The sequence below is a fragment of the Cellulomonas sp. Leaf395 genome, from assembly GCF_001424125.1.
Taxonomy (GTDB): Bacteria; Actinomycetota; Actinomycetes; order Actinomycetales; family Cellulomonadaceae; genus Cellulomonas.
This window is the reverse complement of the sequence record NZ_LMQI01000002.1, coordinates 1-57,478: the sequence shown is the minus strand read 5'-3', so window position 1 is coordinate 57,478 and position 57,478 is coordinate 1. Positions and strand designations below refer to the sequence as shown.

The 57,478-nt window shown below is 72.6% G+C and carries 54 protein-coding genes (1 of these 54 cut by a window edge); 45 read left to right on the top strand and 9 right to left on the bottom strand.

Features of this window, described 5'->3' with window-relative positions:
* From murG to dnaE, 13 genes are all read left to right on the top strand, one after another.
* On the top strand, window positions 1–790 hold the 3' portion of the coding sequence (murG, locus tag ASG23_RS04560) for an undecaprenyldiphospho-muramoylpentapeptide beta-N-acetylglucosaminyltransferase (RefSeq protein WP_056022557.1). It extends 317 nt beyond the left edge of the window; the window shows 790 of its 1,107 coding nt (coding positions 318–1,107); the start codon falls outside the window, past its left edge; it ends in the stop codon at window positions 788–790.
* Window positions 787–2,205 (top strand): UDP-N-acetylmuramate--L-alanine ligase, encoded by a 1,419-nt coding sequence (gene murC / locus ASG23_RS04555; RefSeq protein ID WP_056020941.1) that lies wholly within the window; start codon window positions 787–789, stop codon window positions 2,203–2,205. Before murG ends, murC begins: the two co-directional genes overlap by 4 nt.
* A complete protein-coding gene (locus ASG23_RS04550; protein ID WP_082515825.1) occupies window positions 2,202–3,200 on the top strand; it encodes a cell division protein FtsQ/DivIB in 999 nt (332 codons plus the stop codon). Before murC ends, ASG23_RS04550 begins: the two co-directional genes overlap by 4 nt.
* A 235-nt stretch (window positions 3,201–3,435) precedes the next feature.
* Complete coding sequence (gene ftsZ, locus ASG23_RS04545; RefSeq protein WP_056020938.1) at window positions 3,436–4,698, top strand: cell division protein FtsZ; 1,263 nt, start codon at window positions 3,436–3,438, stop codon at window positions 4,696–4,698.
* Window positions 4,699–4,704: 6 nt separating this feature from the next.
* A complete protein-coding gene (gene pgeF, locus ASG23_RS04540) occupies window positions 4,705–5,481 on the top strand; it encodes a peptidoglycan editing factor PgeF (protein ID WP_056020935.1) in 777 nt (258 codons plus the stop codon).
* Window positions 5,482–5,632: 151 nt separating this feature from the next.
* Entirely contained in the window at window positions 5,633–6,127 is a 495-nt protein-coding gene (locus tag ASG23_RS04535; protein ID WP_056020932.1) for a cell division protein SepF, read from the top strand.
* A 3-nt stretch (window positions 6,128–6,130) separates the two neighbouring features.
* Window positions 6,131–6,415, top strand: a complete 285-nt coding sequence (locus ASG23_RS04530; RefSeq protein ID WP_056020929.1) for a YggT family protein — start codon at window positions 6,131–6,133, stop codon at window positions 6,413–6,415.
* 129 nt (window positions 6,416–6,544) lie between these two features.
* Window positions 6,545–7,228 (top strand): DivIVA domain-containing protein, encoded by a 684-nt coding sequence (locus tag ASG23_RS04525; RefSeq protein ID WP_056022553.1) that lies wholly within the window; start codon window positions 6,545–6,547, stop codon window positions 7,226–7,228.
* 163 nt (window positions 7,229–7,391) lie between these two features.
* The gene (locus ASG23_RS04520) at window positions 7,392–7,853 is read left to right on the top strand and encodes a TraR/DksA family transcriptional regulator (RefSeq protein ID WP_056020926.1); all 462 of its coding nucleotides are present in this window, start codon (window positions 7,392–7,394) and stop codon (window positions 7,851–7,853) included.
* A gap of 20 nt (window positions 7,854–7,873) precedes the next feature.
* A complete protein-coding gene (locus ASG23_RS04515; RefSeq protein WP_082515823.1) occupies window positions 7,874–8,509 on the top strand; it encodes a signal peptidase II in 636 nt (211 codons plus the stop codon).
* Window positions 8,502–9,440: an RluA family pseudouridine synthase gene (locus tag ASG23_RS04510; protein ID WP_056020923.1), complete on the top strand. Its 939-nt coding sequence runs from the start codon at window positions 8,502–8,504 to the stop codon at window positions 9,438–9,440. Before ASG23_RS04515 ends, ASG23_RS04510 begins: the two co-directional genes overlap by 8 nt.
* Entirely contained in the window at window positions 9,437–9,916 is a 480-nt protein-coding gene (locus tag ASG23_RS04505; RefSeq protein ID WP_056020920.1) for a GNAT family N-acetyltransferase, read from the top strand. Before ASG23_RS04510 ends, ASG23_RS04505 begins: the two co-directional genes overlap by 4 nt.
* Before the next feature lie 94 nt (window positions 9,917–10,010).
* Window positions 10,011–13,550, top strand: a complete 3,540-nt coding sequence (gene dnaE, locus ASG23_RS04500; RefSeq protein WP_056020916.1) for a DNA polymerase III subunit alpha — start codon at window positions 10,011–10,013, stop codon at window positions 13,548–13,550.
* Here dnaE and ASG23_RS04495 read toward each other — a convergent pair.
* Window positions 13,531–14,097 (bottom strand): peroxiredoxin, encoded by a 567-nt coding sequence (locus tag ASG23_RS04495; RefSeq protein WP_056020913.1) that lies wholly within the window; start codon window positions 14,095–14,097, stop codon window positions 13,531–13,533. The genes dnaE and ASG23_RS04495 overlap by 20 nt on opposite strands.
* Before the next feature lie 68 nt (window positions 14,098–14,165).
* Between ASG23_RS04495 and ASG23_RS04490 the strand changes: the two genes are divergently transcribed.
* Entirely contained in the window at window positions 14,166–14,507 is a 342-nt protein-coding gene (locus ASG23_RS04490) for an ArsR/SmtB family transcription factor (RefSeq protein WP_056020910.1), read from the top strand.
* Entirely contained in the window at window positions 14,497–14,994 is a 498-nt protein-coding gene (locus ASG23_RS04485; RefSeq protein ID WP_056020907.1) for an SRPBCC family protein, read from the top strand. Before ASG23_RS04490 ends, ASG23_RS04485 begins: the two co-directional genes overlap by 11 nt.
* Before the next feature lie 6 nt (window positions 14,995–15,000).
* Here ASG23_RS04485 and ASG23_RS04480 read toward each other — a convergent pair whose 3' ends face one another.
* On the bottom strand, window positions 15,001–15,231 hold the full coding sequence (locus ASG23_RS04480; protein WP_056020904.1) for an RNA-binding S4 domain-containing protein: 231 nt from the start codon (window positions 15,229–15,231) through the stop codon (window positions 15,001–15,003).
* A 99-nt stretch (window positions 15,232–15,330) separates the two neighbouring features.
* On the opposite strand from ASG23_RS04480, the gene hisD reads away from it, so the two are divergent.
* The 10 genes from hisD to ASG23_RS04430 all read left to right on the top strand — a co-directional run bounded on the left by hisD (window position 15,331) and on the right by ASG23_RS04430 (window position 25,793).
* Window positions 15,331–16,653: a histidinol dehydrogenase gene (gene hisD / locus ASG23_RS04475; RefSeq protein ID WP_056022550.1), complete on the top strand. Its 1,323-nt coding sequence runs from the start codon at window positions 15,331–15,333 to the stop codon at window positions 16,651–16,653.
* Window positions 16,654–16,725: 72 nt separating this feature from the next.
* Window positions 16,726–17,748, top strand: coding sequence for a 3-oxoacyl-ACP synthase III (locus ASG23_RS04470; RefSeq protein WP_056020901.1), 1,023 nt, complete (start codon window positions 16,726–16,728; stop codon window positions 17,746–17,748).
* Window positions 17,749–17,750: 2 nt separating this feature from the next.
* A complete protein-coding gene (locus ASG23_RS04465) occupies window positions 17,751–20,297 on the top strand; it encodes an alpha/beta fold hydrolase (protein ID WP_056020898.1) in 2,547 nt (848 codons plus the stop codon).
* Window positions 20,294–21,289: an NAD-dependent epimerase/dehydratase family protein gene (locus tag ASG23_RS04460; protein ID WP_268760881.1), complete on the top strand. Its 996-nt coding sequence runs from the start codon at window positions 20,294–20,296 to the stop codon at window positions 21,287–21,289. The genes ASG23_RS04465 and ASG23_RS04460 overlap by 4 nt, the downstream gene beginning before the upstream one ends.
* 9 nt (window positions 21,290–21,298) lie before the next feature.
* On the top strand, window positions 21,299–22,426 hold the full coding sequence (locus ASG23_RS04455) for a histidinol-phosphate transaminase (RefSeq protein WP_056020895.1): 1,128 nt from the start codon (window positions 21,299–21,301) through the stop codon (window positions 22,424–22,426).
* Window positions 22,423–23,037, top strand: coding sequence for an imidazoleglycerol-phosphate dehydratase HisB (gene hisB / locus ASG23_RS04450; protein ID WP_056020892.1), 615 nt, complete (start codon window positions 22,423–22,425; stop codon window positions 23,035–23,037). Before ASG23_RS04455 ends, hisB begins: the two co-directional genes overlap by 4 nt.
* Window positions 23,037–23,528 (top strand): hypothetical protein, encoded by a 492-nt coding sequence (locus ASG23_RS04445; RefSeq protein WP_056020888.1) that lies wholly within the window; start codon window positions 23,037–23,039, stop codon window positions 23,526–23,528. The genes hisB and ASG23_RS04445 overlap by 1 nt, the downstream gene beginning before the upstream one ends.
* Window positions 23,529–23,629: 101 nt before the next feature.
* On the top strand, window positions 23,630–24,319 hold the full coding sequence (locus ASG23_RS04440; protein ID WP_056020886.1) for a hypothetical protein: 690 nt from the start codon (window positions 23,630–23,632) through the stop codon (window positions 24,317–24,319).
* Window positions 24,316–25,056 (top strand): bifunctional 1-(5-phosphoribosyl)-5-((5-phosphoribosylamino)methylideneamino)imidazole-4-carboxamide isomerase/phosphoribosylanthranilate isomerase PriA, encoded by a 741-nt coding sequence (gene priA, locus ASG23_RS04435; protein WP_056020883.1) that lies wholly within the window; start codon window positions 24,316–24,318, stop codon window positions 25,054–25,056. The genes ASG23_RS04440 and priA overlap by 4 nt, the downstream gene beginning before the upstream one ends.
* A complete protein-coding gene (locus ASG23_RS04430) occupies window positions 25,053–25,793 on the top strand; it encodes an SseB family protein (protein WP_056020880.1) in 741 nt (246 codons plus the stop codon). Before priA ends, ASG23_RS04430 begins: the two co-directional genes overlap by 4 nt.
* Here ASG23_RS04430 and ASG23_RS19435 read toward each other — a convergent pair.
* The 3 genes from ASG23_RS19435 to ASG23_RS04415 are packed head-to-tail and all read right to left on the bottom strand — an operon-like array spanning window position 25,768 to window position 27,677.
* On the bottom strand, window positions 25,768–26,208 hold the full coding sequence (locus tag ASG23_RS19435) for a spore germination protein GerW family protein (protein WP_082515822.1): 441 nt from the start codon (window positions 26,206–26,208) through the stop codon (window positions 25,768–25,770). The genes ASG23_RS04430 and ASG23_RS19435 overlap by 26 nt on opposite strands.
* A 21-nt stretch (window positions 26,209–26,229) precedes the next feature.
* Window positions 26,230–26,961 (bottom strand): S1C family serine protease, encoded by a 732-nt coding sequence (locus tag ASG23_RS04420; protein WP_056020877.1) that lies wholly within the window; start codon window positions 26,959–26,961, stop codon window positions 26,230–26,232.
* A complete protein-coding gene (locus ASG23_RS04415; protein ID WP_235520880.1) occupies window positions 26,958–27,677 on the bottom strand; it encodes a hypothetical protein in 720 nt (239 codons plus the stop codon). The genes ASG23_RS04420 and ASG23_RS04415 overlap by 4 nt, the downstream gene beginning before the upstream one ends.
* A 116-nt stretch (window positions 27,678–27,793) precedes the next feature.
* On the opposite strand from ASG23_RS04415, the gene ASG23_RS04410 reads away from it, so the two are divergent.
* Window positions 27,794–29,077 (top strand): MFS transporter, encoded by a 1,284-nt coding sequence (locus ASG23_RS04410; RefSeq protein ID WP_082515820.1) that lies wholly within the window; start codon window positions 27,794–27,796, stop codon window positions 29,075–29,077.
* Here ASG23_RS04410 and ASG23_RS04405 read toward each other — a convergent pair.
* A complete protein-coding gene (locus ASG23_RS04405) occupies window positions 29,058–29,426 on the bottom strand; it encodes a DUF1844 domain-containing protein (protein ID WP_056020874.1) in 369 nt (122 codons plus the stop codon). The genes ASG23_RS04410 and ASG23_RS04405 overlap by 20 nt on opposite strands.
* A 282-nt stretch (window positions 29,427–29,708) precedes the next feature.
* Here ASG23_RS04405 and infC point away from each other — a divergent pair, with 282 nt between their 5' ends.
* From infC to ASG23_RS04365, 8 genes are all read left to right on the top strand, one after another.
* A complete protein-coding gene (gene infC, locus ASG23_RS04400; RefSeq protein WP_082515819.1) occupies window positions 29,709–30,935 on the top strand; it encodes a translation initiation factor IF-3 in 1,227 nt (408 codons plus the stop codon).
* Window positions 30,936–31,028: 93 nt separating this feature from the next.
* Window positions 31,029–31,223 carry a 50S ribosomal protein L35 gene (gene rpmI / locus ASG23_RS04395; protein ID WP_028046910.1) on the top strand — a complete coding sequence of 65 codons (195 nt, stop codon included), beginning with the start codon at window positions 31,029–31,031 and terminating at the stop codon, window positions 31,221–31,223.
* 63 nt (window positions 31,224–31,286) lie between these two features.
* The gene (gene rplT, locus ASG23_RS04390; RefSeq protein ID WP_055921876.1) at window positions 31,287–31,670 is read left to right on the top strand and encodes a 50S ribosomal protein L20; all 384 of its coding nucleotides are present in this window, start codon (window positions 31,287–31,289) and stop codon (window positions 31,668–31,670) included.
* Between the two features lie 140 nt (window positions 31,671–31,810).
* Window positions 31,811–32,635, top strand: coding sequence for a TrmH family RNA methyltransferase (locus tag ASG23_RS04385; RefSeq protein WP_235520878.1), 825 nt, complete (start codon window positions 31,811–31,813; stop codon window positions 32,633–32,635).
* The gene (thpR, locus tag ASG23_RS04380; RefSeq protein WP_056020871.1) at window positions 32,632–33,273 is read left to right on the top strand and encodes an RNA 2',3'-cyclic phosphodiesterase; all 642 of its coding nucleotides are present in this window, start codon (window positions 32,632–32,634) and stop codon (window positions 33,271–33,273) included. The genes ASG23_RS04385 and thpR overlap by 4 nt, the downstream gene beginning before the upstream one ends.
* Before the next feature lie 258 nt (window positions 33,274–33,531).
* Complete coding sequence (gene pheS, locus ASG23_RS04375) at window positions 33,532–34,575, top strand: phenylalanine--tRNA ligase subunit alpha (protein ID WP_056020868.1); 1,044 nt, start codon at window positions 33,532–33,534, stop codon at window positions 34,573–34,575.
* Window positions 34,575–37,133, top strand: a complete 2,559-nt coding sequence (gene pheT, locus ASG23_RS04370) for a phenylalanine--tRNA ligase subunit beta (protein ID WP_056020865.1) — start codon at window positions 34,575–34,577, stop codon at window positions 37,131–37,133. Before pheS ends, pheT begins: the two co-directional genes overlap by 1 nt.
* Window positions 37,134–37,330: 197 nt before the next feature.
* Window positions 37,331–42,301, top strand: coding sequence for an ExeM/NucH family extracellular endonuclease (locus ASG23_RS04365; protein ID WP_056020862.1), 4,971 nt, complete (start codon window positions 37,331–37,333; stop codon window positions 42,299–42,301).
* 63 nt (window positions 42,302–42,364) lie between these two features.
* Here the strand turns inward: ASG23_RS04365 and ASG23_RS04360 are convergent, their stop codons facing one another.
* From ASG23_RS04360 to ASG23_RS04350, 3 genes are all read right to left on the bottom strand, one after another.
* Window positions 42,365–43,651 (bottom strand): TrpB-like pyridoxal phosphate-dependent enzyme, encoded by a 1,287-nt coding sequence (locus ASG23_RS04360; RefSeq protein WP_056022535.1) that lies wholly within the window; start codon window positions 43,649–43,651, stop codon window positions 42,365–42,367.
* 72 nt (window positions 43,652–43,723) lie between these two features.
* A complete protein-coding gene (locus tag ASG23_RS04355; RefSeq protein WP_235520876.1) occupies window positions 43,724–44,464 on the bottom strand; it encodes a DsbA family oxidoreductase in 741 nt (246 codons plus the stop codon).
* A complete protein-coding gene (locus ASG23_RS04350) occupies window positions 44,461–45,444 on the bottom strand; it encodes a quinone oxidoreductase family protein (RefSeq protein ID WP_056020859.1) in 984 nt (327 codons plus the stop codon). The genes ASG23_RS04355 and ASG23_RS04350 overlap by 4 nt, the downstream gene beginning before the upstream one ends.
* 84 nt (window positions 45,445–45,528) lie before the next feature.
* Between ASG23_RS04350 and argC the strand changes: the two genes are divergently transcribed.
* From argC to tyrS, 11 genes are all read left to right on the top strand, one after another.
* A complete protein-coding gene (argC, locus tag ASG23_RS04345) occupies window positions 45,529–46,593 on the top strand; it encodes an N-acetyl-gamma-glutamyl-phosphate reductase (RefSeq protein ID WP_200941517.1) in 1,065 nt (354 codons plus the stop codon).
* 11 nt (window positions 46,594–46,604) lie between these two features.
* Entirely contained in the window at window positions 46,605–47,795 is a 1,191-nt protein-coding gene (gene argJ / locus ASG23_RS04340) for a bifunctional glutamate N-acetyltransferase/amino-acid acetyltransferase ArgJ (protein WP_056022530.1), read from the top strand.
* Window positions 47,792–48,769, top strand: a complete 978-nt coding sequence (gene argB / locus ASG23_RS04335) for an acetylglutamate kinase (RefSeq protein ID WP_056020853.1) — start codon at window positions 47,792–47,794, stop codon at window positions 48,767–48,769. The genes argJ and argB overlap by 4 nt, the downstream gene beginning before the upstream one ends.
* A complete protein-coding gene (locus ASG23_RS04330; RefSeq protein ID WP_056020850.1) occupies window positions 48,766–50,061 on the top strand; it encodes an acetylornithine transaminase in 1,296 nt (431 codons plus the stop codon). The genes argB and ASG23_RS04330 overlap by 4 nt, the downstream gene beginning before the upstream one ends.
* A 58-nt stretch (window positions 50,062–50,119) precedes the next feature.
* Window positions 50,120–51,049 (top strand): ornithine carbamoyltransferase, encoded by a 930-nt coding sequence (gene argF / locus ASG23_RS04325; RefSeq protein ID WP_056020848.1) that lies wholly within the window; start codon window positions 50,120–50,122, stop codon window positions 51,047–51,049.
* Complete coding sequence (locus ASG23_RS04320; protein ID WP_056020845.1) at window positions 51,049–51,579, top strand: arginine repressor; 531 nt, start codon at window positions 51,049–51,051, stop codon at window positions 51,577–51,579. Before argF ends, ASG23_RS04320 begins: the two co-directional genes overlap by 1 nt.
* A 42-nt stretch (window positions 51,580–51,621) precedes the next feature.
* Complete coding sequence (locus tag ASG23_RS04315; RefSeq protein WP_056020840.1) at window positions 51,622–52,863, top strand: argininosuccinate synthase; 1,242 nt, start codon at window positions 51,622–51,624, stop codon at window positions 52,861–52,863.
* The gene (gene argH, locus ASG23_RS04310; protein ID WP_056020837.1) at window positions 52,856–54,310 is read left to right on the top strand and encodes an argininosuccinate lyase; all 1,455 of its coding nucleotides are present in this window, start codon (window positions 52,856–52,858) and stop codon (window positions 54,308–54,310) included. Before ASG23_RS04315 ends, argH begins: the two co-directional genes overlap by 8 nt.
* Complete coding sequence (locus ASG23_RS04305) at window positions 54,307–54,873, top strand: AAA family ATPase (protein ID WP_157465527.1); 567 nt, start codon at window positions 54,307–54,309, stop codon at window positions 54,871–54,873. Before argH ends, ASG23_RS04305 begins: the two co-directional genes overlap by 4 nt.
* A 120-nt stretch (window positions 54,874–54,993) precedes the next feature.
* Entirely contained in the window at window positions 54,994–55,641 is a 648-nt protein-coding gene (locus ASG23_RS04300; RefSeq protein WP_056020830.1) for a DNA-3-methyladenine glycosylase, read from the top strand.
* A gap of 70 nt (window positions 55,642–55,711) precedes the next feature.
* On the top strand, window positions 55,712–56,974 hold the full coding sequence (gene tyrS / locus ASG23_RS04295) for a tyrosine--tRNA ligase (RefSeq protein WP_056020827.1): 1,263 nt from the start codon (window positions 55,712–55,714) through the stop codon (window positions 56,972–56,974).
* Window positions 56,975–57,478: the final 504 nt, after the last annotated feature.

Here is a 57,478-nt window from a genome sequence, read left to right as displayed (position 1 = left end):
CGCGGCCCGGCGCCGGGGCATCCCGGTCGTCATCCACGAGCAGAACGCGCGCCCGGGTCTGGCCAACCGGCTGGGCGCCCGGTGGGCACGCTCGATCGCCGTGACGTTTCCCGGCACGGCTCTGCGGGGTGCGCAGGTCACCGGCCTGCCGCTGCGGGCGCCGATCGCCCGGCTGGTCGAGCAGCGCCTCGACGACCCCGTGGGGACGCGCGCCGCCGCCGCCGCCGAGCTCGGTCTCGACGCCGACCTCCCGACGCTCCTGGTGTCCGGCGGGTCGCTCGGCGCCGTGAGCGTCAACACCGCGGTCGCGGGAGCCGCAGCCGACCTGCTGGCAGCGGGCGTCCAGGTGCTGCACCTGACGGGCGCCGGCAAGGCGGACGCGGTCCGGGCCGCGCTGGCCGGGGTGCCCGGAGCCGAGCGGTACCACGTGCGGGAGTACCTGACGCAGATGCAGCTCGCCCTGGCCGTCGCCGACGTCGTCGTCGGGCGCTCCGGCGCCGGCACGGTGTGCGAGCAGGCCGCGCTGGGCATCCCCGCCGTCTACGTCCCGCTGCCCATCGGCAACGGCGAGCAGCGTCTGAACGCCGCGGCCGTGGTCGCGGCCGGTGGCGGGCTCCTGGTCGACGACGCCGACCTCGACCCCGCCTGGATCCGCACGCACCTGCGCGTCCTGCTGGTCGGCGACGGGGCCGCGGAGACGCGCGAGCGCATGGGCCGCGCCGCTGCGGGCGTCGGGGTCCGAGACGCCGCCGCCCGCGTGGCCAGGCTGGTCGAGAAGGAGCTGCCGTGAGTGCCGGGCAGCGCCCGACCGATCTCGGCCGGGTCCACCTCGTCGGTGTCGGTGGTGCGGGGATGTCCGCGGTCGCAGCGCTGCTCGCCGCCCGGGGCGTCCCGGTCAGCGGGTCCGACGCAGCCGACGGCCCGGCCCTGCCCGCGCTGCGCCAGGCGGGCGTCGCGGTGCACGTCGGCCACGACGCTGCGCTCGTCGACGACGCCGACACCGTCGTGATCTCGTCGGCTGTCAGGGAGACCAATCCCGAGCTCGCCCGAGCCCGTGAGCGCGGCCTGCGGGTGCTGCACCGCTCCGAGGCCCTCGCGTCCCTCATGGTCGACCGCGACGCGGTCGCGGTGGCCGGAGCCCACGGCAAGACCACCACCTCGGCGATGATCGCCACCGCTCTGCTGCACGCGGGCGCCGACCCGTCCTTCGCGATCGGCGGCACCGTGTTCTCCGCCGACGGGCCGCTCGGCGGTGGCCGGGACGGTGCCGGCCCGGCGTTCGTGGCGGAGGCCGACGAGTCCGACGGCTCGTTCCTCGCGTACGCGCCGCTGGTCGCCGTCGTCACGAACGTCGAGCCGGACCACCTGGACCACTACGGATCCACGGAGGCGTTCGAGGACGTGTTCGTCCAGTTCGCCGGCCGCATCCGGTCCGGTGGCACGCTCGTCGTGTGTGCCGACGACCCCGGTGCGGCACGGCTCGTCGACCGCGTGCGCGACACGCTCGCGGGACGCGACGTCACGGTCGTCACCTACGGCACCTCTCCGGACGCCGACGTCGTCGTGGGCGACCTGCGCGCCGACGCGGGCCGGTGGGCCTTCGAGCTCACCGCCGGTGACCTGACGACCACGGTGCGCCTCGCGTTCCCTGGGGCGCACAACGCCTTGAACGCCGCAGCCGCGTGGGCCACCGCCCGGCGCCTCGGCGTGCCCGACGCGGCCGACGGTCTCGCGGCGTTCCGCGGCACCGGTCGACGCTTCGAGGATCGCGGGACCGTCGGCGGCGTCCGCGTGGTCGACGACTACTCGCACCACCCGACCGAGGTCGCGGCGCTGCTTCGCGGCGCCCGCTCGGTCGTCGGCGACGGCCGAGTGGTCGCCCTGTTCCAGCCGCACCTGTACTCGCGCACCCGCACGTTCGCGGTCGAGTTCGGCGCCGCGCTCGACCTCGCGGACGTCGTGGTCGTCACGGACGTCTACGCTGCGCGCGAGGACCCGGACCCGTCGGTCACGGGCGCTCTGATCGTGGACAGCGTCCCGACGCCCGGCAAGGCGTCGTTCGTGCCCGACCGGTTCGATGCTGCACGTGCCGTCGCCGCGGCGGCACGTCCCGGCGACCTCGTGCTCACGGTAGGAGCGGGCGACGTGACGCTGCTGGCCTCCGTGGTGCTCGACGCGCTCGCCGGCGACGGACCGGGCGCATGAGCCCGTCGCGCCCGGCCGGTCCGCGCAGCCCGGCGCCCGGCCGGCCCGCCGCCCCGCGCCGCACGTCGGCCTCGACCCCGGCCGCCACGCCGGCGTCCCGCGGTAAGCCCGTGACCGCTCCGACGGCCACCGTGCCGCAGGAGGATCCCGCAGCCTTCAGCCGCGCAGTCACCACGTACAGCGCGGGAGGGGCGCGCGGCTATTCAGGGCCGGTCGCGCCGCCTGTGGTGTCCACCAGCTCGGAGGCGCGGTTCGCCGAGCGCTCGCGCGCCCGTCGCAACCTGGCGCGACGCCAGGGGCTGCTGGTCGCGGGCTCGACGGTCGTGGCCGGCGCGCTCGGGTGGCTGCTGTTCTTCTCACCGGTGCTCGCCCTCGACCCGGCGCAGGTGCACATCGAGGGCGCTGGGACCGTCGTCGCGGTCGACCAGGTGCTGGACGTCGTCGGCGCGCACGCGACCACGCCGCTCCCGCGCCTGGACACGGTCCGGCTGCGCGACGACGTGCTGGAGGTGCCCGGTGTCCGGGAGGCGCGGGTCACGCGCGAGTGGCCGCGCGGCATCGCCGTGGTGCTCGTCGCCCGTGAACCCGTCGCCGCTGTCCCCGAGCAGCCGAGCGCCCAGACGCCCGGGGTGCAGACCGGCCCGGCCGGTTTTGCGCTGCTCGACATGGACGGTGTGCAGGTGGGCCGCGTCGACGCCCCACCCGAGGGGTTGCCGGTGGTCGACGTGCCGGTCGGGGACAAGCGGACGCTCGGCGCGGTGCTGAGTGTGCTCCAGCAGCTGCCGCCGGACCTGCTCGCCCAGGTGGGCGACGTCTCGGCCCGCACGCAGGACACGGTGACGATGAACCTGCGCGACGGGGTGCGCGTCGACTGGGGGAGTGCGGGTCAGACGCCGCTGAAGATCGCGGTGCTCTCGGCCCTGCGGGCGTCTCCGGCCGCAGCCGGGGCGAGCGTCATCGACGTCTCCGCGCCTCGGCTGCCCATCACGAAGTGACGGACAGGCCCCGCTCGGGGGAGTAATTCTTCGCGCAACTCCCGACACGCGCGGCGCGGTCGTTGATCGAGGTGCGGACGACACCTAGCGTCACGCACTGACAACGCACCTGACATAACTATAACCCTCAAGTTGAGGGTGAAGGTTTCACCCCGACGCTCGTCCGCCGCCGTGCGGGCCGCGGACGGACCCCGTGGCCCCGGCCGCGACCGGCACAGAACGAGAGGCACCCACCGTGGCAGCTCCGCAGAACTACCTGGCGGTCATCAAGGTCGTCGGCATCGGCGGCGGCGGCGTGAACGCCGTGAACCGCATGATCGAGGTCGGCCTCAAGGGTGTCGAGTTCATCGCCGTCAACACCGACGCCCAGGCCCTGCTCATGTCCGACGCGGACGTCAAGCTCGACGTCGGCCGCGAGCTCACCCGGGGCCTCGGCGCCGGCGCCGACCCCGAGGTGGGCAAGAAGGCCGCCGAGGACCACAAGGACGAGATCGAGGACGTCCTGCGGGGCGCCGACATGGTCTTCGTCACCGCGGGCGAGGGTGGTGGCACCGGTACCGGTGGCGCGCCGGTCGTCGCCCGGATCGCCCGCTCGCTCGGCGCCCTGACGATCGGTGTGGTCACGCGGCCGTTCACGTTCGAGGGTCGCCGCCGCTCCGTGCAGGCGGACTCGGGCATCGAGGCGCTGCGTGCCGAGGTCGACACGCTCATCGTCATCCCGAACGACCGACTGCTGCAGATCTCCGACCGCTCCGTGTCCGTGCTCGACGCGTTCCACTCGGCCGACCAGGTGCTGCTGTCCGGTGTCCAGGGCATCACCGACCTCATCACCACGCCGGGGCTCATCAACCTCGACTTCGCCGACGTGAAGTCCGTCATGCAGGGTGCCGGCTCGGCCCTCATGGGCATCGGCTTCGCCCGCGGTGACGACCGGGCCGTGCAGGCGGCGGAGATGGCCATCTCGTCGCCGCTGCTGGAAGCCAGCATCGACGGCGCCCACGGGGTGCTGCTGTCCATCCAGGGTGGTTCCGACCTCGGTCTGTTCGAGATCAACGAGGCGGCCCGTCTGGTCCAGGAAGCTGCCCACCCCGAGGCCAACATCATCTTCGGTGCGGTCATCGACGACGCCCTCGGTGACGAGGTGCGGGTGACGGTGATCGCGGCCGGTTTCGACTCGGGCTCGCCGACGGTCCGCCGGGACGCGCGCGCACTCGGTCAGGTCAGCGGCAACTCGGCGCGGCAGGTCCCCGCAGCCGCCCCGAACGTCCCGACGCCGCGCCCGGTGGTCGACCCGGAGGAGCAGCTGGTGCGGGTCGGTGCCTACGCGCAGAACCACAACCCCGCCCCGACGCAGCCTGACGTCCCGGCCTTCCTGTCCACCGACGCCGAGCCGACGCCCATCACCGGCGCGCTGGAGGTGCCGCGGATCTTCACCGAGGACGCCCCCCGTCGCGACCGCGACCGCGACGAGCTGGACGTGCCCGACTTCCTCAAGTAGCCGACCGTGAGCGGAGCGCGGCCCGGGTCCGCCGTCCCGCCCGTCGTCGAGGTCGACCTCGGCGCGGGCGTGCGCGCGGGGTTCAGCACGCGGGGCGGCGGTGTCAGCCGCCCGCCCTACGACGCGCTGAACCTCGGCTACGCGGTCGGCGACGACCCGTCGGCCGTGGACCGGAACCGGGCCGGCCTCGAGCGGTGGGCCGGTGCGGCGGTGGCCTACGCCACGCAGGTCCACGGCTCCCGGGTCGTCGTCCTGTCGCACCCACCTGCGGCCGGTTCCACGTCCGTGGGCGAGGCCGACGCGCTGGTGTCCGTGTCGCCCGAGGTGGCGGTGGCGGTGCTCGTGGCCGACTGCGTCCCCGTCCTGCTGGCGGACCCCGAGGCGGGCGTCGTGGCCGCCGTGCACGCCGGCCGCCGAGGGCTGGTGGCCGGCGTGGTCGAGGCAGCCGTCGCGGCGATGGTCGAGCAGGGTGCTGCCGTCCGGCGGGTGCGCGCCGCGATCGGACCGGCGATCGCAGGGCAGTCCTACGAGGTGCCTGCGGCGTTGCAGGACGAGGTCGCCTCCGTCATCCCGCAGACGAGGGCGACGACGTCGTGGGGGACACCCGCGCTGGACCTTCCCGCCGGCGTCGCCGCGGTGCTGGACGCCGCGGGAGTCGAGAACGTCACGCACCTGGCGAGAGACACCTGGACGGACCCGGCGCTGTTCTCGTTCCGGCGCTCGCAGCGCACGGGCCGGTTCGCCGGCGTCGTCCGGCCCGTCGTGGTGAGGGATCTGAGGTGAACACCCAACTACGCGTGGCTGTCGGGCGTGTCGCGAGGCGGGCGGAACGGGGGCGTTGCTAGCGTGACCGGCAGAGGGAGCCCACCGTCGCCGGCTGGACCGGCAGGGGCTCCGGGGTGGTCCGGAGAGATCCGGGGAGGGAGCCAACGCGATGGCCGGAGCGCTGCGCAAGACGATGCTGTACCTCGGCCTGGCCGACGACCGGTCGGAGCACGAGGAGTACCTCGAAGAGCTAGACGACCAGGAGGTCGCGGTGCCGCAGGAGTTCGAGGCCCAGGTCACGCCGCTGCACCGGCCGACGCGCACGAGCCTGCCCACGCAGGCCGCGCCGCAGGCCGCTCCCGTCGCCGGCGAGCTCCGGCGGATCACCACGATCCACCCTCGCTCGTACAACGACGCCCGCAAGATCGGTGAGGCGTTCCGCGAGGGCACCCCGGTGATCATGAACCTGACGGACATGGACGACGCGGACGCCAAGCGCCTCGTCGACTTCTCCGCGGGCCTGATCTTCGGTCTGCACGGCGCGATCGAGCGTGTGACGAGCAAGGTGTTCCTGCTCTCGCCCGCTCACGTCGAGGTCGCCGGCGAGGCCGCCGGCCCCGTCGCCGAGCCGCCGACGCGCGCGGGCTTCTACAACCAGAGCTGACGCGTGCAACTCGTCGCAGCCCTGCTGTTCTACGTCGTCCTCGTCTTCTTCATCCTCCTTCTCATCCGGCTGGTGCTGGACTGGGTCCAGTTCTTCGCGCGGGACTGGCACCCGTCCGGTATCGCTCTGGTGATCGCCGAGGCGACGTACACGGCGACCGATCCGCCGCTCAAGGCGCTGCGGCGGATCCTGCCGCCGCTCGCCATCGGGTCGGTCCGGCTGGACCTGGCTTTCCTCGTGCTGGTGCTGGGCTGTTCCATCCTGATGAGCATCCTCAGCAGCATCTGATCCGACCCCCCGCGCGTCTTGATGCGTGTCACGGGGACGTGCGCGCGCCGCTTTCTCCGCTACCGTGGCCCGAGGCGGTCGGTGGACTGCCGCCGGCCCGACCGAGCACTACCGACTGAGGTGATGACGATGGCTCTGCTGACCGCAGACGAGGTCTTGAACAAGAAGTTCCAGGCCACGAAGTTCCGCGAGGGCTACGACCAGGACGAGGTCGACGACTTCCTGGACGAGGTCGTCAACACGCTGCGCGACCTGCAGGGTGAGAACGACGACCTGAAGACGAAGCTTGCTACGGCTGAGCGCCGTATCGCCGAGCTGAGCCGTGCCGGCGCCCAGCAGGCCGCACCGGCCCCGAAGCCCGAGCCCACGCCCGAACCCGTCCCGGCCGCCGCACCGGTGATCCCTGCGCCTGTCGCACAGCAGGCGCCGATCGTCGCGCCCGTGCAGAGCAGCCAGCGGACCAGCGAGCCCGAGTCCGCCACGGGGATGCTCGCACTGGCCCAGAAGCTCCACGACGACTACGTGCGCAGCGGCCAGGAAGAGTCGGACCGCCTGGTGGGCGAGGCCAAGAGCCAGGCGAACCGCATCGTCCGCGAGGCCGAGGAGACGTCGCAGCGCACGCTCGGTCAGCTGGAGCAGGAGCGGTCGCTCCTCGAGCGCAAGATCGACGAGCTGCGCGTGTTCGAGCGGGACTACCGCACGCGTCTCAAGAGCTACCTGGAGAACCTGCTCGGCGACCTCGACAACCGGGGCAACGCGTTGCCGCCGCGATCGGGCCAGCCGCAGACGGTCGGGGACGCCCAGAACCTCTGACGATCGCGTCCGGCGACCACCCGCCGGGACCCTCGCCCTGTATCACCACAGGTCAGGTCGACTGTTCCACCACGCCACGCCGGGTTTCACCCGGCGTGGCGTGTTGTGTCCCGGACTGTCCCCGCATACAGTCACGTGACTTCGAGGACAGGGGGGCCCGCTCGTGGCCATTAACGACGCGCTCAGCGCGGTCGACGTCAGCACGGACATCAAGGACCTGAGCAAGCTGGTCAAGCAGTTCCCGGTGCGCGACGGCGAGAAGCCGTGGACCGCGCGCGAGGTCAAGGACATCGCGGAAGAGCTCACCAGCGACATCGACCGGCTGACGAGCGAGCTCGCGGCTGCGGACGCCGAGCTGTCCGACCTGCTGCGCAACTCCGGTGACGGAGCGGGCGACGACCAGGCAGACTCCGGCTCGTCGGCGCTCGAGCGCGAGCAGGAGCTGACGCTCGTGAACAACACGCGCGACCTGCTCGCGCAGACCACCCGCGCGCTCGCGCGCATCTCCGCTGGCACGTTCGCCACCTGCGAGTCCTGCGGCAAGGCCGTCGGCAAGGCGCGCGTCCAGGCGTTCCCTCGGGCGACCCTCTGCGTGGAGTGCAAGCAGCGCGAGGAGCGCCGCTGACGCGCACGTAGACTCCTGCGGTGCCCACCACCACGGACGACCAGCCTGACGCGCCTCCGAACACCCGTCGACGCGCCCTGCTGATCGCGCTCTTCTCGATCTCCGCCGTCGTGCTGGTGCTCGACCAGGCGTCGAAGGCGTGGGCGATCAGCTCGCTGGTCGAGGGTGAGCGTCACGACCTGCTGGGGAAGCTGCTCGGATTGCAGCTGGTCTTCAACCCCGGTGCGGCGCTGTCGATCGCCACGGGGATGACGTGGGTGCTGACGATCGTCGCGACCGCGGTGATCGTCGTCATCGTCCGGGCCAGCCGCCGGATCGGGTCGTGGGCGTGGGCGGTCGCACTCGGGCTGCTGCTGGGTGGCGCGCTCGGCAACCTGATCGACCGGCTGTTCCGCGAACCCGGTCTCGCGAGCGGCGAGGTGGTCGACTTCATCGCGTACGCGGACTGGTTCGTCGGCAACGTCGCGGACATCGCGATCGTCACGGCGGCCGTCCTCGTCGTGATCCTGGCCGCGCTGGGCGTGCACATCGACGGCACGCGGGACGGGCACGGCAAGAGCGAGCAGGACACGGAGCGGGACGACCAGAGCGCCGGCGACGCCCCGCTGTCCGAGCAGGACGCGGCCTCCACGACGACCACCGAGCAGAATGCCTGACACGCGCGCGATGCCCGTGCCGGACGGACTCGTCGGCGAGCGGGTCGACGCGGCGCTGGCGCGGCTGCTGGGTCTGTCCCGCACCCGGGCGGCGGAGATCGCCGAGGCCGGTGGCGTGCAGCTAGACGGCAAGCAGCTCGGCAAGTCCGACCGGCTAGCCGCGGGCGGGTGGCTCGAGGTGCAGATCCCGGCCGTGGTCCCCGCGGAGACCATCGAGATCGTCGCCGAGCCCGTGCCCGGCATGCGGATCGTGTACGACGACGACGACATCGTGGTCATCGACAAGCCTGTCGGCGTCGCCGCGCACCCGTCTCCCGGGTGGTCCGGGCCGACCGTCGTCGGCGCGCTCGTGGCCGTCGGCTACCGGATCTCGACGTCGGGCGCCGCCGAGCGACAGGGGATCGTGCACCGCCTGGACGCCGGCACGTCGGGCCTCATGGTCGTCGCCAAGTCCGAGCACGCGTACACGGTGCTCAAGCGGGCGTTCAAGGAGCGCACGGTCGAGAAGGTCTACCACGCGCTCGTCCAGGGCCATCCGGAGCCGACGACGGGCACCATCGACGCCCCCATCGGTCGGCACCCCAGCTCGGACTGGAAGTTCGCGGTCGTCGCCGACGGCAAGCCGTCGGTCACGCACTACGAGGTGCTCGAGATGCTGCCCGCGGCCTCCCTGGTCGAGGTGCACCTGGAGACCGGTCGCACCCACCAGATCCGGGTGCACTTCGCGGCGACGAGGCACCCCTGCGTGGGCGACCTCATGTACGGGGCGGACCCGTCCCTGGCGGCGAGGGTGGGCCTGAGCCGGCAGTGGCTGCACGCCATGCGGCTCGGCTTCCACCACCCGAGCTCGGGCGAGTGGCTCGAGCTGACCAGCGAGTACCCGGAGGACCTGTCGACGTCGCTGGCGGTGCTGCAGGACGGGTACATGTGATCGAGATCGTCCGGGTGGAGACGCCCGAGCAGCGCGCCCAGATGACCGCGATCCGGGTGACGGTGTTCGTCGACGAGCAGGGCGTGGACGCCGAGGTCGAGATGGACGAGCTCGACACCGACCCCTCCACCGCGCACGTGCTGGCGCTCGCCGCCGACGGCACCGCGCTGGGCACGGCGCGCCTGCTGGCGCCCGAGCACGCGGACGGCCCTGCGCACATCGGCCGGGTCGCGGTGCTGTCCACCGCGCGCGGCCTCGGCATCGGGGCGCTGCTCATGACCGACCTCGAGGAGCTCGCCGTGGAGCGCCACGGCGTCGTCGTCGACGGTGTCCGGTCGGTGTCGGTCGAGCTCAGCGCGCAGGAGCAGGCGCTGGGGTTCTACGCGCGGCTGGGCTACGTCGCGCGCCCCGAGCGGTACCTCAGCGAGGGCATCTGGCACCACGACGCGGTGAAGGTCGTCACGGCCCCTCAGTAGCCGCGACACACGTGCGGAGCGACACGCCGTGCGCCCGCCGACACAGCCGGGTCGCGGCCGGGGAGTGTCAGCCCCGCGACGTAGGATCGCCCGCATGGCATCAGCTGGAGGCTCCGACTTCGTCCACCTCCACGTGCACACCGAGTACTCGATGCTCGACGGCGCGGCGCGCCTGGACGACCTGTTCACCGAGGCCAACCGCCTCGGGCAGACCGCGGTCGCGATCACCGACCACGGGTACCTGTTCGGGGCGTTCGACTTCTGGCAGAAGGCCAAGAACCACGGCATCAAGCCGATCATCGGCGTCGAGGCGTACGTCACCCCGGGCACCAGCCGGTTCGACCAGAACCGGGTCCGGTGGGGCGAGTCGCACCAGGCGGCGGACGACGTGTCGGCCCGCGGTGCCTACACGCACATGACGTTGCTGGCGAAGTCCACCAAGGGGATGCACAACCTCTTCCGGATGTCCTCGCTGGCGTCTCTCGAGGGCCAGATGGGCAAGTGGCCCCGCATGGACCGCGACCTGCTCAGCACCTACAGCGACGGGCTCATCGCGACCACCGGCTGTCCGTCCGGCGAGGTGCAGACGCGCATCCGCCTGGGCCAGTTCGACGAGGCCGTGCGGGCCGCGGGCGAGATGCAGGACCTGTTCGGCAAGGAGAACTACTACATCGAGCTGATGGACCACGGGCTCGAGATCGAGACGCGGGTCATCAAGGACCTGCGGCGCCTGGCCGAGTCGATCGGCGCCCCCGTCGTCGCGACGAACGACCTGCACTACACCAAGCACGAGGACAGCCACGCGCACGAGGTGCTGCTGTGCGTCCAGTCGGGCTCGACCCTGGCCGACCCCGACCGGTTCAAGTTCGACACCGACCAGTTCTACCTGAAGTCCGCCGAGGAGATGCGGCGCACCTGGGCGGAGATCCCGGAGGCGTGCGACAACACGGTCCTCATCGCGGAGCAGTGCGAGGTGGAGTTCAACACCGACGCCAACTTCATGCCGAACTTCCCGGTCCCGGCCGGGGAGAGCGAAGACTCCTGGTTCATCAAGGAGGTCGAGACCGGCCTCCAGAAGCGGTACCACGGGGCGATCCCGTCGGACGTCCGCACCCAGGCCGAGTACGAGACGGGCGTCATCACGCAGCTCGGGTTCTCCGGCTACTTCCTCGTCGTCGCCGACTTCATCAACTGGGCCAAGGACCAGGGCATCCGCGTCGGTCCGGGCCGTGGGTCCGCGGCGGGCTCGATGGCGTCGTACGCGATGGGCATCACGGAGCTGGACCCGCTCGAGCACGGCCTGATCTTCGAGCGCTTCCTCAACCCGGAGCGCGTGTCCTGGCCCGACGTCGACGTCGACTTCGACGAGCGTCGGCGCGGCGAGGTCATCCGGTACGTGACGGACAAGTACGGCGAGGACCGGGTCGCGCAGATCGTCACGTACGGCACCATCAAGGCCAAGCAGGCGCTCAAGGACGCGTCGCGCGTCCTCGGCTTCCCGTTCGCGATGGGGGAGAAGCTCACCAAGGCGATGCCGCCCGCGGTGATGGGCAAAGACATCACGCTGTCGGGCATCTACAACCCGCAGGACCCGCGGTACGCGGAGGCCGACGAGTTCCGCCAGGTGGTGCAGGCCGACCCTGAGGCGCAGCGCGTGCTGGAGACCGCGAAGGGGCTGGAGAACCTCAAGCGGCAGTGGGGTGTGCACGCGGCCGGCGTCATCATGTCGAGCGAGCCGCTGGTGGACATCGTCCCGATCATGCGGCGTCCGCAGGACGGCGCGATCATCACCCAGTTCGACCAGCCGGGGTCCGAGGCCCTGGGCCTGATCAAGATGGACTTCCTCGGCCTGCGCAACCTCACGATCCTCGACGACGCGCTCGAGAACATCGAGATGAACGGCAAGCCCGCCATCAAGATCGAGGAGGTCCCGCTCGACGACCCGGCGACGTACGAGCTCCTCGGTCGCGGCGACACCCTGGGCGTCTTCCAGCTCGACGGCGGGCCGATGCGGTCGCTGCTGCGCCAGATGCGCCCCGACAACTTCGAGGACATCTCGGCCGTCATCGCGCTGTACCGGCCGGGCCCGATGGGGATGAACTCCCACATCAACTACGCGCTGCGCAAGAACGGCCTGCAGAAGGTGGAGCCCATCCACCCCGAGCTGGAGGCGCCGCTCGAGGAGGTCGTGGGTATCACCCACGGCCTGATCGTCTACCAGGAGCAGGTCCAGCGCGCCGCGCAGAAGCTGGCCGGCTACACGCTCGGCCAGGCCGACCTGCTGCGCCGCGCGATGGGCAAGAAGAAGAAGGAGGTCCTCGACAAGGAGTTCGTCCCGTTCCAGGCCGGGATGCGCGAGCGCGGGTACTCCGACGCCTCCATCCAGGCCGTCTGGGACGTGCTGGTGCCGTTCGCCGGGTACGCCTTCAACAAGGCGCACTCCGCCGCGTACGGCGTCATCTCCTACTGGACCGCCTACCTCAAGGCGAACTACCCGACCGAGTACATGGCCGGCCTGCTCACCAGCGTGCGCGACGACAAGGACAAGTCGGCGCTGTACCTGGGCGAGTGCCGGCACATGGGCATCACGGTGCTCGCGCCGGACGTCAACTCGTCGTCGGCCAACTTCACGGCTGTCGGCAAGGACATCCGGTTCGGCCTGACGGCCGTCCGCAACGTCGGCGCCAACGTCGTGGACGCGATCGTGCGGGCGCGCGAGGAGAAGGGCGCGTTCACGTCCTTCACCGACTTCCTCGACAAGGTGCCGGCCGTCGTCTGCAACAAGCGGACCATCGAGTCGCTGATCAAGGCCGGCGCGTTCGACTCGCTCGGACACGCACGGCGTGCGCTCCTGCTGGTGCACGAGCAGGCGGTCGACTCGGTGATCGGGGTCAAGCGCAAGGAGGCGGAGGGGCAGTTCGACCTGTTCGCCGACCTCATGGGCGGCGACGACGGGGCACAGGGCTTCGCGGTCGTCGTGCCCGACCTGCCGGACTGGGACAAGAAGCAGCGGCTCGCGTTCGAGCGGGAGATGCTCGGCCTGTACGTGTCGGACCATCCGCTGTCGGGGCTGGAGCACGTGCTCGCCGCCGCCGCGGACGTGTCGATCGCGACGCTGCTGGGCGACGAGCAGAGGCCCGACGGTTCGACGGTGGTCATCGCGGGCCTCATCACGTCGCTGCAGCGCAAGATGTCGAAGCAGGGCAACCCGTGGGCCGCGGTCACGATCGAGGACATGGAGGCCTCGGTCGAGATCATGTTCTTCGGCGAGACCTACCTGGCGTACTCGACGGCGTTGGCCGAGGACGCGGTCGTGGTGATCCGCGGGCGGGTGCGACGGCGCGACGAGACGATGCAGCTGCAGGCCATGGAGGTGTCGCTGCCCGACGTCTCGCAGGCCGCGGACGCGCCGGTCGTGGTCTCGATGGCGGTCTCCCGGTGCACGCCTCCGGTGGTCGAACGGCTCCGTGAGGTGCTCTCCACGCACCCGGGCGTGACCGAGGTCCACCTCCGACTGACCAGTCCGGGCCGCGCGACCGTCATGCGGCTTGATCATGGGCTGCGCGTCGAGCGGTCTCCGTCCCTGTTCGGGGATCTGAAGGCGCTGCTCGGGCCTAGCTGCCTGGCGTCCTGACCAGCCACGCGAGCACCTCGGCCGCGTGCCGGTCGGGCGGGAACACGGGGTAGAACACCTTCTCGACGACCCCGTCGCGGACGACCATCGTGAGGCGGCGCAGCAGCGTCCGGCCGCCGGCGTCGAACGTGGGCAGCCCGAGCGCGTGCGTGAGCGCGAACGCCTCGTCGCTGAGCATCGGGAACGGCAGGTGCAGGCGGTCGACGGCCTCGCGCTGGTAGTCGGTGTCCTGCGTCGACAGCCCGTACACCCCGGACGCGCCGGCGGCGAGGAGGTCGGCGTGGTGGTCGCGGAACGCGCACGCCTCCGCGGTGCAGCCGCGTGCGCCGGGGATGGTGTCCCAGTCGTCGGGCTGGTCGATGCCCGGCCGGCCGGTGAGCGGGTAGGCGTACATGATCGTGCGCCCTGCCTCCAGTTGGTCGAGGGCCACCTCCGACCCGTCCGTGGCGGGCAGGGCGATCGCGGGGAGCCGTCTCCCGGTCAGGTGCTCGGCCGCGCCGTCGTCTGCGGGCGCGGGCAGGTTGTCGGGCAGCCGGCTCAGATCCACGTGTCGAGACTATCGGCGACCGTATATACCTGTTGCGTTATATAACCAGGAGTGGAAGTGTTGCCGCCATGCAGGTGATGGACGCGTTGGGGGACCCGGTCCGGCGTCGGCTGGTCGAGCTCCTCGCCGACGGTGAGCGCAGCGCCGGGCAGCTGGCGACAGCGGTCGGCGCGGAGTTCGGCATCAGCCAGCCGGCCGCGTCGCGCCACCTGCGCGTGCTGCGGGAGGCCGGCGTCGTCGACTCGGTGCCGCAGGGCGCGGTCCGGCTCTACTCGGTCCGGCCGGAGGCGGTCGACGAGGTCGAGGCGTGGGCGCGGCGCGTCCGCCGGTTCTGGGACGGACACCTGGACGCGTTGGAGACGGAGATCGCCCGCGGGGCGCGGATGCGGAGGAGACATGATGACGACTGACGTGTGGGGCGTGCTGACACCGACCCCGACCGGCGTGACGGTCCGCTTCGAGCGCAGGTTTGCGACGACGCCGGAGGACCTCTGGTCGTCCGTGACCGAACCCGACCGGCTCGCCCGCTGGCTCGGTCCGGTCTACGGCGACCTCGTGGTCGGTGGCCGGTACGAGCTGCGGATGGGTGACGACGTCGCCGGGTCGCCGCAGAACGCGGTCGGCGAGGTCCTCGAGTGCGACGCGCCGCGCAGGCTGGTGATCGGGTGGCTGTTCCCCGGGGAGCGCGAGACCCGTGTGGCCGTCGACATCCGCGCGGACGGCGAGGGCGCGGTCCTCGTGCTGGAGCACCTCGACCTCGAAGAGGCGGCGGCACGCGGCTACGGCGGCGGCTGGCACGCCTCGCTCGACCAGCTGGACGACCACGTCGCCGGCCGGCCGGTCCGCGCGTGGGACGACCTGTTCGAGGCGGCGCTGCCGCGGTACCGCGAGGAGTGAGGCCGATCAGCCGACCGTGGCCTCCTTGTAGCCCGTCGGCAGGTCGACCTCGACCACGTCACCGCGGACCAGCTGACGGCCGCGGCGGGTCTCGTCCTCACCGTTGACGGTGACGGCCCCGTCCTCGAGCAGCGCGCGGGCGTGCGCACCGGAGTCGGCGAGGTCGGCCAGCTTGAGGAACTGGCCGAGCCGGATCGAGTCGTCGGAGATGGGCACCTCGGCGAAGGGAGCAGTCATGGGAGCAGTCTGCCCCGCCCCAGGACTGTGGTGCAGCGCACGGCTCACCCGGTGGTCGTGGTCAGGCCGCGAGCAGGGGTCCGTCCTATGCTCGGGAACGTGATCACCCGCATCGACCTGCGCGGTCGCACCCTGTCGCGCCGCGAGCTCCTGGAGGAGCTTCCCCGTGCCGAGGTCGACGTCGAGCACGCCGCCGAGATCGTCGCACCGCTCCTCGCAGCCGTCCGCACGCGCGGGGCCGCCGAGCTGCGCGACCTCGCGGAGCGTTTCGACGGCGTCCGACCGACGCACCTGCGCGTCCCGACGGACGTGATCGCTGCCGCGGTCGGCTCTCTCGACCCGGAGGTCCGGGCGGCGCTCGAGGAGACCATCCGGCGCGTCCGCCAGGTGCACGGTGCCCAGCGGCCCGCCGACTTCACCGTCGAGCTTGCGCCCGGTGCGCAGGTCCGGCAGCGGTGGGTGCCCGTCCGTCGCGTCGGCCTCTATGTCCCGGGCGGGCTCGCCGTCTACCCGTCGTCGGTGGTCATGAACGTCGTCGCCGCGCAGGCGGCCGGTGTCGGGTCGCTCGCCGTGGCGTCGCCCCCGCAGAAGGACCAGGACGGGCTGCCCGACCCGGTGGTGCTGGCTACCTGCGCCCTCCTGGGCATCGACGAGGTGTATGCGGTCGGCGGCGCGCAGGCGATCGGGATGTTCGCCTACGGCGCGGCCGGTACCGAGGAGGTCGACGGCGAGACGCTCTGCGAACCGGTCGACGTCGTCACCGGTCCGGGCAACGTCTACGTCGCTGCGGCGAAGCGTCTTGTGCGCGGGTTCGTCGGCATCGACGCCGAGGCGGGGCCGACGGAGATCGCGATCCTGGCCGACGGCACGGCCGACGCGAACCACGTCGCCGCCGACCTCGTCTCCCAGGCCGAGCACGACCCGCTGGCCGCCGCCGTCCTGGTGACGCCGTCCGTCGAGCTGGCGGGATCGGTCGAGGCCAAGCTCGTCGACCGGGTGGACGCGACGATGCACCGCGGCCGCGTGACGACGGCGTTGGGCGGCGAGCAGTCCGCCATCGTGCTCGTCGACGACCTCGAGCAGGGCCTCGAGGTGGTCAACGCGTACGGCGCGGAGCACCTGGAGATCCAGACGGTCGGCGCTGCCGCGCTGGCCGAGCGCGTGACCAGCGCCGGGGCGATCTTCGTCGGCGCCTACTCGCCCGTCTCGCTCGGCGACTACATGGCTGGGTCCAACCACGTGCTCCCGACGGGGGGCTGCGCGCACTTCGCCAGCGGCCTCGGGGTGCACTCGTTCCTGCGCGCCGTGCAGGTGATCGAGTACGACGCCGACGCGCTCGCCGAGGTCGCGGACAAGATCGTCGCGCTCGCGGACGCCGAAGGCCTGCCCGCGCACGGCGAGGCGGTGCGGGCCAGATTCTGAGTCATCTCACCCACGAGCCAGCGTGCCCACCCGCTCCTGCGCGCAACCATCGCCCCGTCGAGAGGACAGCCTGTGACAGGCAACGCGACGTTCCGACACCGTGACGTCGCGCTCCTGGCGGTCGTCGGCATCGAGGCACCGGTCGTGGTGCCATCGACGGTCTTCGACCAGCAGCTCGCACCGACCCTGAAGCGCCTTCGCCTCCCGCGAGGGCTGCTGTCGCGTGTGGCGGGCGTGCACGAGCGACGCTGGTGGGACGAGGAGATGACGTTCGACGACGCGGCCACCGCGGCCGGGGCGAAGGCACTGGCCGAGGCGGGGATCGACGCGGGCGACGTCGGCCTGCTCATCAACACGTCCGTGACCAGGACGTTCCTCGAGCCGTCGGTGGCCTCCCGCATCCACTCCGGGCTGTCGCTGCCGTCGAGCGCGCTCGGCTTCGACCTGACCAACGCGTGCCTCGGCTTCGTCAACGGCATGACGCTCGCGGCACAGCTGATCGACTCGGGGCAGATCCGGTACGCGGTCATCGTCAACGGCGAGGACCCGCGGCCCACGCAGGAGGCCACGCTCGCGAGGCTGACCGCCCCGGGGACCACCCGCGAACAGTTCCTCGAGGAGTTCGCCACCCTGACGCTCGGCGCGGGCGCGGCGGCGGCGGTCCTCGGCCCCGCGCACCTGCACCCGGGCGCCCACCGGCTGGTCGGTGGCGTCGCCCGGTCCGCCACGCAGCACCACGAGCTGTGCGTCGGGGGTGTCGACGGGATGAAGACGGACCCGGCCGGGCTGCTGGCCGGCGGCCTCGAGCTCGTGGTCGACGCCTGGAACGAGGCGCAGCCGGAGTGGGACTGGACGGGCGTCGACCGCATCGTCACGCACCAGGTCTCGTCGGTGCACACCCGCTCGATCGTGGAGGCGCTGGGCCTCGACCTCGACAAGGTCCCGACGACCTTCCCCCGCTGGGGCAACGTCGGCCCGGCCGCGCTGCCGATGACGCTGGCGGAGCAGTCCGACTCGCTGCGCACGGGTGACCGGGTGCTGTGCATGGGCGTCGGCTCCGGCCTGCACACCGCGATGGCTGAGATCGTCTGGTGACCATGGCGTCGCGTCCGCCTGCGGACGTCCTGGCGGCAGGTGGGATCGATGCGCGCTGGTCGCGGACGGTCCAGGTGGGACCGCGGACGTGGCACCTGCTCGACAACGCCCCGACCCTGCAGGCCGAGCCCGTCGGCACGCTGCTGTGCGTGCACGGCAACCCGACGTGGTCGTTCCTGTGGCGCCGGCTCGTCGCCGCCGGCGCGCGCGAGGAGCGCCCCTGGCGTGTGGTCGCCGTCGACCAGCTGGAGATGGGGTTCTCCGAGCGGACGGGGGAGCAGCACCGCCTGGCCGGCAGGATCGCCGACCTCGGTGCGCTGACCGACCACCTCGGACTCGCCGGGCCGGTCGTGACGGTCGGGCACGACTGGGGCGGCCTCATCAGCCTCGGCTGGGCACTCGACCACCCGGACCTGCTGGCCGGCGTCGTGCTCACGAACACCGCCGTGCACCACGATCTCGACGATCCCCTCCCCGGCGCGCTGCGCGTGGCGACGGCACCGGGCGTCCTCCCGGCGGGCACGGTCACCACGCCGGCGTTCGTCGAGGCCACGCTCGCGCTCGCCCGCCCCCGCCTGGAGCGCGCGATCGCCGACGGCTTCCGCGCGCCCTACCGCACCGCCGACCGCCGGGCCGGGATCGGCGGCTTCGTCGCCGACATCCCGGCCACCGCCGACCACCCCAGCCGCCCGGAGCTCGACCGGATCGCGGCGGGCGTGCGCGGCCTCGACGTGCCGGCGCTGCTCCTGTGGGGCACGCACGACCCGGTGTTCTCGGCGCGCTACCTGCGCGACCTGCGCGAGCGGCTGCCGCACGCGGACGTGCACCGCTTCGAGGGTGCCGGCCACCTGGTGGTCGAGGACGAGGACGTCGCCGGGGCGGTCCTGCGCTGGCTCGACGCGCGCGAGGTCCCGGCGTCGTCTCCTGCGACCGACGAGCCCTACCGCGCCCTGGGCGCGACCCTCGTCGAGCGGGCCGACGACGACGGCACCGCACTGATCGAGCTGGCGGGCCCGCGATCGCGCCGGGTGACCTGGGCGGCGCTCGCGGCCCGGACGGACCAGCTGGCTCGTGGCCTCGCGGCGAGCGGCGTCCGGCCGGGGGACCGGGTCGCCCTCCTGGTGCCGCCCGGGGCGGACCTGACGGCCGTGCTGTACGCGTGCCTGCGGCTCGGGGCGGTCGTGGTCGTCGCCGATGCCGGACTCGGTGTCCAGGGGCTCACACGCGCGGTGCGCGCCGCGGACCCCACCGTCCTCATCGGGATCGAGAAGGCCCTGGTGGCTGCACGGTGGCTGCGCTGGGCGCCGACGCTGGTCAGCGCAGGCCCGCTTCGCGCGGGCGTGGCACGGACCCTCGGCGTCAGCGCGTCCCTGGACGACCTCGCGGCGCTCGGTCGCGCAGCCAACGGCGACCTGCCGTGGCCCGACGCCGACGCCGACGCGGCAGTCCTGTTCACCTCCGGGTCGACCGGTCCGGCCAAGGGCGTCGTCTACACGCACCGCAGGCTCGCCGCGATGCGCGACGTGGTCGCCCGCACGTACGACATCGGCCCGGACAGCCCGCTCGTCGCGGTCTTCGCACCCTTCGTCCTGCTCGGTCCCGCGCTGGGGGCGACGAGCGCGAGCCCGGACATGGACGTGACGGCGCCCGGCACGCTCACGGCCAGCGCGCTGGCCGAGGCGGTCCGAGCGGTCGACGCCGCGGTCGTCTTCGCCTCGCCGGCTGCGCTGCGGTCGGTCGTGCGCACGGCGGACGGGTCGGAGCTCGCGGCGCTCGCCGGCGTCCGGCTGTTCCTCTCGGCCGGCGCACCGGTCGGCGTCGACCTGCTCGAGGCCGCGGCGACACTGATGCCCTCCGCCGAGGCCCACACGCCGTACGGGATGACCGAGGCGCTCATCGTCGCCGACGTGTCGCTGGACGAGCTCCGCGCCGTCGGCACGGGTGACGGGGTGTGCGTCGGGAAGCCGGTCCCCGGGGTCCGCGTCGCGCTCAGCGCGCTCGACGCCGACGGCGACCCGACCGGTGCGCCGGACACCGTGCCGGGCGCCACGGGGGAGGTGCTCGTGGCCGCGGCACACGTCAAGGAGCGGTACGACAACCTCTGGATCACGCAGCAGGCATCCGCCCGGGACGCCGGCTGGCACCGGACGGGTGACGTCGGGCACCTCGACGACGACGGCCGGCTCTGGATCGAGGGCCGGCTCGCACACGTGCTGGTCACGGCTGACGGCGTCCGCACACCCGTCGGGCTGGAGCAGCGGGCGCAGACGGTCGACGAGGTCGTGTCCGCGGCCGTGGTCGGCGTCGGGCCGCGGGGCGCCCAGCAGATCGTCGTCGTCGTCCAGCCGGAGGTGTACTCGCACGGCCCCGTCGTCGCGGAGCCCGACCTAGCGGCGGCGGTCCGCGCGGCGACGGCCGGTACCGACGTCGCCGCCGTCCTCGTCGTGGAGCACCTGCCGACGGACGTCCGGCACAGCTCGAAGATCGACCGCTCCCGTGTCGCGGCCTGGGCCGAGCGCGTGCTGGCGGGAGAGCGGGCCCGCCTGTGACCCGCGTGCTGGTCACGGGAGCGAGCGGGATGCTCGGCCGGGCGGTCGCGGACCGACTGGTCGCGGACGGCCACGAGGTCCGCACCCTGCAGCGCAGCCCGTCGCACGTCGCCGGTGCGCAGGACGTGGCCGGCTCGGTCACGGACCCCGACGTCGTGCGGGCCGCCGTGCGCGACCGGGAGGCGGTCGTGCACCTGGCGGCCCAGGTGACCATCACGGGACCGTTCGAGCAGTTCGAGGCGGTGAACGTCGGCGGTACCCGGCTCCTGCTCGAGCACGCCCGGGAAGCCGGCGTCGGGCGGTTCGTGCACGTCTCGTCGCCGTCCGTCGCGCACCACGGTCGCTCGTTGGTGGGGGCGGGCGCCGGACCCGCCGACCCCCATCACGCCCGCGACAGCTACGCGCGGACCAAGGCAGCCGGAGAGCTCCTCGCGCTCGCGGCGCACGACCCCGACGGTCTGCGCGTGATCGTGGTCCGGCCGCACCTCGTCTGGGGGCCGGGGGACGCCCAGCTGATCGGACGCATCGTCGAGCGGGCGCGGGCGGGCCGCCTGCCGGTGCTCGGCGACGGCGCCGCGCTCATCGACACCACCTACGTCGACAACGCGGTGGACGCGCTGGTGGCGGCCCTGCACGCGGACCCTCGCGCGTACGGCGAGCCCTACGTGGTCACCAACGGTGAGCCTCGTCCCGTCGTGGAGCTCCTCGCGGGCATCTGCGCCGCCAGCGGGGTGCCGATGCCCCGACGACACGTCCCCGCCGCCCTCGCGCGCGGTGCCGGCTCGCTCCTGGACGCCGCGTGGCGCACGTTCCCGATGCCGGGCGAGCCTCCGCTGACCCGGTTCGTCGCCGAGCAGCTCTCGACCGCGCACTGGTTCGACCAGCGACGCACGCGTGAGGCCCTCGGCTGGACGCCCAGGGTCGGGCTGGACGAGGGGCTCTCCCGGCTGGCGGGGTGGACAGCGCGGCAAGCGTCCGCGGCCGCTCCTTAGACTCGGCACGTGACCTCTGATCTCGACCGTGCTCTGGAGAACGGAGCCCTGCCGCTGCGTCCGGACCTTGTCGGCCTCGAGCCGTACGGCGCTCCCCAGCTCGACGTGCCGCACCTGCTCAACGTCAACGAGAACCCGTACGCTCCGGCGCCCGACGTCGTCGCCGACATCGCCGAGGCCGTCGCGCAGGCCGCGTCGGGCCTCAACCGCTACCCCGACCGGGACTTCGAGGCCCTGCGCGCCGACCTGGCCGGCTACCTGCGGGTCGAGTCCGGCGTGGAGCTGGCCGTCGAGCAGCTCTGGGCCGCCAACGGCTCGAACGAGATCATGCTCCACGTCCTGCAGGCGTTCGGCGGTCCGGGTCGCACGGTGCTGTCCTTCGCGCCCACGTACTCCATGTACCCCGAGTACGCCCGCGACACGTTCACCGGGTGGATCGCCGGTCGGCGGGAGGCGGACTTCGGTCTCGACCCGGACGTCGCGCGGGCCGCGATCGCCGAGCACGCGCCCTCGGTCGTGCTCCTGGCCAGCCCGAACAACCCCACGGGGACGGCGCTGCCGGCCGCGACGGTGCTGGCGGTGCTCGACGCCGCGGCCCAGGTGCCGGGCGGCTGCGTGGTCGTGGTCGACGAGGCCTACGGCGAGTTCCGCCGCACCGGTGTCCCGTCCGCCCTCGAGCTGCTGCCCGACCACCCGCACCTCGCGGTCAGCCGGACCATGTCGAAGGCGTTCGGCCTTGCCGGCGCTCGTGTGGGCTACCTCGCCGCGGCGCCGACGTTGGTCGACGCCCTCCGGGTGGTCCGGCTGCCGTACCACCTGTCGGCCGTGACCCAGGCGGTCGCCCGGGCGGCGCTGCGGCACGCGCCCGCGCTGATGGCCCAGATCGGGTCGCTGCGCGACGAGCGCGACGCCCTCGTGGTCTGGCTGCGCGAGCGCGGCCTGACCGTGGCGGAGTCCGACGCGAACTTCGTGCTGTTCGGCCTGTTCGACGACCGGCACGCGATCTGGCAGGGTCTGCTCGACCGCGGGGTCCTGATCCGTGAGGTCGGCCCGGACGGGTGGCTGCGGGTGTCGGTCGGCACACCGCAGGACATGGCGGCGTTCAAGGACGCACTGAGTGAGGTGGCAGGACTGTGAGCCCCAAGAACGCTGGGCGTACCGCGCGCATCGAGCGCGCGACGAGCGAGTCGAGCGTGCTGGTCGAGCTGAACCTCGACGGCACCGGCCGCACGGACATCTCGACGACCGTGCCGTTCTACGACCACATGCTCACGGCCCTGGGCAAGCACTCGCTCATCGACCTCACGGTGAAGGCCACCGGCGACACCCACATCGACGCGCACCACACGGTTGAGGACGTCGCGATCACGATCGGCGAGGCGCTGCGGCAGGCGCTGGGCGACAAGCGTGGCATCTCGCGGTTCGGGGACGCCACGGTGCCGCTCGACGAGGCGCTCGCGCAGGCGGTCGTCGACGTGTCCGGGCGCCCGTACCTGGTGCACACGGGGGAGCCTCCCGGCCAGGAGTACCACCTGATCGGTGGGCACTTCACGGGCTCGCTCACCCGGCACGTGCTCGAGTCGATCGCGCACCACGCCGCGTTCAGCATCCACGTGCGAGTGCTCGCCGGCCGGGACCCGCACCACATCGTGGAGGCGCAGTTCAAGGCGCTCGCCCGGGCGCTGCGGTTCGCCGTGGCCCTGGACCCGCGCGTCGAGGGCATCCCGTCGACGAAGGGCGCGCTGTGATGGCGGAGAACGAGCTGCCCGACGATTTCGAGGTCCCCGACGACCTCTCCTCGCTGCTCGACCGCCCTGCGGAGGACCCGTCGGTGGTCCTGGTGATCACGCAGGTGGCCGTACCGGCACCGCTCGCGGCGGCGTGCGCGATCGCGCAGGTCGAGGTGGACGTCGTGCCGACGCCGATCGGTGCCATCGCGGCACTGCGCGACCCGCGAGCGGCGGCGGACGGAGCCGCGGCGATCTCGAAGCTGCTGCGCACCGTCCCGGTGATCCTGCTCGAGCGGCGCGAGGGGCAGATCACCGCGTCGCGCTGGACGGGCGGAGAGCGCGGCGACGACCTCCCGGCCGGGCTGGTGCTGTCGGACGCACCGCCGGTCCTCGAGGACCTGCTCCTGGGCTCCGTCCAGGCCGGCGAGGTCGAAGGCGTCGTCACGAGCGTCGGCATGTCCCGCTGGCAGGCCATGCGCACGATCGCGAGCTCGGCCAAGCGCAAGTAGCCGGATGCCCGGTTCCTGACCGCTCCGGCGAGACCGGCACACGTCGTCTCGCGGACCGGCGTCCGTGCGTGCCGTCTCGCGGCCGCGGGTACCGTGGCCCGGTGCCTGCTCAGCCCCTCGTCGTCGTGCTCGACCACGGCGCCGACGACCACGCACCGTTGGCGCAAGCCCTGACCCGTGCCGGTGCGCGCGTCGTCGTCACCGCGGACAAGCGCACCGCCCTGGCCGCCGACGGCCTCGTGATCGCCGGCAGCGCACCGGCCGCGGACGTGATGCCCGCCCTGCGTGCGCTCGGCGCCGACCAGGTGGTCGACCGGCGCCTGGCAGGTGGCCGCCCGGTCCTCGCGATCGGTGTCGGCATGCACCTGATGTTCACCGACATCGTCCGGGACGGCGCCGTCACGGAGGGTCTGGGGGAGTGGGCAGGGGTCGTGGACTGCGTCGACGCCGCCTCCGGCGAGGTCGCCGTGCAGGCACCGCCCAGGTCCGCGCTGTTCGACGGTCTCGAGGACGCCCGCTTCGACCTCCCCGACGCCCACGCCCCCCGCACGTTCCCCCTGCTCGAGGACTGGCCGGCGGACACCCGGCTCGTGGTCCCTCTCGTCACCTGGTCGTCCGGCGAGGAGCGGTTCGTCGTGGCCGTCGAGAACGGCCCGCTCGTCGCGCTCCTGCTCCGTCTGGAGTCGTCCGGTGCGGCCGGTGCCACCGTGCTGGCCCGCTGGGTCTCGTCCCTGCCTTCGCTCGCCCCCGACATCCCCGGCCCCACCCATGAACCTGGAGTGAACGCATGACCGACCGCCTCGAGCTGCTGCCCGCCGTCGACGTCGCCGACGGCCAGGCCGTCCGCCTGACCCAGGGCGCCGCCGGCACCGAGACGGGCTACGGCGACCCGCTGTCCGCGGCGCTTGACTGGTTCGCGGGTGGTGCGGAGTGGATCCACCTGGTCGACCTCGACGCTGCCTTCGGCCGCGGGTCCAACGCCGACCTGCTCGCCGAGGTGACCGCCGAGCTCGTCGGCAAGGGCGTGAAGGTCGAGCTGTCGGGCGGGATCCGCGACGACGCGTCGGTCGAGCGCGCGCTCGGCACGGGGGCGACGCGGATCAACCTCGGCACGGCCGCCCTGGAGAACCCGGAGTGGACCGCCCGGCTCATCGGGTCGTACGGCGACCAGGTCGCCGTGGGCCTGGACGTGCGCGGCACGACGCTCGCGGCGCGCGGATGGACGAAGGACGGCGGGGACCTCTGGGAGGTGCTCGCCCGGCTCGAGGACGCCGGGTGTGCCCGCTACGTCGTGACGGACGTGAACAAGGACGGCATGCTCAACGGCCCGAACGTCGAGCTGCTGCAGCAGATGTGCGCCCGCACGGATGCGCCCGTGATCGCGTCCGGTGGGGTGTCCAGCCTGGAGGACCTGCGCGTGCTGCGGACCCTCGTGCCGCTCGGCGTCGAGGGCGCGATCGTCGGCAAGGCGCTCTACGCGGGTGCGTTCACGCTGCCCGAGGCGCTGGACGTCGCCGGACGCCCGTGACAGGACGCGAGCTCCCTCCCTCGTCCCCGTTCGCGGGCGACGACGGCACCGCGGATCCGGCGGTCGCCGCCGCTCTTGCCGCGCTCCAGGGCGGCTCGGGGACGGTCGGCGCTCTCGTCGACGCACTCGCCGGCACCCGGGTGCTCGTCCCCGTGCTCGCGGAGCTCGAGGTCGAGGACGTCGTCGTGCACGACGGCCACGAGCGCACCGTGGACAAGGAGGCGTCGGCGGGCATCGTCGCGCTCCAGGCTCCCGACGGGCGGACGGCCCTGCCGGTGTTCACCTCCGTCGCGACGATGGCCGCGTGGCGCGCGGACGCCCGACCCGTGCCCTCCGACATCGCGCGGGCCGCGCTCTCGGCGGTGACCGAGGGCTGGGAGGTGCTCGTCGTCGATCCCGGTGGACCCACGACGGTGCTGGTCCCGCGGCCGGCAGTGTGGGCTCTCGCGCAGCAGGAGCGCTGGCGTCCCGCGGTCACGCCGGACGGCGTCGACCCAGGGGTACGCGACGCGATCACCGGCGCCATGGCGCCGGTGGCGGGCGTGGTGTCGGTGGACGCCGTACCCGGCACGCGCGCCGAGGTCGCCGTGGTCGTCGAGCTGGTCGCGGGCCTGGACCGCTCCGGCCTCGACACCGTGCTGGCGCAGGTCAACGCCGCGCTCGCCGGTGCGGAGATCGTGGCGGCGCGCGTCGACTCGCTCGAGCTGCGGCTCAGGCCTTCGAACGTAGCTCGCTAGCGACCGCGCTGGCTGCCCAGGCGAACGCGAACGCGCTCAGCACGACCGCCCCCACCAGCTGACCGCCGAGGATCACCCGGTTGAGGTCGAGCGCGGGGCGCCAGTGCGCACCTCTGTCGTCGACCACGAAGACGCCTACCGCCTTGACGTGCACGCCGTAGCCGCCCCCGCCCCCGTGTCCGAACTGGCCGCCCGGCGGCACGTCCGTCGGCTCGACGTCACCCTCGGCCTCGGCCTTGGCCCGCGCGCCGGCCTCGCCGGAGCCCGACCCGGACCCGGTCCCGCCCCAGAGCCGGGCGACCGGGATGACGAGGGCGCCGTCGCGCTCGTACGCCTCGCCGAACACTCGGCGGACGGTGAAGGTGTCGTTCGCGGCCCGCGTGACGTTGGCGGGGTCGAAGTGCGGTACAGCCATGAGGTCCTCCCGGAGTTCTGGTCAGCCGGTGCAGGGTGCTGTGGGCGTGAATGACGCCTCGTCGTCCAGCATGGACCGCAGCGTGCTCACGGGCACCACAAAACTGTGCCCGTTCGAGTCTTTCGCGTACACGACCCCGACCACACGGCCGTCGCTGTCGAGCACCGCGGACCCCGAGCTGCCGTGCTCGACGGGCGCGTCGGTGACGAGCACTCCGCCCAGGTTCGCGTTGAGAGGGTCGGTCTGGCTGGCGAGAACCTGCCCCGTCGTCACGGTGAGCGCGCGCCCGAGCGGGTACCCGACGACCGTGACCAGGTCCCCGACGGCCGGGTCCGCGGGTGCGAGCTCGGGTGCGGCCGGCAGCGCGTCGGCGGTGCGCACGATCGCCAGGTCGGCCAGGTCCGCCGTGCTGGCCGCTGCGGCCCCGATGTCCCGGCCGTCGTAGGTGCTGAGCTGGAGCGTCGAGGAGTCGGCGACCACGTGCCGGTTGGTCACCAGCGTGTGGTCGTCGAGCGCGAACCCTGAGCCCGTCGACAGGCTGCCGCAGCCGATGTTCCGGATCCGCACCGCCATCCGCTGCGCCGAGTCGAAGCCGTCGGGGGACAGGTTCCCGCTGGACGTCGGCGCCTCCTGCGGCAGATCGGTGGGCACGACGTCCGTGGGGACCGGGGGTGGTGGCTCAGGCAGCATGCCGCAGCCGCCCACCAGGAGCAGCGCGACGACGGCGATCGCCGACCCGGTGCGCCTCCTCATCGCTCGAGCTCGCGCTGCAGGGCGGCGTTGGCGTCCGTCGCCTGGGCGCACACCGTCTGCACGTCGGACGTGAACCGCTCGAGGTCGGTGGGGTCGTACTGGGCGGAGTTCTGCAGGTACCCGATGAGTCGCTGCTGGCCGTCCACGCAGCTGGCCAGCGCGGTGGCCACCTGACCGGCCGCCTGGGAGACCCGCGACTGGTAGTCCGCCAGCTGCTGCTGCGACGCGCTGGTGTCCCCGAGCTGGGCCTTCTCGTCGGCCAGCTGGGTGATCCGCTCCTGCGCGGTGCTCAGCTGCGCCGTCGTTGCGTCGAGCTCCGCCTGCGTCGCGGCGAGGTCGGCCTGCGACGCCGCCAGTTCTTGGCCCGTGGAACGCGCGAGCGTCTCCCACTGCTGCGAGGTGTCCTGCCACGCCTGGTTCGTCGTGAGCATCCGGCCCAGGACGAGCCCGGCGCCCACGAGGGTGGTGACGAGCAGGACGGCGAGCACGACCGTGGCTGCACGGGGCCGACGCCGGCGATCCTGCGTCGGCACCGACGGCACCGCCGATTCTGTCGGCGCAGGGGTCGGGCCGGGCGTCACAGGCTGGGTTGCGGAGGCGCCCGGGTACCACGACGCGACGGCCGGTGCGGGAGTGCTCTCCCGCGTGATCTCCGTCACCGGCGGTTCCGCGGGGGAGGGCTGGACGTCGCGTGGGTGCGGCTCGTCGGGCTGCATCGGCCCAGGATACGAGGCACGAATGTGCGATTCCCTCAGGTCTGTGCGCCCCGTCGTCCTGGTGAGAAGGCGGCATCAGGGCGAAGACACACATCCGCAGCGGTGACAATCTCCGGATGCCCTCGACGACCTACGGAGCTGTGCTGCGCCTGCCCGGCGTCGCGCGACTCTTCGTCGTCTCCTTCCTCGCCCGCATCCCCGCGGCGATGGTCGGCGTCGTCCTCACCCTGCACGTCGTCTCGACGCTCGATCGCGGCTACGGCCAGGCGGGGGTCGTGGTGGGCGCTGCGACCGTCGGCATGGCTCTCGGGGCGCCCTGGCGGGGTCGGCTGGTCGACCGGCTCGGGCTCCGGCGCGCCATCGCGCCGTCGGTCGTGGTCGAGTCGGCCGTCTGGCTCGTCGCGCCGCACCTCGCCTACGAGATGCTCATCCTCGCCGCCGCGGTCGCCGGGCTGTTCCTCGTGCCGGTCTTCTCCGTCAGCCGGCAGTCGCTCTCGGTCCTCGTCCCGATCGCGCACCAGAAGGCGGCGTTCTCCCTCGACTCGGTGGCCGTCGAGCTGACGTTCATGCTCTCGCCGGTGGTCGGGGTGCTGCTGGCCACACAGGCGTCGACCTCGGTCGCGCTCACGGTCGTCGGTGCGCTGACGGTCGGCGGCGGGGTGCTGTTCATGTGGGCGAACCCGCCGACCCGGAGCGAGCGCTCGACCGAGCCGGCCGCGGAGCTCCCGAAGCAGCGGCTGGTCAGCCCCGCCCTGGTCGTCCTCCTGCTGGCGGGGGTGGCGGCGTCGTTCGTGCTGGTCGGGACCGACGTCTCCCTGGTGGCGACGCTGAACGACTCCGGCCGCTCGGCTGACATCGGCTGGATGATCGCGCTGTGGGCCGGCGGGTCGGTGGTCGGGGGACTGGTCCACGGCGCCAGCCACCGCAACCCGTCGCCCTTGGTCCTCGTCGCCCTGCTGGGGCTCGCCACGATCCCGGCGGCGTTCGCGACCGGGCAGGTGTGGCTGGCGGTCGCGGTCGTCGTCGCCGGGCTCCCGTGCGCGCCGGCGCTCTCGTCCATCAACGCGACGCTCGTCCGGCTGGTCCCGGAGCACCGGCGGGGCGAGGTCATGGGGTGGAGCGGCACGATGTCGACCGTCGGCAACGCGTTGGGCGCCCCGTTGTGCGGGGCGGTGATCGACCGCGCCACGCCCGGTGCCGGGTTCCTGACCGCCTCGGTTGTCGGCGGCGGGCTCGCCGTCGGCGGGCTCGTCGTGCTCGCGCTGGTTCGGGGCCAGGGCAGGGTCGGATCCGAGGTGGAGGAGCGTCCCGCACGGCGGCACATGCCCACGGTGCGAGCGGTCCGTCGACGCGCCGCCACCTCGACGCGACGCGTCCGGGTCAGACGACCGAGCCGGTGAACTTCTCGCCCGGCCCGTCGCCCGGGGCGTCCGGGAACGGGGACGCCTCGCGGAACGCGAGCTGGAGCGAGCGGAGGCCGTCCCGCAGCGAGCGGGCGTGCTGGTTGCCGATGTCGGGGGCCGAGGCCGTGACCAGCGCGGCGAGCGCCGTGATGAGCTTGCGGGCCTCGTCGAGGTCGAGGAAGTCGGCGCCGGTTCCCGTCGGACCGTCCTCGGCGAGGCCGCACTTCACGGCGGCCGCGCTCATGAGGTGGACCGCGGCGGTGGTGATGACCTCGACCGCGGCGACGTCCGCGATGTCCCGGGTGGCGGTCGTGGTGGGGTCGGTGTCCGGGCTCGTCTCGCTCATGCAGCGATCCTCTCATCGGGGCGGCGCAAGTCCCGATACGTGCCCGAGAGGAGCCCCGACGTCGATTCGGGTGTTCGGGCGTCCTCTGGTAGCCTTGGCAGTCGACTGACCTGGGTTGTGCTGAGCCGATCTCGAGAGAGACCCGGCGCACGCGGCCCAGGCGCACAAGTGGAGTTCCTCCCACCTGGGCCTCGACCGTACGGTGCGTTGGTTGCGCATCGTCGACAGAGACCGGGTCACAGTCCGCACCGGACGGCGCAAGCCGATCCCGGTGGCGTGAGCATGGCTCCCGGCCATGCCCACCTCACGGACCTCGAGGCCTCCTCCTGTGACCAGGACGGGGGCCTTCCTCGTTCCCGGCGGTCCACCCACGACGAACCTGAGGAGCACCACATCAGCGAGCCCCGCATCAACGATCGGATCCGCGTCGCCGAGGTCCGCCTGGTCGGCCCCAACGGCGAGCAGGTCGGCATCGTCCGCGTGGAGGACGCCTTGCGCCTGGCCCAGGACGCCGACCTCGACCTCGTCGAGGTGGCACCTGACGCTCGTCCGCCCGTCTGCAAGATCATGGACTACGGCAAGTTCAAGTACGAAGCAGACATGAAGGCCCGTGAGGCCCGGCGGAACCAGACCAACACGGTCCTCAAGGAGATTCGTTTCCGGCTGAAGATCGACCCGCACGACTACGGCACCAAGAAGGGCCACGTCGAGCGGTTCCTCACTGCCGGCGACAAGGTCAAGGTCATGATCATGTTCCGTGGCCGCGAGCAGTCGCGCCCGGAGATGGGCGTGCGCCTGCTGCAGCGGCTCGCGGACGACGTGTCCGAGCTCGGCTTCATCGAGAGCATGCCCAAGCAGGACGGGCGCAACATGATCATGGTGCTCGGTCCGATGAAGAAGAAGGCCGACCAGAAGCAGGAGCAGCGCCGTGCGGCGCAGGCTGCTGCGGCTCGTGAGCAGAACGCCGCGGCTGCTGCCGCTGCTGCTGCCGCTGCGGCCAACCCGGTCGAGCAGGTCGAGCCCGTCACGCCTGCTGCCGCCGAGGCACCTGTCGTCGCCGAGGCCGCTCCCGTGGTCGCGGCACCGGTCGAGACCGCTCCCGTGGTCGAGGCACCGGTCGCAGCTCCGGCGGCGGTCGAGACCCCTGCTCCGGCCGAGAAGCCTGCCGCCGCCCCGCGTCCGGCTGCGTCTCGTCCCAGCGCACCGCGTCCGGCTGCCGCCGGTCAGCCGGCCGCCGCACCTCGTGCGACGACGCCGCGCCCGGCCGCAGCATCCCGACCGGCCGCAGCACCGCGTCCCGCGGCGGCTGCGCGACCGGCAACCGCACCCACGCCGGCGGCGACGCCCGCGACGTCGCAGCCCGCGGCATCGTCGGTCGCACCGAAGCCGGCGACGCCGAAGCCGGCCACACCCCGGCCGACCGCCACGCCGCGGCCCGCGCCGCGACCTGGTCCGGCCGGTCCGGCGAAGGCACAGACCAGCACGACGGCCTCCGAAGAGGCGAGCTAGCCCGCACGAACGGACGGCCCGGCCCCCCGTCGGACCGCACCAGACGAGTCGTACGAACCCGTGCGATGTGAAGGACAAGGAGACACGGCAGCCATGCCGAAGAACAAGACGCACTCCGGTGCCAAGAAGCGCTTCCGGGTCACCGGGACCGGCAAGGTCATGCGCGAGCAGGCCGGCGGTCGCCACCTGCTCGAGCACAAGTCGAGCCGCCGCACCCGCCGCATCGCCGGCGACCTCGTCGTCTCCCCTGCCGACGCCCCCCGTATCAAGAAGCTGCTCGGCAAGTGACCCCGGGGGCGCTGCTGCGCCCCGGTCACTCGGCCCGAGCCTGAGACAAGCAAGGAGCATCACGTGGCACGCGTGAAGCGGGCGGTCAACGCCCAGAAGAAGCGCCGTACAACCCTCGAGCGCGCTGCGGGTTACCGCGGTCAGCGGTCGCGCCTGTACCGGAAGGCGAAGGAGCAGGTCACCCACTCCCTCGTCTACGCGTACCGCGACCGCAAGGTGCGCAAGCAGGACTTCCGCAAGCTGTGGATCCAGCGCATCAACGCTGCGTCCCGCGAGCAGGGCCTGACCTACAACCGCCTGATCCAGGGCCTCAAGCTCGCGGGCATCGAGGTGGACCGTCGCGTCCTGGCCGACCTCGCCGTCAATGACGCCGCGACGTTCAACACGCTCGTGGCCGCCGCCAAGGCTGCTCTGCCCGAGGACGTCAACGCGCCGAAGGCTGCGTGACCCTCGTTCGTCGCTGAGCTCGACCGCCCGACCCGCCTCGCGCGGGGCCGGGCGGTGGCTCGGTGCACCCGGAGCCCCCGGAGTCGCCTGTGTCATCGGCGGACCCTGGGGGCTTCGCCGTACCCAGGCATGATGTCCCCGTGGCTGACGAGATCCTGACCAACCCCCGGGCCGAGCGGGTCAAGGCGGTGCGCGCGCTGGTCGGCCGGACCGTGCGGCAGCGCGCCGGGAGGTTCGTCGTCGAGGGTCCCCAGTCCGTGCGGGAGGCGGTGCTGGCGGCGGACGTGCACGACGTGTACGTGACCGTGGAGTCGGCGCAGCGGTACCCGGAGATCGTCGGTGCCGCGCGCGAGCGCAGGATCCGGGTGCACACCGGCACTGTCGAGGTGCTCGACGCCATGAGCCCCGACGGCCAGCAGGTCGTCGCGGTGGCGGCGCTGACGGCGCACACCCTCGACTCGGTGCTGGCGGGCGCGCCGCGCCTGGTGGCCGTGCTGGCGCACGTGCGCGACCCCGGGAACGCGGGCACCGTCGTGCGGGCGGCCGACGCAGCCGGTGCCGACGCCGTGGTGCTGACCGCGCAGAGCGTCGACCTGCACAACCCGAAGGTGGTCCGCTCGACCGCCGGGTCCTTGTTCCACCTGCCCGTCGTCACGGGGACGGACCTCCCGTCGACGGTCGACGCGCTGCGTGCCGCGGGGCTGACCGTCCTGGCGGCGGACGGTGCCGGCGTGCACGACCTCGACGACCTGCTGGACGTCGCCGGCCACGCGCCGGCCGGCGTGCCCGACCTCGCGCGCCCGACCGCGTGGGTGTTCGGCAACGAGGCCTGGGGGCTGCGCGAGGAGGACCGCGCACTGGCGGACGCCGTCGTGCGGGTGCCCATCCGCGGACGGGCGGAGTCGCTCAACCTGTCGACCGCGGCGACGGTCTGCCTCTACGCCAGCTCGCGGGCCCAGCGGTGAGGCTGTTCGCCGCGGTGTGGCCACCCGATGACGTCCTCGACCATCTGGACCTGGCTCTCGCCTCGGTGCGAGGCGCCCCGGCCGGCCTCTCGTCGGCCGTGCGCTGGTCCGCACGGGAGACGTGGCACCTCACGGTGGCGTTCTACGGCGACCTCCCCGACGGCGTCGTGCTGGGCCTGACCGCCGACCTGGCCGAGGTCGCCGCCGGGATCGAGCCGTACGAGCTGGCGCTGCGCGGCGCCGGCGTCTTCTCGCACCGGACGCTCTGGGTGGGTGTCGCCGGCGACCTGGAGACACAACGCACGGTGACGCGCGGGTGCGTCGAGGCGGGGGAGTCGGCGGGCGGCGTGACCGACAACCGGCCCCGCGACCGTCCGCACCTGACCATCGGACGGGTGCGTCCCGGCAGCGGGCCACCTCGGCGGCGCTCGTCGCGACCCGACCGGCCAGGCCCGCGGGCGGACACGAACGGCTCGGAGGACGGGGAGGTCGCGGCGAGCCTCGTGCGCGCGCTCGCCGTGTACGAGGGGCCGCGCTGGCTCGTCGACGAGCTCACCCTCGTCTCGTCGCAGCCGGGTGCCGGGCGCGGCGGGGGACCGCTGTACGAGCGGGTCGAGACCTTTGCGCTGGGGCGGTAGCGACGGTCGTGGCATCATGGCGACCATGACAGCGCGTGCGCAGGCGGCCGGTGGTCGCCGATTTCCTGGGCCCGTTCCCGGGCCGCGCCACTGACGCGCACGTGAGCGGGCCGTCCACCGCTGGACCGGCCACCACGACCTGGATCGGGCGCCTCTAGACTTGTCCGCTGGCCGGGAGTGGCGCTTGCGCCACCACAAGCACTGCGCCACGGCCGTGCGCTCGCGCCGGCTGCTCAGAACCTGCACTGGAAGGTCAGGATGTCCGACGACACCGCTCTGTCCCCGCTCGACTCCGACGGCATCGAGTCCGCCGTCGAGGACGCGTTGAAGGCCCTCGCGGCCGCCACCGACCTCGACGCCCTGAAGTCCGCACGCCTCGAGCACGTGGGGGAGCGCAGCCCGATCGCGCTCGCCAACCGCGCCATCGGCGGCCTCGCGCCCACCGACAAGGCCGTGGCCGGCAAGCTGCTCGGGCAGGCGAAGGGCCGGCTCGCCGCCGCCCTCGCGGAGCGGCAGGCGGAGCTCGAGGCCGAGCGCGACCAGCGCGTCCTCGTCGAGGAGTCGGTCGACGTCACGCTGCCGACCGATCGTCGGCCCCGGGGAGCGCGCCACCCGCTGGAGACGCTGTCCGAGCGCATCGCTGACATCTTCGTCTCGATGGGTTGGGAGATCGCCGAGGGGCCCGAGCTCGAGGCCGAGTGGTTCAACTTCGACGCGTTGAACTTCGGCGTCGACCACCCGGCGCGCCAGATGCAGGACACGTTCTTCGTCGACAGTCCCGGGCTCGTGCTGCGCACGCACACGTCGCCGGTGCAGGCTCGCACGCTGCTCAAGCGGGACCTGCCCGTGTACATCGCGTGCCCCGGCAAGGTGTTCCGCACCGACGAACTCGACGCCACGCACACGCCCGTGTTCCACCAGGTCGAGGGCCTCGCCGTGGACAAGGGCCTGACCATGGCGCACCTCAAGGGCACGCTGGACCACTTCGCGCAGGCGATCTTCGGTCCCGAGGCTCGCACGCGCCTGCGGCCGTCGTTCTTCCCGTTCACGGAGCCGAGCGCCGAGATGGACTTCTGGTTCCCGCAGAAGAAAGGTGGACCGGGCTGGATCGAGTGGGGTGGCTGCGGGATGGTCAACCCGAACGTCCTGCGCGCCTGCGGCGTCGACCCCGAGGTCTACTCCGGGTTCGCCTTCGGCATGGGCATCGAGCGCACCCTGATGCCACGGCACGGGATCGCTGACATGCGCGACATGGTGGAGGGCGACGTCCGCTTCTCCACGCAGTTCGGGACGGAGATCTGATGCCGCGCATCCCCCTGACGTGGCTCGCCGAGCACGTCGAGCTCCCCGCGGGCCTGACCGCCGAACAGCTGGCGGCGGACCTTGTCCGCGTGGGTCTGGAGGAGGAGGCGATCCACGCCGCCGCCGTGACCGGTCCGCTGGTCGTCGGCGAGGTCGTGGAGGTGACGCCCGAGCCGCAGAAGAACGGCAAGACCATCAACTGGTGCCGGGTGGACGTCGGCGCCGAGCACAACGAGCCCGGCGGCGGTCCTCGCGGCATCGTGTGCGGTGCGCACAACTTCGTCGTCGGTGACCACGTCGTCGTCGCGCTGCCGGGAGCGGTCCTGCCCGGACCGTTCGCCATCGCATCGCGCAAGACGTACGGCCACGTGTCCGACGGGATGATCTGCTCAGCGCGCGAGCTCGGGCTGGGTGAGGACCACGCCGGGATCATCGTGCTGTCCGAGCTCGGGCTGGACGCGCCCGTCGGCACGGACGCGCGCGAGCTGCTCGGGCTCGGGGAGGAGGTCCTCGAGATCAACGTGACGCCCGACCGCGGGTACTGCTTCTCGATGCGCGGGGTCGCGCGCGAGTACGGGCTGTCGACGGGCGCGACGTTCACCGACCACGGTCTGCCCTCGGGAGACGAGCGTCCCGCCGGGGGCGGCTTCGCGGTGGAGATCGACGACGCGGCGCCGATCCACGGGGTCCCGGGTGCCGACCGCTTCGTCGCGCAGATCGTGCGGGGCGTGCGCGCGAACGACCCGTCGCCCGCCTGGATGCAGCGCCGGTTGCAGCAGGCCGGCATGCGGCCGATCAGCCTCGCCGTCGACGTCACCAACTACGTGATGCTCGACCTCGGGCAGCCGCTGCACGCGTACGACCTGGCGCACCTGTCCGAGCCGATCGTGGTGCGTCGGGCGAACCCCGGCGAGCGGATCAGAACCCTCGACGACGTCGACCGGGTGCTCGACCCCGAGGACCTGCTCATCACCGACAGCCCCGGCGGCGTGCGCGGCGCCCGGCCCATCGGTCTCGCAGCCGTCATGGGCGGCGGGGACAGCGAGGTCAGCGCGACGACGACCGACCTGCTCATCGAGGCCGCCCACTTCGACCCCATCACCGTGGCTCGCTCGGCGCGTCGCCACAAGCTGCCCAGCGAGGCGGCGAAGCGGTTCGAGCGCGGCGCGGACCCGCAGCTGCCGCCGGTGGCGGTCGCCCGGACGGTCGCGCTGCTGGTCGAGCACGGCGGCGGCGTCGCTGGTCCGCTGACGGACGTCGACAGTCGTGTCCCCCTGGCGTCGTTCGACCTCGCGCTGGACCTGCCGACGCGGCTCGTCGGCCTGCCGTTCTCGGCCGACGAGGTGCGGGAGACGCTGCGGTCGATCGGCTGCGACGTGGCCGACGCCGGTGCCGACGCGATCACGGTGACGCCTCCGTCGTGGCGCCCCGACCTCGTCGCGGGCGTCGACCTGGTCGAGGAGATCGCGCGCCTGCGCGGGTACGACGCGATCCCGTCGACGCTCCCCGTCGCCCCGGCCGGCGCCGGCCTGACCGCGGGCCAGCGTGCCCGGCGTTCGATCGCCCGGGCGCTGGCCGAGGCGGGTCTCGTCGAGGTGCTCAGCTACCCGTTCATCGGGACCGACCAGCTCGACGCGCTGAACCTGCCCGCGGACGACGCCCGTCGTCGTGCCCTGCGGTTGGTCAACCCGCTCTCCGACGAGCAGCCGTACCTGCGCACGAACCTGCTGGTCACCCTGCTCGACACCGCGCGGCGCAACGTGAGCCGGGGCGCGAGCGACGTGGCGATCTTCGAGCTCGGGCTGGTCACGCGGCCGGTCCCGGGTGCGCCCGGCGCTCCGCGACTGCCGGGTGGGGTCCGCCCGTCCGACGAGCAGCTCGCCGCGATCGACGCGGCCGTGCCCCCGCAGCCGCGCCGCGTCGCCGGGGTCCTCGCGGGGCTGCGCGAGCCTGCCGGCTGGTGGGGGACGGGCCGCCGGGCCGACCACACCGACGCGATCGCGGCTGCGCTCCTGGTCGCGGAGGTCGTCGGGGTGCAGCTCGTGGCGTCGGCCGACGCCGACCACGCGCCGTGGCACCCGGGGCGGTGCGCACGACTGACGACGACCGACGGCACCCTCGTCGGCCACGCCGGCGAGCTGCACCCGAACGTCGTGACCGCGCTCGGTCTGCCGGCCCGCACGGCCGCGTTCGAGGTGGACCTCGACGTGGTGCTGGCGGCGGCGTCACCCGACCCCGTCCCGGCGGTGCCGGTCTCGACGTTCCCCGTGAACAAGGAGGACGTCGCCCTGGTGGTCGCGTCGACGGTCCCGGCTGCCGACGTGCTCGACGCGGTCCGGGTCGGCGCCGCCGCGAGCCCGGTCGGGGACGTCGTCGAGGAGGTCCGGCTGTTCGACGTGTACACCGGCCCCCAGGTGGGCGAGGACCACAAGTCGCTGGCGTTCTCGCTCCGTCTGCGCGCCGCCGACCGGACGCTGACCGCGCAGGAGTCGGCGACGGTCCGGGAGTCGATCGTCGCGGAGGCGCACCGCCGGTTCGGGGCGACGCTGCGCGCCTGAGGAGCTGTCCGCAGCCCTCGTCGACCGCCCGGTCGACGAGGGCTGCGGCGTACCCGGACAAATCATCGGATGTGTTCACCCAATAGTTACCGGCGAGTAGTTGCCGCGAATCGGACGAACAGCGACAGTTGTCCAGGCCGTCACGAGCGGCCACTTTTTGCGCCCCCGACGAAAGCGAGCTCGACGTGCGTCCTGCGATGAAGTCGATCAGCGGGGGCGTCGCCGCCCTCGCGTTGGCCCTGACGGGCGGTGTGATCACGGCGGGTGCTGCGCAGGCCGCGGTGGGCACAACCCCGCGCGTCCTGATCAACGAGGTGTACGGCGGCGGAGGGAACTCCGGCGGCCTCTTCAACCGCGACTTCATCGAGCTGGTCAACCCCACGGATGCGCCGGTCGAGGTGACCGGCTGGGCGGTCCAGTACGGTTCCGCCACCAACACGACCTTCTCGTCGAAGACGGCCTTGTCCGGCACGATCGCCGCCGGTGAGTCGCTGCTCGTCGGGGAGGCGTTGGGTGCGGACACCAGCCAGCCCGCCATCACGCCCGACATCGACGGCACGATCGCGATGTCGGGAAGCGCCGGCAAGGTGGCGCTCACGACCACGTCCGACACGCTCGTGTGCGCGACTGCTGCAGCCTGCGCGGCCGAGCCGTCCGTCGTCGACCTGGTCGGCTGGGGAACCTCGGTCGTGTTCGCCGGAGCGCCCGCGCCCGGCACGTCGAACTCGACCTCGGTGTCCCGCAATGCGACCCACACCAACACGGCGATCAACGCAGCCGACTTCACTGCCGGTGCGCCGACCCCGACGTCGAGCAGCACCGACCCGACAGACCCGACCGATCCGCCCGAGCCGACCGAGGTGTCGATCGCCGAGATCCAGGGCACCGGGCCGGCCTCCGGGCTGGTCGGCTCGACCGTCAGGACGACCGGCGTGGTCACGGCCGCCTACCCGACGGGCGGGTTCAGCGGCTACGTGATCCAGACCCCCGGCACAGGCGGCGCGACGGACGCGACTCCGGGTGCGTCCGACGCGGTCTTCGTGTTCTCGTCGGCCACCGTCGGGTCGGTGACGATCGGCGACCACGTCCAGGTGACCGGCGCAATCTCCGAGTTCAACGGCCTCACCGAGATCACGGTCTCCGCCGCGGCGGACCTGGTGAAGCTGCCGGCCGCCGCCGCCGTGACGCCCTTCTCGGGCGCGTGGCCGACGACGGATGCCGCACGTGAGGCGCTGGAGTCGATGCTCTATGCGCCGACCGGCGCGTTCACCGTGGCCGACACGTACAGCACGAACCAGTACGGCGAGGTTCGTCTGGCCGCTGGGACGACGCCCTTGGTGCAGCCCACGGAGGTGGGTCGACCCAGTTCGCCCGAGGCCGCTGCCTCGGTCGCCGACACGGCCGCGCGCGCGGTCGTCCTGGACGACGGTGCGACGACGAACTTCCTGTCGCCGGCGAACAGCGCCCTGACCCCGCCGTACGTGTCCCTGGCCAACCCGGTCCGGGTGGGTGCCGCCGCCACGATCACGGCTCCGGTGGTCGTCGACTTCCGCAACAACGTGTGGAAGCTCAACCCGACCACGCCCTTCGTCGCGGGCGGGACCCCGCCGGCGACGTTCACGAACACCCGCACGGCCGCCCCGGTCGAGGTGGGTGGTGACCTGAAGGTCGCGTCGTTCAACGTCCTCAACTACTTCACGACGCTGGGCAGCTCGGACACCGCCTGCGTCGCCTACCCGGACCGAACGGGTGACGGCGTGACGGTGGAGAAGGGCTGCGACCAGCGCGGCGCGTGGGACCAGGCCGACCTGGACCGTCAGCAGGCGAAGATCGTCGCCGCCATCAACGCGCTCGACGCCGACGTCGTCGGCCTGCTCGAGATCGAGAACTCGGCCCGCGTGGACGGGGTCGCCGATGAGGCGCTCGGCACGCTGGTCGACGCCCTGAACGCGGCTGCGGGCTCCGAAGTCTGGGCGTTCGTCCCGTCGTCGACCGAGCTGCCGCCCGCCGCCGAGCTCGACGTCATCACCAACGCGATCATCTACAAGCCGGCGGCGGTCGAGCGCACGGGCGAGTCGCGGGCCCTCGGCACCGAGAGCGCGGACGGCGGAGCGTTCAACAACGCTCGGGAGCCGATCGGCCAGGCGTTCACACCAGTCGACGGAGGCGAGCCGTTCTTCGTCGTCGTCAACCACTTCAAGTCCAAGGGGTCGGCCGGTCCGTGGCCGGGTGACAAGGACACGGGCGACGGCCAGGGCGCCTCGAACGAGTCCCGGGTCCGGCAGGCGAAGGCGCTGCGCGACTGGGTGCCGACCGTGCAGGGCGAGGCCGACGCGGTCGCGCTCGTCGGTGACTTCAACGCGTACACCCACGAGGACCCGCTGCAGGAGCTGTACGCCGTCGGCTACACGGACGCCGCGACGGCGCTCGCCGACGGCCAGTACTCGTACCTCTTCGGCGGACTGGTCGGCTCGCTCGACCACGTGCTGCTCAACGAGGCGGCGATGCAGCGGGCCACGGATGCGGACATCTGGGAGATCAACGCCGAGGAGTCCATCGCGCTCGAGTACTCGCGCTACAACTACCACGGCACGCTCTTCTACGCGCCGGACGCCTACCGGTCCTCCGACCACGACCCGGTGGTCGTCGGGCTGGTCAACGGTGCGGCCAAGCCGGTCAACCTGACGCTGCTCGACATCAACGACTTCCACGGACGCATCGACACCAACACCGTGAAGTTCGCGGGCACGGTCGAGAAGGAGAAGTCGGCGGCCGTCGCGGCAGGGGGTCCGGTCGCATTCGTGTCGGCCGGTGACAACATCAGCGCGTCCCTGTTCGCCTCGGCTGTCCAGCAGGACCAGCCGACGATCGACGTGCTGAACGCCCTCGAGCTCAACGCGTCGGCCGTGGGCAACCACGAGTTCGACAAGGGGTTCCAGGACCTCACCGACCGCGTGATCGCGGGTGGCACCAACGCCACGTGGGACTACCTCGGGGCGAACGTCTACCTCAAGGGGACGACGACGCCGGCGCTGCCGGAGTACGCGATCCTCGACATGGCCGGCGTGTCCGTCGGCGTCATCGGTGCGGTCACCGGGGAGACGCCCTCGCTGGTCAGCCCCGGCGGCATCACGGAGCTGGAGTTCGGCGACCCGGTCGACGCCGTCAACCGCGTCGCCGCCCAGCTGAGCGACGGCGACGAGTCCAACGGCGAGGCTGAGGTGCTCGTCGCCAGCTTCCACGAGGGCGCCCACGAGGGTCTGCCGGGCGGCACCCTCGAGGAGGAGCTCGCCCAGGGCGGGGCGTTCCAGAAGATCGTCGAGGAGACCTCCGCCGCCGTCGACGCGATCTTCACGGGCCACACCCACCAGCAGTACGCGTGGGAGGCGCCGGTTCCCGGTGAGCCCGGCACGACGCGGCCGATCCTGCAGACGGGCAGCTACGGCGAGTTCATCGGCAAGATCGTCCTGACCTACGACCCGGCCAGCGGTGAGGTCGTCGCGCACACCCAGCAGAACGTGCCGCGTCTGGTCGCACCCGTCGTCGCCGGCAACACCCCCGCGCAGAACGAGGCGGCATTCGCCGCCCAGCTCGTCGCGACGTACCCGCGCGTGGCGCAGGTCAACACCATCGTGCAGGCGGCGCTGGCCTACGCGAACGAGGTCGGCTCGGTCCCCGTCGGTTCGGTGACTGCCGACATCACGACCGCCTTCACGGGCGGCACGTACGGGCCCACTGGGTACACGGCACCGGCGACCGCCCGCGACGACCGGGCCAACGAGTCCACCCTGGGCGATCTCGTGGCGAACGCGCTGCGGGACACGCTCGCCCCGGAGAACCTCGGCGGCGCGGAGATCGGTGTCGTCAACCCCGGGGGCATGCGTGCCGAGCTGCTGTACGCCCCGGACGGCGTCATCACGACGGCCGAGGCCAACAGCGTGCTGCCGTTCGTGAACAACCTCTGGACCACGTCGCTCACGGGCGCTCAGTTCAAGACGATGCTCGAGCAGCAGTGGCAGACCCTCGCGGACGGCTCGGTCCCGACCAGGTCGTACCTGCAGCTGGGTCTGTCGGACAACGTGACGTACACGTTCGACGCCGCGGCACCGGCGGGGTCGCGCATCACGTCCATCACCGTGGACGGTGCACCGATCGACCCGGCAGCGAGCTACCGGATCGGGACGTTCTCGTTCCTCGTGACCGGCGGCGACAACTTCCGGATCTTCACGCAGAGCACGGACGCCCGCGACTCCGGGCTCGTCGACCGCGACGGCTGGATCTCCTACCTGCAGGCGCACCCCGGGCTCGCCCCGGACTTCGCCCGACAGTCGGTCGGGGTCCCGATGGTGCCGTCGACGGTCACGGCCGGGGACACGCTGGCGTTCCCGGTGACCAAGCTGGACCTGACGAGCCTCGGGTCGCCGCTGAACACCAGCCTGGACGTCCGGCTCGACGGCGCATCCATCGGCACGGTGCCGGTCAGTGCCGGCAGCGCCGACGTCTCGGTGACGATCCCGGCGGGTACGAGCGCGGGTGCCCACACGCTGACGCTGGTGGCGAGCCCGAGCGGCACCACGGTGACGCTCCCGCTCACCGTCGAGGCGAACATCCCCTCGTCGACGACCACGCTCACGGCGTCGGCGGCCAGCCAGGTGTACGGCTCGTCGTCACGCGTCGAGCTCACGGCGACAGTCACGGCCGACGTGCCGGTGGCCGGGACGGTGGAGTTCGTCGCTGGTGACACCGTGCTCGGCACGGCGACTCTGCAGGGCGGCACCGCGACCTTGCGGATCCCGTCGTCCACACCGGCAGGCACCTACCAGGTGGTCGCCCGGTTCGCCGGCGACGACACCGTGACCGGCTCGGAGTCGGAGCCCGTGACCGTCGAGGTGAAGAAGGTGACCACGACGACCGGGTTGACCGTGACGCGTGGCTTCCTGTTCATCCCGTCGATCGCCATCGCGACGGTCTCCTCCGACATCGGTCGGGTGCCGTCCGGCACGGTCGAGCTCCGCGAGGGGGGCACGGTGGTGAAGCGTCTGAACGTGGTGCTGGGCGTCGCCATCGGCACGGTCCCGTCGGGCACACACACGTACACGGCGACGTTCGTCCCGACCGACACCGCGAACGTCAACCCGAGCACGAGCGCGCCGGTCAGCATCCGCTGACCTACCCGCTGACCTCATGACGAAGGCCCGCGTCCCGTCCCGGGGCGCGGGCCTTCGTCGTCGCTACACGTAGTCGTGGTAGGCGGGCAGGTCGAGCACGCCGTTGCCGGACAGGCCGATGACGATGGTCTCCGCCTCGGTGGCCGCCCGGGCGTGCGCGATGGCCCCGGCGACGGCGTGCGTCGACTCGGGTGCCGGGATGATGCCCTCGGCGCGGGCGAACTCGATCCCGGCGGCGAACGCGGTGTCCTGGTCCACGGCCATCGCCTCGATCAGCCCGAGCTCGACGGCGTGCGACACCATCGGGGCCATCCCGTGGTAGCGCAGGCCACCGGCGTGGATCGGCGGCGGGACGAAGTCCTTCCCCAGCGTGTGCATCTTCAGCAGAGGAGTGAGGCCGGCGACGTCGCCGAAGTCGTACCGGTACTCGCCCTGCGTCAGCGACGGGCACGCGGCGGGCTCGCAGGCGACCACCCGGGTGGTGGTGCCGTCGCGCAGGTTCCGGCCGAGGAACGGGAACGCGAGCCCGCCGAGGTTCGAGCCGCCCCCCGCGCACGCGAAGACCACGTCGGCGCTCTCCTCGATCGTGTCGAGCTGCGCGAGCGCCTCCTGGCCGATGACGCTCTGGTGCAGCAGGACGTGGTTGAGCACGCTGCCGAGCGAGTAGTGCGCGTCCGGGTCGGTCGCGGCGGCCTCGACGGCCTCGCTGATCGCCATGCCGAGCGAGCCGGTGGTCTCGGGGTCCTCGGCGAGCATCGCGCGGCCGGCGGCGGTCAGGTCCGACGGCGACGGGTGGCAGATGCTGCCGTAGGTCTCCATCTGCATGCGGCGGTACGGCTTGGAGTCGAAGGAGGCTCGGACCTGCCACACCTCGCAGGTCAGCCCGAGCAGCGCGCACGCCATGGCCAGCGACGCGCCCCACTGCCCGGCGCCGGTCTCGGTGGTGAGCTTCGTGATGCCCTCGGCCGCGTTGTAGTACGCCTGCGCGACGGCGGTGTTCGGCTTGTGCGACCCGACGGGGCTCACGCCCTCGTACTTGTAGTAGATGCGCGCCGGCGTGCCGAGCGCGCGCTCCAGCCGACGTGCGCGGATCAGGGGCGAGGGGCGCCACAGCGCGTAGATCTCTCGCACGGGCTCCGGGATCTCGACCCACCGCTCGGTGCTGACCTCCTGCATGATCAGCGCCATCGGGAACAGCGGAGCCAGGTCGTCCGGCGTCAGCGGCTCCCGGGTGCCGGGGTGCAGGGCCGGCGGACAGGGTGACGGCAGGTCTGCCGCCAGGTTGTACCAGTGCGTGGGGACCGTCGAGGGGACGGTCACACCGAGGGTGTCGAGGAGCGACGTCGTCATCTGAGCCTCCGGGGTGGGCGCGTCGGTGCGCAGCGCCACCGTATCCCCGGTGTGTCCGGGACGGCCGAGACCTCAGATCGCGCAGGAGTCGTCGACGCAGGCCGCCGCGTCCGCCGTCGCCAGCGTCTGGATCGGGTTCGCGTCACGCCACGCCGTCTCGAGCAGCTGCGTGAACACGTCGGCCGGCTGGGCGCCCGATACCGCGATGCGACGGTCGACGACGAAGAACGGCACGCCGGTCACGCCGAGCGCTCGTGCCTCGTCCTCGTCGGCGCGGACGGCGTCGGCACCGGCGTCGCTCGCCAGCGCGGCACGTGCTGCGTCGGCGTCGACACCTGCGCCGCTCACGATCCGCACCAGCGTCCCGTCGTCGCCGAGGTCGGCGCCGTGCTCGAAGTGCGCCGAGAACAGCGCCTCGAGCGTCCGCTCGGCCAGCGCTGCTCCGCTGGTCGTGCGTGCGAGGTGGACCAGACGGTGCGCCGCGAAGGTGTTGGCGGCGAGCGACCGGTCGAAGTCGTACGCCAGACCCTCGCCGGCGGCCACGCCCGTGACCTGCGCGAACATTCGCGTCACCTGGTCGCGCGGGATGCCCTTGTGCCGGGCGAGCGCGTCGATCTCCGGGATCCCCGGGCCGGTGGGTGTGCCCGGCGACAGCTCGTACGCCCGCCAGGTGACCTCGACGTGCTCGCGGTGCGGGAAGTCGGCGAGTGCCGTCGCGAAGCGCCGTTTGCCGATGTAGCACCAGGGGCAGGCGATGTCCGACCAGATCTCGACGTTCAGGGTCCGTACGGCGTTCAGGGTGGGGATGCTCACGGGAGCAGCAGGACCTTTCCGGTGGTGGAACGCGACTCGAGCGCGCGGTGGGCGTCGGCCGCGTCGGCCAGGGCGAACGTGGCTCCGACGCGTACGTCGAGAACGCCTGCGCGTACGGCGTCGAACAGCTCGCGCGCGCGCCAGTCGAGCTCGTCGCGCGTGGCGATGTGGTCGTCGAGCGTGGGGCGGGTCAGAAAGACGGAGCCGGCCGCGTTGAGACGCTGAGGGTCGACCGGTGGGACAGGTCCGGACGAGCCGCCGAACAGGACGAGCATGCCGCGGCGGTGCAGGGAGGCGAGGGACGCGTCGAAGGTGTCCTTGCCGACGGAGTCGAAGACGGCGTGCACGCCCTGGCCGGCGGTCAGCGACCGCACCCGGGCCGGCAGGTCACGGGTCAGGTCGTCGAGCTCGCGGTACCGGATCACGTCGGCAGCGCCGGCCTCGCGGGCCAGGTGCTCCTTCTCGGCGCTGCCCACAGTCGCGATCACCCGGGCACCGCGCTGCGCCGCGAGCTGCGTCAGCAGCAGGCCGACACCACCGGCAGCCGCATGCACCAGCACGTCGTGCCCGGCCTGGACGGGGAACGTCGAGGTCACGAGGTAGTGCGCGGTGAGGCCTTGGAGGGGCAGCGCGGCGGCCACGTCGTCCGGCACGCCCTCGGGGACCAGCAGCGCCTTCGAGGCCCGGACGCTCACGAGCTCCGCGTAGGAGCCGGGTGCCGACGACCACGAAACACGGTCGCCGACGGCGATCCCGGTGACGTCGGCGCCCGTCGCGACGACCTCACCCGCGCCTTCGGAGCCGACGACGTGCGGGAACTGCATCGCGTAGACACCGGACCGCCGATAGGTGTCGATGAAGTTGACACCCGCTGCGGCGACACGGACGAGGACCTCGTCGGCCGCGGGCTCGGGGTCGGGGAGCTCGACGAGCTCGAGGACGTCGGGTCCGCCTGCGGCGGTGGCTCGGATGGCGCGCACGACTCGGCAAACACCGGCAACGGTCATGGTCATTCCCCGAAAGTCGGCTCGTATCTTCGTGCAGCCTTGTGTATGTTCATGCACATGACGTTCACGGTCGCAGTCGCGGGTGCCAGCGGGTACGCCGGCGGGGAGATGCTCCGCGTGCTGCTCGCGCACCCCGAGGCACGGATCGGGACCCTCACCGCCCACTCCAACGCCGGCACGCCGCTCGGCGCTCACCAGCCGCACCTGCGCACGCTCGCGGACCGGGTGCTCGCCCCGACGGGCGTCGACGAGCTGGCCGGCCACGACGTCGTCGTCCTCGCCCTGCCGCACGGAGCCAGCGGGGCGATCGCCGCCGAGCTCGAGGCGCGCGGTGAGGGCGCGATCGTCGTGGACCTCGGCGCCGATCATCGGCTCGTCGACGCGGCCGACTGGGAGCAGTTCTACGGCAGCGCCCACGCCGGCACCTGGCCGTACGGCCTCCCCGAGCTGCTGCACCCGGGGGAGCGGACCGCGAGCGGGCAGCGGGCGGCGCTCGCCGCAGCACGACGGATCGCCGTCCCGGGCTGCAACGTCACCGCCGTCTCCCTCGGCCTCCAGCCCGGCATCGCCGCGGGGCTCATCGAGCCGACCGACCTCGTCGCCGTCCTTGCCAACGGGTACTCCGGCGCCGGGAAGTCCCTCAAGACGCACCTGCTCGCCAGCGAGGCACTGGGCGCGGCCCAGCCGTACGCCGTCGGCGGCACGCACCGCCACATCCCCGAGATCGCGCAGAACCTGCGGTCCGCGGGCGCTGCCGCCGTCACGATCTCCTTCACCCCGACGCTCGTGCCCATGGCTCGCGGCATCCTCGCGACCGCCACGGCCCGCCTCGCCGACGGCGTCGACCCGGCCACCGTCCGGGCCGCCTGGGAGGCGACCTACGCGGACGAGCCGTTCGTGCACCTGCTGCCGGAAGGCGTGTGGCCGACCACGGCTGCGACACTCGGTGCCAACACCGCGCTCGTGCAGGTCGCGGTCGACGAGCGCGCCGGACGCGTCGTGACGGTCACGGCGATCGACAACCTGGTCAAGGGCACAGCCGGTGGCGCCCTGCAGTCCCTCAACCTCGCGCTCGGCCTCCCCGAGACGCTCGGCCTTCCCTTGGACGGAGTCGCACCGTGACCATCGAGACCATGGCCCTGCCCTCTCCCGGCGTCACCGCCGCGGCCGGCTTCCGCGCCTCCGGCATCACGGCAGGCCTCAAGGCCTCGGGCCGCCCCGACCTCGCGCTCATCGTCAACGACGGGCCGTCCCAGGCTGCCGCGGCCGTGTTCACCACCAACCGGGTCGTGGGAGCCCCCGTCGTCTGGTCCCGCCAGGCCGTCTCCGACGGTGTCGTCAGCGCGGTCGTGCTCAACTCCGGGGGCGCCAACGTGTGCACCGGACCCGAAGGCTTCTTCGACGTGCACCTGACCGCCGAGAAGGTCGGCGCTGCCCTGGAGATCTCGCCGGGCGACGTCGTGGTGTGCTCGACCGGTCTCATCGGGGAGCGGCTGCCCATCGACACGCTCCTCGCGGGCATCGACGTCGCGGTCGAGGCCCTCTCGCCCGACGGTGGCCCGGACGCGGCCATCGCGATCATGACGACCGACTCGGTCCCGAAGACCGCGCACATGCACATCGACGGCGACCGGGGGAAGTGGACCATCGGCGGGATGGCCAAGGGCGCGGGGATGCTCGCCCCCGGCCTGGCCACGATGCTCTGCGTGATCACGACCGACGCCGTGGTCGACGCCGAGACCGCGGCCGCAGCCCTGCGGACCGCGACGTCCGAGACGTTCGACCGCATCGACTCCGACGGCTGCATGTCGACCTCCGACACGGTCACGCTGCTCGTCTCGGGCGCCAGCCGCGCCATCCCGGACCCCGCGGGGTTCACCGCCGCGCTCACGCAGGTCTGCGGCGAGCTCTCCCGCGCGCTGGTCCGCGACGCGGAGGGCGCCACGCACGACATCGCGGTCACCGTGATGGGCGCCGAGACCCAGGACGCCGGGCTCGCGGTCGCCCGGGCCGTGGCCCGGTCCAACCTCTTCAAGGCCGCGATGTTCGGCAACGACCCGAACTGGGGAAGGGTGCTCGCCCAGGTCGGGACCGTGCCGGAGAGCGTCGCCGCGTTCGACCCCGACCAGCTCGACGTCACCATCAACGGCGTCCAGGTCTGCAAGGCGGGCGGCGCGTTCCGGCCCCGGTCCGAGGTGGACCTCGCGGCGCACCGCGAGGTGCACGTGCTCATCGACCTGCACGCGGGCAGCGAGGTGGTCACCGTCTGGACCAACGACCTCACGCACGACTACGTCCACGAGAACAGCGCGTACTCCACATGACCGACTTCACGTTCAACACCCGCACGGACCTGCGCGCCGACCAGAAGGCGGAGGTCCTCATCGAGGCCCTGCCGTGGCTGCAGAAGTTCGCGGGAGCGCTCGTCGTCGTGAAGTACGGCGGCAACGCGATGATCGACGAGGACCTGAAGCGGGCGTTCGCGGAGGACATGGTCTTCCTGCGCCAGGTCGGACTCAAGCCGGTCGTGGTGCACGGCGGGGGACCGCAGATCAACGCGATGCTCGACCGGCTCGGCATCGAGTCGGAGTTCCGCGGCGGCCTGCGCGTCACCACCCCCGAGGCGATGGACGTCGTGCGGATGGTGCTCACCGGACAGGTCTCCCGCGAGCTCGTCGGGCTGCTGAACGCGCACGGGCCGCACGCCGTCGGCCTGTCCGGCGAGGACGGGGGGCTGTTCCAGGCACGGCGTCGGTCCGCGATCGTGGACGGCCAGAGCGTGGACATCGGGCTCGTCGGCGACGTCGTCAAGGTCAACCCGGGCGCCGTGCTCGACCTGCTCGACGCCGGACGGATCCCGGTCGTCTCGACCGTCGCGCCCGACCTCGACGACCCCACGACGGTGCTCAACGTCAACGCGGACACGGCGGCCGCCGCGCTCGCGGTCGCGCTCGGAGCCCGCAAGCTCATCGTGCTCACCGACGTGGAAGGCCTCTACACCAGCTGGCCCGACAAGGGCTCGCTCGTGCGCCGGCTCAGCGCCAGCGCGCTGGCGGAGATGCTGCCGGGCCTGGACGCCGGCATGCGCCCGAAGATGGAGGCCTGCTGGCGTGCGGTCGAGGGCGGTGTCGGCCGCGCCCACGTCATCGACGGGCGCGCTCCGCACTCGATCCTGGTCGAGGTGTTCACGTCCGACGGCATCGGCACCATGGTCCTGCCCGACGAGGAACCCGCTGACGCCCCCTTCACCGCACCGATCCCCGTGGTGCCGCACGCCGACCCCGAGGTGACCGTATGACTGCCGAGAACACCACCGTGCGTGCCCGGCACCGCTCCTCGGAGAACCCCGACGCGTCCCTGCCCGTGCCCGCCGTCGACGGGTCGGTCGCGCAGTGGACCGATCGGTACTCCCACGCCGTCATGGACACGTTCGGCGCGCCGCAGCGGGTGCTCGTCCGCGGCGAGGGTCCCTACGTCTGGGACGCCGACGGCGCGCGGTACCTCGACCTGCTCGGCGGGATCGCGGTGAACTCGCTCGGTCACGCGCACCCGACGTTGACCGCGGCGATCAGCGCGCAGCTGGGCACCCTCGGGCACGTCTCCAACTTCTTCGGCAGCCCGACGCAGATCGCGTTCGCCGAGCGGTTGCTCGCTCTCGCCGGCGCGCCCGAGGGTTCACGCGTGTTCCTCACCAACTCCGGCACGGAGGCCAACGAGGCCGCGTTCAAGCTCGCGCGCCGCAACGGCGGGAGGGACCGGCCTCGCATCCTCGCCCTCGAGGGCTCGTTCCACGGCCGGTCGATGGGCGCGCTCGCGCTCACGCACAAGGCGGCGTACCGGGAGCCGTTCGAGCCACTGCCCGGCGGCGTCGAGTTCATCGCCTTCGGCGACACCGAGGCGCTCGAGGCCGCGTTCGCGGTCGACGGCGACAAGGTGGCCGCGCTGTTCGTCGAGCCGATCCAGGGCGAGGCCGGCGTCCGGCCGCTCCCGCCCGGCTACCTGGCGGCGGCCCGCGCGCTCACGGCCGAGCACGGCGCCCTGCTCGTCCTCGACGAGGTGCAGACCGGCATGGGCCGGACCGGCTCCTGGTTCGCCCACCAGCTCCCGCACATCGGTGGTGGGGTGGTGCCCGACGCCGTCACCGTCGCGAAGGGGCTTGGCGGGGGGTTCCCCGTCGGCGCGCTCATCACCTACGGCGAGCGGACGGCCACGCTGCTCGGCCGCGGTCAGCACGGGACCACGTTCGGCGGGAACCCCGTGGCATCGGCCGCCGGGCTCGCGACCATCGCCGTCATCGAGCGCGACGGGCTGCTCGCCCACGTCAGCGCGCTGGGTGCGACGCTGCGCGAGCGGCTGGCCGGCACGGGCAACCCGCTCGTCGGCGAGGTCCGCGGCGAGGGGTTCCTCATCGGCATCGACCTGACGGAGCCCGTGGCAGCGGCGGTAGCCGCCCGAGCGCTCGAGGCGGGGTTCATCGTCAACCCGTGCACGCCGAGCACCATCCGCCTCGCGCCGCCGTTCCTCCTCACCGCGGACCAGGCGGACCAGTTCGTCGACTTCCTCGCCGCGGTCCCGCAGGACCTCTCATGACCCGGCACTTCCTGCGTGACGCCTGTGCTCCCTGCGACCTCGTCTGTGGTGACCTGTCATGACCCGGCACTTCCTGCGCGACGACGACTTGAGCCCCCGCGAGCAGCGGGACGTCCTCGAGCTCGCCCTCGCGTTCCGTGACGACCGCTTCATCCGCACGCCGCTGACCGGCCCGCGTGCGGTGGCCGTCATCTTCGACAAGCCGACCCTGCGCACCCAGGTCTCGTTCGCGGCAGGCATCGCCGAGCTCGGTGGCTTCCCGCTGAGCGTCGACGGCAAGCTGGCCCGGATCGGTGAGCGGGAGTCGATCGAGGACACCGCGCGCGTCCTCGGCCGGCAGGTCGCGGCGATCGTGTGGCGCACGTTCTCCCAGGAGCGCCTCGAGCAGATGGCCGCGAACGCGGGCGTCCCGGTCGTGAACGCGCTCACGGACAGCTTCCATCCGTGCCAGATCCTCGCGGACCTTGCGACGATCGCGCAGCACCGTGGCGGTGTCGGCGGGCTGGCCGGAATCACGCTCGCCTATGTCGGCGACGGTGCCAACAACATGTCCCACTCGTATCTGCTCGGCGGGGCGACGGCGGGTCTGCACGTGCGCATCGGCACGCCCGACGGCTACCTGCCGGACGCCGCGATCCTCGCGGACGCCGCCGCGATCGCCGCGGACACCGGTGGGTCGGTGACGGTCGTGCACACGCTCGCGGAGGCCGTGACCGGCGCGGACGTCGTCGCGACGGACACCTGGATCTCGATGGGCCAGGAGTCCGAGGCGGCCGACCGCGAGACACCGTTCGTGCCGTTCCGCGTCGACGCCGCGGCGATGGCTCTCGCGCGTCCGGACGCGCTGGTCCTGCACTGCCTGCCCGCGTACCGCGGCAAGGAGATCACTGCCGAGGTCCTCGACGGTCCGCAGGCGGTCGTGTGGGACGAGGCGGAGAACCGCCTGCACGCCCAGAAGGCCCTCCTGTCGTGGTTGGTGGAGGGCTGATGAGCGTCACGGTCCCGCACACCAAGGCCGCACGGCACGCACTGGTCACCTCCTTGCTGACGCGTGGCACCGTCCACTCGCAGCAGCAGCTCGCCGAGCTGCTCACCGCGGAGGGGGTCACCGTCACGCAGGCGACCCTCTCGCGTGACCTCGTCGAGCTGCGCGCGGTGAAGATCCGGACCCCGTCGGGCGCGCTCGCGTACGCCGTGCCTGCCGAGGGTGGTCTGCGCACTCCTGCCGCCGGGCCGGACGAGGAGATGCTCGCCGCTCGCCTCGCGCGCCTGTGCGCCGAGCTCCTGGTGACTGCGGAGGCGTCGGGCACCCTCGTGGTGCTGCGAACCCCGCCCGGTGCCGCCCAGTTCCTCGCGTCGGCGATCGACCACTCGGTCCTGCCCGCCGTGCTCGGCACCATCGCCGGCGACGACACCGTCCTCGTCATCGCGCGCGAGGGGGAGACCGGCGTCGCGCTGGCCGCCCGCTTCCTCGCGCTGGCGACCGACACCCCGTCGCGTGCCCGTCCGTCAGACTGAACCCAGCACACCTTTCTGAACCCCCCCGAAGAGAGAAGAACAATGACTGAGCGCGTCGTCCTCGCCTACTCCGGCGGCCTGGACACCTCCGTGGGCATCGGCTGGATCGCCGAGGCCACCGGTGCCGAGGTGATCGCCGTGGCGGTCGACGTCGGCCAGGGCGGCGAGGACCTCAACGTCATCCGGCAGCGCGCCCTCGACTGCGGCGCCGTGGAGGCGTACGTCGCCGACGCCCGCGACGAGTTCGCCACCGAGTACTGCATGCCCGCCCTCAAGGCGAACGCGCTGTACCTCGACCGCTACCCGCTGGTCTCGGCGCTGTCCCGCCCGGTCATCGTCAAGCACCTCGTGCGCGCGGCCCGCCAGTTCGGCGCGACGACCGTCGCGCACGGCTGCACCGGCAAGGGCAACGACCAGGTCCGCTTCGAGGTCGGCATCACGTCGCTGGCGCCGGACCTCACGTGCCTCGCCCCCGTCCGGGACCTGGCGCTGACCCGCGACAAGGCCATCGACTTCGCGACGCGCAACGCGCTGCCCATCGAGACGACGAAGCACAACCCGTTCTCCATCGATCAGAACGTGTGGGGCCGCGCGGTCGAGACGGGCTTCCTCGAGGACATCTGGAACGGCCCCACCAAGGACGTCTACACGTACACGGACGACCCGACGTTCCCGCCGGTCGCCGACGAGGTCGTCATCACGTTCGAGGCCGGGGTCCCGGTCGCGCTCGACGGCATCCCGGTCACGCCGCTGCAGGCCATCCAGGAGATGAACCGCCGCGCCGGCGCCCAGGGCATCGGGCGGATCGACATCGTCGAGGACCGCCTGGTCGGCATCAAGTCCCGCGAGGTCTACGAGGCACCGGGTGCCATCGCGCTCATCGCCGCGCACCAGGAGCTCGAGAACGTGACGGTCGAGCGCGAGCAGGCCCGGTTCAAGCGCGGCGTCGAGCAGCGCTGGACCGAGCTCGTCTACGACGGCCAGTGGTTCTCGCCGCTGAAGAAGTCGCTCGACGTGTTCGTCGACGACACGCAGCGCTACGTCTCCGGCGACGTGCGGATCGTCCTGCACGGCGGCCGCGCGACGGTCACGGGCCGGCGCTCGGACGCGAGCCTGTACGACTTCAACCTCGCGACGTACGACACGGGCGACTCGTTCGACCAGTCGGCCGCCAAGGGCTTCATCGAGATCTACGGCCTGTCCTCCAAGCTGGCCGCGGCGCGGGACGTGCGCTTCGGCAACGGGGTCGACCTCGGCACGCAGGGCGGGATCGCGGGTGCCTGAGGACGTCTCCACGACGTCGGGCGGCACGGTGCAGCCGGCCGGAAACGTCTCGCTGTGGGGCGGCCGGTTCGCCGGCGGCCCCTCGGAGGCGCTCCAGGCGCTGTCGCAGTCGACGCACTTCGACTGGCGGCTCGCCGGGCACGACATCTCCGGCTCGGTCGCGCACGCCCGCGTCCTGCACGGCGCCGGCCTGCTCACGGACGACGAGCTGACCGGGATGGTCGACGCCCTGGAGCGCCTGCGGGCCGACGTGGCGAGCGGCGACTTCCTGCCGGTGCTCGAGGACGAGGACGTGCACACCGCCCTCGAGCGCGGCCTGATCGATCGTGCGGGCCCTGACCTCGGGGGCAAGCTCCGCGCCGGCCGCTCGCGCAACGACCAGATCGCGACGCTCGTGCGGATGTACCTGCGCGAGGAGTCGCGCGGCCTCGCGCTGCTGGTCCTGGACGTCGTCGACGCGCTCGTCGCGCAGGCGCACCGGGCGGGCGAGGCGCCGATGCCGGGCCGCACCCACCTGCAGCACGCCCAGCCGGTCCTGCTCGCGCACCACCTGCTCGCGCACGCGTGGCCGCTGCTGCGCGACGTCGAGCGCTGGGTCGACTGGGACGCCCGCGCGGCCCGGTCGCCGTACGGCTCGGGCGCCCTGGCCGGCTCGTCGCTGGGCCTGGACCCCGCCGCGGTCGCCGCGGAGCTCGGGTTCGACGGCCCGGTCGAGAACTCGATCGACGGCACCGCGTCGCGCGACGTCGTGGCCGAGTTCGCGTTCGTCGCGGCCATGCTCGCCGTCGACATCTCCCGGCTCGCGGAGGAGGTCATCCTCTGGGCCACCAAGGAGTTCGGCTTCGTCAGGCTCCACGACTCCTACTCCACGGGGTCGAGCATCATGCCGCAGAAGAAGAACCCCGACGTCGCCGAGCTGGCCCGCGGCAAGGCCGGCCGCCTCGTGGGTGACCTGACCGGACTGCTCACCACGCTCAAGGGCCTCCCGCTCGCGTACAACCGCGACCTGCAGGAGGACAAGGAGCCGGTGTTCGACCAGGTCGACCAGCTCTCGGTCCTGCTGCCCGCGTTCGCCGGCATGGTCGAGACGCTCGAGTTCGACACGGACCGGCTCGCGGCGCTCGCGCCGCAGGGCTTCTCGCTCGCGACGGACATCGCCGAGTGGCTGGTCCGCAACGGCGTGCCGTTCCGGGTCGCGCACGAGGTCGCGGGGGCCTGCGTCCGTGCCTGCGAGCAGCACGAGCCGGCCATCGAGCTGTGGGAGCTCACCGACGACCAGCTCGTCGCCATCTCGCCCCACCTGACTCCTGAGGTGCGCACGGTGCTCACGGTCGAGGGTTCGCTCGCGTCACGTTCGGCCGTCGGTGGGACGGCACCCGTGCGGGTCGCCGAACAGCTCGAGCGTGCACGGTCCCGCGCGGCGGAGCTGCGTACCTGGGCGTCGTGATCGCCGACGACCTCACCGCACGCGCACGCTCCGCTCGACCGCGTCTGGGTGGGGTGCGGGTGATCGCCGTCGACGGCCCCGCAGGCTCCGGCAAGACGACCCTCGCGGCTGCCCTGAGCGCGCGCGGGGCGGCGGTCCTGCACCTCGACGACCTCTACGACGGCTGGTCGGGTCTCGAGGGCTCGCTCTGGCCGCGCCTCTCGGCCCAGGTCCTGGAGCCGCTCCGCCGCGGCCTGCCCGGTCGTTACCAGCGCTACGACTGGCACGCGGGTGCGTTCGCGGAGTGGGTCGACCTCCCGGTCCCGGACCTGCTCGTCGTGGAGGGGTGCGGGTCGGCACGCCGAGCGGTCGACCCCGTCGTGGTGCTGCGAGTCTGGGTCGAGGCGCCCGCCGACCTGCGCCTGGAGCGGGGCCTCGCGCGCGACGGAGCCGACGCCCGCGAGCACTGGCTGACCTGGATGTCCGACGAGGCCGCCCACTTCGCCCGCGAACGCACGCGCGAGCGAGCCGACGTCCGGCTCGGCGCGTTCGGCGGAGCCCTCACGGACGCTCCGGCCGGCTGAGTGCTCGTGGACCAGCACCGCGAAAGAAGTCGGACCGTGCGGCAAGATGATCGGGTGAGCCCGTCGGAACCGCAGAGGAGTCCCGGCCCCCGCCCGGACGACCGTGGTCGAAGCGCGCCCGTGGTCGTCCCCGCGCGGGTCTGGTTCAGCCGTCCGGTGCACGCCGTCGCGCGAGACCTCCTCGGTGCCTACCTGACCGCGCGCTCGCCCGAGGGCGACGTCACGCTGCGGATCACCGAGGTCGAGGCCTACGGCGGTGCCGACGACCCGGGCTCCCACGCGTTCCGCGGCCGGACCGCCCGCAACGCGGTGATGTTCGCGGAGCCCGGCCGGCTGTACGTGTACCGCCACCTCGGCCTGCACCACTGCCTCAACATCGTCACCGAGCCCGCCGGCAGCCCGTCGGCGGTCCTGCTGCGCGCCGGCGAGGTTGTCGAAGGCGCCGACCTGGCGTGGCGGCGGCGCGAGGCCGTCGGTGTCGTCGACTCGGAGCGTCAGCTCGCCCGCGGTCCTGCCCGGCTGGCGGTCGCGCTCGGGCTCGACCTGGCCGCCAACGGCGCGGACATCACGGAGGCGGGCGGCGCGATCGTGCTGCACCGCCACCAGGTGGTCGCCCAGCCGACCCACAAGACCGGTCCGCGAGTCGGAGTCTCAGGCTCCGGGGGTGAGGGCACCAGGTTTCCCTGGCGCTACTGGCTGACGGACGAGCGCACGGTCTCCGCGTATCGCCCGGCGTATCGCGCGCCGGCGTCGGTAGACGTCCCGTGAGGGACGACGACGTCGGCTGGACGCTCGCCCTCACTGTCGGACTTGCACCTGCCTACTGCCTGGAGACCTTGTGAACCACATCCTCGACGAGCTCGAGTGGCGCGGGCTGATCGCCCAGACCACCGATCTCGACGCCCTCCGCGACGCGCTCTCCGCCGGGCCCGTCTCCCTCTACTGCGGCTTCGACCCCACCGCGGCCAGCCTGCACATCGGCAACCTCGTCCAGATCCTCACCGTCCGCCGCCTGCAGGACGCCGGCCACAGGCCGTACAGCCTGGTCGGCGGCGCGACGGGTCTGATCGGCGACCCGAAGATGGCGGGGGAGCGCACCCTGAACGACCCGGACGTCGTGTCCGGCTGGGTGGAGCGCATCCGCAAGCAGATCGAACCGCTGCTCCGCTTCGACGGCCCGGACGCCGCGACGATGGTCAACAACCTGGACTGGACCGCGCCGCTGTCGGCCATCGACTTCCTGCGCGACATCGGCAAGCACTACCGGCTGGGCACCATGCTCGCCAAGGACACGGTGGCCCGACGCCTGAACAGTGACACGGGCATCAGCTTCACCGAGTTCAGCTACCAGATCCTGCAGGGCATGGACTACCTCGAGCTGCACCGCCGGCACGGGATCACCCTGCAGACCGGCGGCAGCGACCAGTGGGGCAACCTGCTCTCCGGCGTCGAGCTGATCCGCAAGGCCGACGGCGTCGCCGTGCACGCCCTGACGACACCACTGATCACCAAGACGGACGGCACCAAGTTCGGCAAGACCGAGTCCGGGACGGTCTGGCTCGACCCCGAGCTGACGACGCCGTACGCGTTCTTCCAGTTCTGGCTGAACGCGGACGACGCCGACGTCGTGCGCTACCTCAAGGTGTTCAGCTTCCGCTCGCGGGAGCAGATCGAGGAGCTCGAGGCGGCCGTCGCCGCCCGTCCTGCAGCGCGCGAGGCGCAACGAGCGCTGGCGTACGAGGTGACGTCGCTCGTGCACGGGGCCTCGGCCGCGGACCAGGTGGTGGCCGCCAGCCAGGCACTGTTCGGCCGCGGCTCGCTGGCCGATCTCGATGCCTCCACGCTCGCGGCCGCGGTGGCCGAGCTGCCGTCCGCACCGGGGGCCGCCGGCGACGCCATCGCCGATCTCCTGGCGGCGACGGGCGTCGTGGCGAGCAAGGGCGCGGCACGACGAGCGATCGCCGAGGGCGGGGCATCGGTCAACAACGTGCGTGTCGGCGCGGAGGACGCAGTGCTCACCGCCGACGACCTCCTGCACGGGCGTTGGGCCGTCCTTCGCCGAGGCAAGCGGACGCTCGCGGTGGTCGACGCGCAGCGCTGACGACACCCGAGCGGGGCACCGTCCGACGACGGGTCCTCCGTCCCCACCGCGGGCCGCGAGGGCCCGTCGTCGACGTTTGTAGTGGCTGACCTGCGGATCTGCCTCCTGCGGGGACCTGGTGACCGGGGTCACCGCGGCGGGATTTGCCACCTGCCGCAACACGCGCGTAATGTTCTCGATGTCGCCCGAGAGGGAGGAACGGACACCGCGGATCGAACCGCAGTGGCTGGTCCCCAAGGGTGGCCACCCCCGATCGTGTTCAGAGGCGCTTCGTGCGCCCTGGAACCGGACGGGGACGGGCTCCTGGCCCGCAGATGCCGCCCGAACGGGTGGCGGGAAGCGGTCCGAAAGCCAGGTAGGATTCAGAACGACAAAGCCTCTCGGATGAGATCGAAAGATCTCGAGGAGATGCGCGTCTGTTCCTTGAGAACTCAACAGTGTGCCAAATAGTCGATGCCATATGGCTCGTCATCTGGTGGTGTCTTGTCCCGTTTCGGGGTGGGG

Bases quoted from the DNA above. Each gene is read 5' to 3' on its own strand.
- ASG23_RS04550 (WP_082515825.1), top strand. From the start codon at position 2,202: ATGAGCCCGTCGCGCCCGGCCGGTCCGCGCAGCCCGGCGCCCGGCCGG.
- ASG23_RS04535 (WP_056020932.1), top strand. From the start codon at position 5,633: ATGGCCGGAGCGCTGCGCAAGACGATGCTGTACCTCGGCCTGGCCGAC.
- ASG23_RS04525 (WP_056022553.1), top strand. From the start codon at position 6,545: ATGGCTCTGCTGACCGCAGACGAGGTCTTGAACAAGAAGTTCCAGGCC.
- ASG23_RS04510 (WP_056020923.1), top strand. From the start codon at position 8,502: ATGCCTGACACGCGCGCGATGCCCGTGCCGGACGGACTCGTCGGCGAG.
- dnaE (WP_056020916.1), top strand. From the start codon at position 10,011: ATGGCATCAGCTGGAGGCTCCGACTTCGTCCACCTCCACGTGCACACC.
- ASG23_RS04490 (WP_056020910.1), top strand. From the start codon at position 14,166: ATGCAGGTGATGGACGCGTTGGGGGACCCGGTCCGGCGTCGGCTGGTC.
- ASG23_RS04485 (WP_056020907.1), top strand. From the start codon at position 14,497: ATGACGACTGACGTGTGGGGCGTGCTGACACCGACCCCGACCGGCGTG.
- ASG23_RS04480 (WP_056020904.1), bottom strand. From the start codon at position 15,231: ATGACTGCTCCCTTCGCCGAGGTGCCCATCTCCGACGACTCGATCCGG.
- ASG23_RS04465 (WP_056020898.1), top strand. From the start codon at position 17,751: ATGGCGTCGCGTCCGCCTGCGGACGTCCTGGCGGCAGGTGGGATCGAT.
- ASG23_RS04445 (WP_056020888.1), top strand. From the start codon at position 23,037: ATGGCGGAGAACGAGCTGCCCGACGATTTCGAGGTCCCCGACGACCTC.
- priA (WP_056020883.1), top strand. From the start codon at position 24,316: ATGACCGACCGCCTCGAGCTGCTGCCCGCCGTCGACGTCGCCGACGGC.
- ASG23_RS19435 (WP_082515822.1), bottom strand. From the start codon at position 26,208: ATGGCTGTACCGCACTTCGACCCCGCCAACGTCACGCGGGCCGCGAAC.
- ASG23_RS04420 (WP_056020877.1), bottom strand. From the start codon at position 26,961: ATGAGGAGGCGCACCGGGTCGGCGATCGCCGTCGTCGCGCTGCTCCTG.
- ASG23_RS04415 (WP_235520880.1), bottom strand. From the start codon at position 27,677: ATGCAGCCCGACGAGCCGCACCCACGCGACGTCCAGCCCTCCCCCGCG.
- ASG23_RS04410 (WP_082515820.1), top strand. From the start codon at position 27,794: ATGCCCTCGACGACCTACGGAGCTGTGCTGCGCCTGCCCGGCGTCGCG.
- ASG23_RS04405 (WP_056020874.1), bottom strand. From the start codon at position 29,426: ATGAGCGAGACGAGCCCGGACACCGACCCCACCACGACCGCCACCCGG.
- infC (WP_082515819.1), top strand. From the start codon at position 29,709: ATGGCTCCCGGCCATGCCCACCTCACGGACCTCGAGGCCTCCTCCTGT.
- rpmI (WP_028046910.1), top strand. From the start codon at position 31,029: ATGCCGAAGAACAAGACGCACTCCGGTGCCAAGAAGCGCTTCCGGGTC.
- pheS (WP_056020868.1), top strand. From the start codon at position 33,532: ATGTCCGACGACACCGCTCTGTCCCCGCTCGACTCCGACGGCATCGAG.
- pheT (WP_056020865.1), top strand. From the start codon at position 34,575: ATGCCGCGCATCCCCCTGACGTGGCTCGCCGAGCACGTCGAGCTCCCC.
- ASG23_RS04365 (WP_056020862.1), top strand. From the start codon at position 37,331: ATGAAGTCGATCAGCGGGGGCGTCGCCGCCCTCGCGTTGGCCCTGACG.
- ASG23_RS04360 (WP_056022535.1), bottom strand. From the start codon at position 43,651: ATGACGACGTCGCTCCTCGACACCCTCGGTGTGACCGTCCCCTCGACG.
- argC (WP_200941517.1), top strand. From the start codon at position 45,529: ATGACGTTCACGGTCGCAGTCGCGGGTGCCAGCGGGTACGCCGGCGGG.
- argJ (WP_056022530.1), top strand. From the start codon at position 46,605: ATGGCCCTGCCCTCTCCCGGCGTCACCGCCGCGGCCGGCTTCCGCGCC.
- argB (WP_056020853.1), top strand. From the start codon at position 47,792: ATGACCGACTTCACGTTCAACACCCGCACGGACCTGCGCGCCGACCAG.
- ASG23_RS04330 (WP_056020850.1), top strand. From the start codon at position 48,766: ATGACTGCCGAGAACACCACCGTGCGTGCCCGGCACCGCTCCTCGGAG.
- argF (WP_056020848.1), top strand. From the start codon at position 50,120: ATGACCCGGCACTTCCTGCGCGACGACGACTTGAGCCCCCGCGAGCAG.
- ASG23_RS04320 (WP_056020845.1), top strand. From the start codon at position 51,049: ATGAGCGTCACGGTCCCGCACACCAAGGCCGCACGGCACGCACTGGTC.
- ASG23_RS04315 (WP_056020840.1), top strand. From the start codon at position 51,622: ATGACTGAGCGCGTCGTCCTCGCCTACTCCGGCGGCCTGGACACCTCC.